Source organism: Pseudomonas sp. PDM04, assembly GCF_014851765.1.
Taxonomy (GTDB): domain Bacteria; phylum Pseudomonadota; class Gammaproteobacteria; order Pseudomonadales; family Pseudomonadaceae; genus Aquipseudomonas.
On the sequence record NZ_JACVAI010000002.1, the window covers coordinates 457,795 to 512,773 of the forward strand.

Here is a 54,979-nt window from a genome sequence, read left to right on the forward strand (position 1 = left end):
TTCTGGAGCACCGGCTATTCCGGCGCGTCCCTGGACAGCATCGCCACCGCAGCGGGCATGAACCGCCCGAGCCTGTACGCCGCGTTCGGCGACAAACACGCCCTCTACATCAAGGCACTGGAGCAATATTGGGAAACCGCCGCGGCGGCCATGCACGCCGCGTTGACGGACACCGGGCTGACGCTGCGCCAGGCGTTGACGCAGTTTTACGAGGGGCAACTGTCGATTTACTTTTCCGGGGAAGGCCAGCCCCGAGGCTGCTTTGCCATCGGTACGGCAACCACTGAAGCCGTGGAGGATGCGCAAATACGCGAGGTGCTGTCGGACCGCCTGAGTCGCCTCGATGCCGACCTGGAAAGCCGCCTGCGCACGGCCATCGAGCAGGGCGAGTTAGCCGCCGCGGTCGACCCGGCCGCCCTGGCCGTCCTGGCGTCGTCCTTGCTGCACAGCATTTCGATCCGCGCCCGGGCCGGCAAATCCCGGGCCGAATTGACCGAACTGGTGCGCAACGCGATCAACGTGATATGCGCGTGAAGGGGGCCTGCCGTGGCACTTGAAGACATCCTGGCGGAGCATCTGGCGGTGGTTTTTTGCGGAATCAACCCGGGCCTGCTGGCCGCCGCCCTGGGGCATCACTTCGCCGGCAGAAGCAATCGGTTCTGGCGCACCTTGCACCTAGCCGGGTTTACCCCCCACGAACTTCGGGCGCAGGATGACCGCACAATCGTGCAACACCAATGTGGCTTGACTGCCGTGGTGGAGAGACCCACGGCAAGGGCTGATCAGTTGTCGGTCGAGGAATTCCATACGGCCGCGGCGGACTTCGAGCGCAAGATCGCCCGACACGCGCCGCGCTTCGTCGCATTTCTCGGGAAGGCGGCGTATTGCGCATTGTCCGGGCAGCGAGACGTGGCGTGGGGGCGACAAACCCAACCTTTTGCCCAGTCTTCAGTGTGGGTGCTGCCCAACCCGAGCGGGCGCAATCGCGCGTTCAGCCAGGCGCAACTGGTGGATGCGTATCGCCAGCTCTATCTGGCGGCCATCGACCGCTTGAATACAGCGCCATAAGCAGGCGGTCAGCGCCGTTGCGCTACAGTCCCTGGCAACTGGCAGCACAACAAAAACAGGAGCTGAAGATGTCCGAGCTGAAACTGCACCCCAATGCCGCCGCGTCCCTGGACCACTGGCACGCCATGATCGGCCGGCGTGACCTGCAAGACCTGCCCACGCTGCTGGCCCCGGGGGTGGTGTTCCGCTCGCCGATGGCGCACACGCCCTACTCCGGCGCGCCGGTGGTGACGATGATCCTGAGCACGGTCTGCCAGGTCTTTGAAGACTTCACCTATCACCGTGAACTGGCGACGGCCGACGGCCTGAACGTCGTGCTGGAATTCAGTGCCAAGGTCGGCGGCAAAGAGCTCAAGGGCATCGACATGATTCGTTTCGACGAGCAGGGCAACATCACCGACTTCGAAGTCATGGTCCGGCCAATGAGCGGCCTGCAGGCCCTGGGTGAGGAAATGGGCCGGCGTCTGGGCGCCTACCTCGCCGCCGCCAAAGCCTGATCTGCAGCGGGTCACCGATCGGATTTGACCCCGGTGCCTTCCTTCGGCCGCTAATCTCAACGTGAGCGCTGCATAAATGCACATTTCGCTGCATTATCGCAGCGCTCTACAACCGGCATTGCTTCCCGGCCCCGTGTTCGCGGCGCAGGTCAGTTGGCATGCGATATGCCGCGCTTTGACTGCCTGAGTGCTTTGAGCCAGGCCCCCCTAGCCAAATCGAGCCGATCCACAATGGATACCCTGAATTTACTGGCCGCCAAAGCGCCACCGCTGTCGAGCACTCTCAGCGCCAACGGGCAACTGCTCAGCGTGTCGGCCAGCCTGAGCGATCAACTGGGCTATGCCCCCGAAGCGCTGCTGAACCAGCCGATCGAGCGCATCTTCAGCGTCGAAGCGCTGCGCGCCTTGCGCTCGCTGTTCGCCAATCCGCCTGCCGACGAGCAGATCAACAGTCTGGAACTGACCCTGATCCGCCACAACGGTGGCTTGCTGCACGTGGTCGCCAGCGGGCTGCTGGAGTGGCGTGCGGTGCAGCCGGCGCGCCTGCATTTGCTGAAAATCCCTCTCGGTGCGCTGGGCCATCGCCTGCGGGAACTGCACAACGCCAATGAAGTGATGAGCCAGATGCTGCAGAGCGCCAAGGTCGCGTACTGGTGCATCGAGTTTGCCGAGGCGGTAGACATCAACACCTCTGCGGACGAAATCGTGCGCCAGGTGTTCGAAAACGACTCGCACTGGCGCCTGTGCAACCGCGCCATGGCGGATGTGTATGAAATGCCCTCGGATGTCGATTTCGATCAGCAACCAGTGCGCCTGTACTGGCCGCGCAGCCCGGCGAACGAGGCGTTCGTGCGGCGCCTGATCGAAGCCGGGTTCAGCGTCGATTGCGCGCTGTCGGTGGATCGCCGCCACGACGGCTCGCCGGCCTACGTCGAGAATGATGTGCGCGCGACCATCGTCAACGGTCGCCTGTTGCGCATGTGGGGCAGCATTCGCGATGTCAGTCAGGAGTTGCGCATGCAGCACGACGCCGAGCAACGCATCGACGCCTTGCGCCGGGTGTTCGATGCGGTGCCCGACGCGGTACTGGTGATCGATGAACAGCTGCAACCGCAATGGCGCAACGTCGCCTTCGAAGAAACCTTCGGCATCACCCACGGTGCCGGCATCGCCCGACTGCTGCTGGACAACGCCCTGCCCGAGCGCACCTGGCACAGCCTGCCACTGCCCGACTTGAGCGGACGCCAGCTGAATTTCAACGTGCACTGCTCGCGGCTGCTGATTCGTGAGGGTGTGGCCTGGCGGGTCGCGGTGTTCCGTGAAAGCCAAGGTGTGCGCCGCGCCGAAGAGCTGCACCCATGAAAGACAGGAACCTGCCACCGACATTGCAGATGGGCATGCGCTCGTCGGTCAACGTCAGCAGCGAAGTGCTCGAGGCGTTGCTGGAAACACCCGCGCTGCATGCGCTGCTCGACAGCTTCAGCGATGCGTTGATCGTGACGGATGGCGAAGGCCGGGTGCGCTTTCTCAACCTCGCCGCCGAACGCATCAACCGGCTGTCCCGACAGCAAGCCATCGGACTTGCCGAGAGTGAATTCTTCCAGCGTTCGGCATTGAACTACGAAGACTTCCAGGCGGCGCTGAATCGCGGCGGCACCAGCGCACTGACCCGCTCCCGCGAAGGCCGGGTCCTGCTCAGCAGCACCCACGCCATTCCCACCGGTGCCTATGAAAAACCGTTCAGGATGCTGACCCAGAAAGACTTCGACGGCAGCCAGCCGCAGCGTCGAGCCGCGCTGGGTAATCGGCCGGTGGAACCTCAGGGTCTGCGTGACCCGCAAGACAACGCACTGCACCTGTCACCGCAGCTGTCGAGTATCGCCGACACCGGCGTACGCGCGTTCCGACGACGGGCGCGGTTGTTGTTGCTCGGTGAACCGGGCGTCGGCAAGACCGCTATCGCCCGGCATATCCACCGCGCTGCCGGCTGGGGCGACCGGCCGTTCATTCATGTCAACTGCGGGAGCATTCCGGAGAGCCTGTTCGAGTCGGAGATGTTCGGCTATGAGCGCGGCGCCTTCACCGGTGCTTTGCAGGGCGGCAAGCAGGGTTACATCGAGACGGCTTCGGGCGGCACGCTGTTCCTCGACGAGATCGGCGAAATCCCGTTGCATGTGCAAGCCAAGCTGTTGAAGTTCCTTGAAGACAGCACCATCCAGTCTGTCGGCTCACCGTTGAGCAAAACGGTGCAGGTGCAAGTGATTGCCGCCACCAACAAGGACTTGCGGCATCTGGTGAGCATCGGCGAGTTTCGCGCCGACCTCTACTATCGCCTGGCGGTGTTGCCGGTGGAGATTCCACCGTTGCGTCAGCATCGAGACGATTTGCCGTTCCTTATCGACATCCTGCTGAGTCGCATCAACGGCGATCGCGAGCCGTCGCTGAGCCTGTCCGCCGGGTGCCGCAAGCGGCTATTGGATTACGACTACCCGGGCAATGTCCGCGAATTGGTGAACATCTTCGAACGCCTGGCCGTGCTCGCCGACGATGAAGCGCAGGAACATCATCTGCCAGCCGAACTGCTGGAACCGACGCCGCGCCCGCAGGCATGGGCGAAATCGGCAGTGGCCGAGGAGCAAGACGATCCGGAGCAAAATCTCAAGCTGCAGGTACAACACTTCGAACGCCAGGTGATTCTCCGGGCCATGCACCTGTGCGGCAGCAAGCGTAAGGCCGCAGTGCACCTGGGGATCGACATCGGCACATTGATCCGCAAGCTTCAGCGCGACTGACTACCGGTTTTTCTGTAGGAGCGAGCTCGCTCGCGATGGAGGTCAACGTTAACGCGGGCTGCCTGCCTGGGCGCGGTTGTCCGAACGTTTTTCGCGAGCAAGCTCGCTCCTGCAAAAGCTTTCACCGCTGCGAAAATGCCTACATATCTAGTTACTTTTGCCTGTCTCTTCGTTCACGAAAACTAATAAATCATTTAATTTCAATGACTTAAGTATCTGGCACGACCTGTGCTCCTCCTCCCTGCAACCCACCGTCGTTGGGCTTTGCATCAGGGCCGGCTTTCATCCGCCGTGCCGCTAGCCAGGAGGAATAATAAAAATGTTGATCACCGGGATAAAAAGCCGACCGGTCTATGACCGGTTGCAACCGCTGCCGGGAGGTACTCGGCACATCATTGCCGGGCAAGGCAGCGGCGGTCGCGCCATGTTGCGCTTGCTGGAAGAGATGGCCGACCTGGATCGGCCGATCACCTTGCTGTACTCGCAAGAGTCGTTCTCCGGCCACGATTTCCTCACGCAGTTACAACAGCACCGCGCGCACCCGCTGCATGTGCACGCGACCAACCAGTCATTGATCGACGCGTTGAAAACCCTGCTCGGCGAAGCGCACATGGGCACCCGCCTGTACCTCGCCGGCTCGGAAAGCTTCCTCGGCAGCGCCATGCAAGTGGCCACGCATTTCGACTTGAACCGTGACGAAGTGCTGCGCGAGCACTCCGGTACATTGGTCCGCCGCGTCTGGTGCGTGCACTGCGACACCTTCACCGAAAACGTCACCCAACGGGTCTACGACTGCCCCGGCTGCGGCCTGACGCTGGTGGTACGCGATCACTATTCCCGGCGGTTGGCAGCCTTCCAGGCGGTCAAGGCCGATGCCGAAGTCCCGGGTGAATTGCCCGAAGCCGAGGAGCTCGACACATGAGCCAGAACCATGGGACGTTGAACCTGCGCGTGGCGCGGATCGAAGCGGTGACCCCGGAAATCAAGCGCTTCACCCTGGTGTCGCCAACCGGCGCGCACTTGCCGGCGTTCTCCGGTGGCAGCCACGTCGTGGTGCTGATCGCCAACCCGCAGAACACCTTGCGCAACCCCTATTCCCTGCTGAGTTCGCCCTACGACACCAGCAGTTATCAGATCGCCGTGCGCCGCGTGGACAGCGGTCGCGGCGGTTCGGTCTCGCTGCACGACAACGTCGCTGAAGGTGACCTGATCGAGGTCACGCCGCCGGTCAACCTGTTCCCGCTGATCAAGCAGGCGCGTCTGCACCTGTTCATCGCCGGTGGCGTCGGCATCACGCCGGTGATTTCCCAGCTCGAGGAACTGCGCTTGAGCAAGGTGCCCTTCGAGCTGCATTACGCGGTGCGTGGCGAAGCACATGCGCAACTGGGCAAGGAGTTGCAGGCCACCTACGGCGAGCAGGTTCACCTGTACCGCAAGGGCATTGAATCGCGCCTGCAGATTGGCCGGGTGCTCGCTGATCGCCCGCTGGGCAGCCACGTTTATGTGTGCGGGCCGGACAGCATGATCGACGCCACGCTGGCTTGCGCCCGCGACCTTGGCTGGACCGACAGCCACGTGCACTTCGAACGTTTCCTCGAACAGAGCAGCGGCGGCGAAGCGTTCAGTTTCACCCTCGGCCGCAGTGGCACGACCATCGAAGTCTCCCCCGACCAGACCATGCTCGAAGCGGTCGAGGCCGCGGGCTACAGCATGCCGTACCTGTGCCGCGGCGGCGCCTGTGGGCATTGCGAAACCGACGTGCTGGAGCTCGATGGCGAGCTGCTGCACAGCGATGACTGGTTGTCCGACGAGGACAAGAGCGGCCGCAAGAAAATCATGCCCTGCGTATCACGCGCCAGGTGCAATCGCCTGGTCATCGACCTCTGATCGACGGAGAACAAACATGAACATCCAATTCAATCCCGACGAAACCTATCGCGACGACTACACCTTCGCCAACAGTCCGCAGACCATCGCCCGCGCGCCCTTCCCGTTTCCCGATGACGACTACATGTATTCGATGAACCTCGAACCCCATGTGTCGGTGGGGGACGGTGCGTTCAGGGCCGCGTTCGATATCGACGAGCACTACATCAGCGAATGCCGGGACCGTGCGATCACTTTGGAGAAGGATCCGGGCATGCACTACGTCTCGGCGCCGCACATGATGGAGGCGCAGTGGGATTTGCTGGAGCTGATCATGGAGTCGTACGCCCGCGACTATCCGCAGTATTTCAGCCTGGCCCGTGAAGGTCGGCAGTGGCACTGGACCAACCGCCTGCTCGATATCGACGACCACTTCACCTTCGGCGACCCCGCCACCCTGCCCTATGAACCGATGGAGTATGTGACCCGTCAGGCCCAGGGTGACTGGGTGCTGCAGGAAGAACGCGACGGCACGTTGTACTGGGGTGCGGGGATCGCCACCCAACGCGCGGATTACTCGCTGCGTTTCAACCTCGGCATGAGCTGGGAGGAGTTCCACGGGCCGGTGCCGCTGGTAAAGGAAATCGGCATGCTCGACCGTGCATTGAAGTTTCTGCTGCGCCTGCGTACCGGGCATCCGGTGCGTCGCCTGAACTGGTCGCTGACCGTCAACCCGCGCCTTGAAGTCTCGGCTGAAAGCCTGCCGGAATGGGCACCTGACCGGACCATCGTGACCGCGCAGAACGCCGGCAAGCTGGTCTACCTGCGTATCGAATTGCAGCCGCTGCATCGGTTGCCACGCAGTAACGCCATCGTCTTTCCGATCCGCACTTACCTGCTCAGCCTCGAGGACATCGCCACCAACCCGGCGTGGGCCCGGCGCATGCATCGGGTGCTGCGCGACTTGAATCAGCAATTGGTCGACTACAAGGGCTTCAGTCGCTATCGCGATGCGGCGGTGCAGTGGCTGTCGCAGTACGACGAAGAAACCAGAGCCTGACGCAATTCGCTTGATAGGAGCGAGGCTGCCCGCAAAGGTTTTGGCGTTTTGAAGAACGCCTCCGCGGACGCACCTTGCTCCCGCAAGAGCATCGGCCGGGCAACCGGCCAACCCTGCAAACACCTGCCATTGATAATGAGGAAATAACATGAGTGGCTCATCCAACGCGCGTGCCAGCGTCAGCGCCGACCAGGATGCGGAACAGCTCCGCGCCCTCGGCTACAGTTCGGATTTCAATCGCAGCATGAGCCTGTGGGAGAACTTCTCCCTGGGTTTCACTTACCTGTCACCGGTGGTCGGCGTCTACACGCTGTTCGGTTTGTGCCTGGCCGCGGGTGGCCCGCCGATGTTCTGGTCCTACTTGCTGATCGGTGCAGGACAGATGCTGGTGTGCCTGATCTTCGGTGAAATCGTTTCGCAGTTTCCAATTTCCGGGGGCGTCTATCCGTGGGCCCGTCGGCTGGTGGGCAAACGCTGGGCGTGGATGGTCGGCTGGGTGTACGCGTGGGCGTTGTGCGCGACCATCGCTGGCGTCGCCGTGGGAGCCGGGCCGTACCTGGCAATCATGCTCGGCTTCGCTCCCGGTTCCGAGGCCAATATCTACATCGCCCTGAGCATCATCCTGCTCTCCACCGCCTTGAATCTGGTCGGCACCAAGCTGCTGGCGCGGGTGGCGATGTTCGGCTTTCTCTGTGAACTGGTCGGGGCAATTCTGGTTGGCGGATATTTGCTGATTTTCGAGCGTCACCAGCCGTTCAATGTGCTGTTCGACACGTTTAACCTGGAGGTCAATGGCTCGTACTTGCCGGCGTTCCTCGCCGCTTCGCTGGCGGGTCTGTTCCAGTATTACGGTTTCGAAGCCTGCGGCGATGTCGCCGAGGAAACACCCAACCCGGGCAAGCGCATTCCGAAAGCCATGCGCATGACCATTTACATCGGTGGTGCGGCGGCGATGTTCGCCTGCCTGGCGCTGATCCTTTCGGTGCCGGACATGGCCAGGGTCCTGGCCGGGGAAGACACCGATCCCGTGGCGACCATTCTCGCCAATGCCTTCGGTCCGGTGGGTTCGCGACTGGTGATGGCGGTGGTGATGGTGTCGTTCATCTCGTGCGTGCTGAGCCTGCAAGCGGCGGCCAGTCGCCTGCTGTTCGCTTATGCCCGTGACGAAATGATCATCGGCAGCTCTCTGCTCAAGCGCCTGTCCGGCAACCACGTGCCGTCGTTTGCGCTGCTGATCAGCGGCCTGGTGCCGGCGGGGATTGTCTGCCTCGGCATGTTCATGGCTGACGCCGTGGCGACCATCGTCGGTTTCGCGGCGATCGGGATCTACGTGGCGTTCCAGTTGATCGTCGTCGCTGCCCTGATCGCCCGCACCAAGGGCTGGCGCCCGAACGGGCAGTTCACGCTGGGGGCTTGGGGTCTGTGGGTGAACCTGGCTGCGCTGGTCTATGGCGTCTGCGCCATCGTCAACATGGTCTGGCCCCGCTCGCCCGACGCGCCGTGGTACATCAACTACTCGATGATTCTGACCACGCTGGTGGTGATGGGCGCCGGGCTGGTCTACATGCTGCTGGGCAAGCCGTACGACAAAGGCACGGCGCCGGCGGGAGATGCCTGGAAGTTCTCCAGACCTCTGCGAAAAAACACAGGGCTTTCCGGCGCATCGCTGCCGCAACCCTGACAACACCACGGTCCTTGCAGGAGCGAGGCTGGCCCGCGAAGACGTCGGCACATCCAGCATCAACGTCGCCTGGCTTTTCGCCTTCGCGGGCAAGCCCGCTCCCACAGGTCCGGTGTTTACAGCGTTCTTTGCCCGTTACCAATGTCCTTCGCCTGCTCAATCCCCCACTCCATCGCTGCTTCCATGTCGAGAAAATGCAGCGAGGGGTGGTCGTTTTCCTCGATCGCCCCGCCATCAGGTCGGTAGACGCCGATGAACATGCCCAAAGAGCCGTCGCGCAGGATCTCGGCCTTGACCTTGATGCTGCAGCCGTTCGACAGGGTTTCGGTGTGAAGCAAATGGCGTTCAGTCATCGTTGCGTTCCTCCGGCAGTGAATTCGGTCAGCTCGAACAACCCGCTGAAAAACCGCGATCGACGCCGCACAGGACAGCGGCGCAATGCCACCTATACTACAAGCCACCGCCCCCTCAGGGGTCTGCAAACCCGACAATAAAAAAGCAGAGGTGAGCATGGTCTGGCAGCAGATTTACGATCCGTTCGGCAACCCGGTCATTTCAACCCTCATGGCAGCCGTGCCCGTTGTGGTGATGCTGGCGGCCCTGGCGTTCTTTCACATCAAAGCACATCTGGCGGCATTGCTCGCCCTCGGCTCGGCGCTGATCATCGCGATCTTCGCCTTCGGCATGCCGGCCAACATGGCGGGCTCGGCGGCGCTATACGGGGCGGCCAACGGTTTGCTGCCGATTGGCTGGATCGTGCTCAACATCATTTTCCTGCACCGGCTGACCACCGAGAACGGCTCGTTCAAAGTGCTGCAGGATTCGCTGGCACGCATCACCGACGACAGGCGCCTGCAATTGCTGCTGATTGCCTTCTGTTTCGGCGCCTTTTTCGAAGGGGCGGCCGGTTTCGGCACGCCGGTGGCGGTGACCGGGGCGATTTTGATCGGGTTGGGTTTCTCGCCGCTGGCCGCCTCCGGCCTGGCGTTGATCGCCAACACCGCGCCCGTGGCCTTCGGCGCGCTGGGCACGCCGATCATTACCCTGGCCAAGGTCACGGGGCTGGATGAGATGGAGCTGTCGATGATGGTCGGCCGGCAGTTGCCGTTCTTTTCGGTACTGGTGCCGTTCTGGCTGATCTGGGCGTTCGCCGGTTGGCGCAAGATGCTGGAAATCTGGCCGGCGATCCTGGTCGCCGGGGTCAGCTTCGCCATCCCGCAGTTCGTCGTGTCCAACTATCACGGGCCGATGCTGGTGGACGTGATTGCCGCGCTGATTTCCATGGCCTGCCTGACCGGTTTCCTCAAGGTGTGGAAACCGGCCACCGTGCACACCTCGGCCGCCCTGTCCGGGCGCGTCGACAACTCGAAAATCGACGCCGAGCACGACGAGAAACCCACCGCCAACACGACCTTCTCCGGCGACGCCCGGCCGGCGGTCATGCGTGCGTGGATGCCCTGGATCATCCTCACGGTGTTCGTGTTTGCCTGGGGCACCCAGGGCTTCAAGAACATGTTCGACACCCGCCCGGCCATCGATCCGGTCACGAACTCCGCCAAGCTCGACCCACAAGGCAAACCCCTGCGTGAAGCCAATCCGGTCTTCGCTCCGGTCATCACCTTCGGCACGATCCACCAGCAAATCGAGAAAGTGCCGCCGGTGGTGCCTGCGCCAAAAACCGAGGAAGCCGTCTACAAATTCACCTGGCTCACCAGCACCGGCAGCGGCATCCTGCTGGCGGCCATCCTGGGTGGCCTGTTGATGGGTTATTCGATTCCGCAACTGATCAAGCACTATCTGAGAACCATCTGGGTGGTGCGCTACTCGCTGATCACCATCGTCGCGATGCTCGCCCTGGGCTTCCTCACGCGCTATTCGGGACTGGACGCCACCATGGGCCTGGCCTTTGCCGCGACGGGGATTTTCTACCCCATGTTCGGCACCTTGCTCGGCTGGCTCGGTGTCGCGCTGACCGGCTCGGACACGGCGTCCAACGTGCTGTTTGGCGGCCTGCAACGGGTCACCGCCGAACAACTGGGCCTGAGCCCGGTGTTGATGGCCGCCGCCAACAGTTCCGGCGGGGTCATGGGCAAGATGGTCGATGCCCAGTCAATCGTGGTGGCCTCCACCGCGACACGCTGGTACGGCCATGAAGGGGAAATCCTGCGCTATGTGTTCTTCCACTCCATCGTCCTGGCGATCCTGGTCGGCGGGCTGGTGACGCTGCAGGCGTATGTATCGCCATTCACGGCCATGGTGGTGGGCGGGCATTGAGCCCGCTACCCCAGCGCCCCCTGCAGGAGCGATCAAGCTCGCGCCTGCAGGGGGTTCATGAATGGAGTACTGTGGAACCACTATGAACATTCTCTACGATGAACGCATTGACGGCGCGCTGCCCGACGTCGACAAGGCCGCCCTGCTCCAAGCCCTGCAAAGCCGCTTGCCGAAACTGGAAGTGCTGCATCAGCAGGAAGAGCTCAAGCCGTATGAGTGCGACGGTCTCTCGGCCTACCGCACCACGCCGCTGCTGGTGGTCCTGCCGCGTCACCTGGACGAAGTGCAAGGGGTGCTCCGGCTGTGTCATGAGATGCGTGTCCCGGTGGTTGCCCGTGGGGCGGGCACCGGTCTGTCCGGCGGCGCCTTGCCCCTGGAAAAAGGCGTGCTGCTGGTGATGGCGCGCTTCAACCACATCCTGCACATCGACCCTGCCGCCCGCACCGCGCGGGTCCAGCCGGGTGTGCGCAACCTGGCGATTTCCCAGGCGGCGGCACCGTTCGGCCTGTACTACGCGCCGGACCCTTCCTCGCAAATCGCCTGTTCCATTGGTGGCAACGTCGCGGAAAATGCCGGTGGCGTGCATTGCCTGAAATACGGCCTGACCGTGCACAACCTGCTCAAGCTGGAGATCCTGACGGTTGAAGGCGAACACCTGACCCTCGGCTCCGACGCCCTCGATTCCTCTGGCTTCGACCTGCTGGCGCTGTTCACCGGGTCCGAGGGCATGCTCGGGGTCATCACCGAAGTCACGGTCAAACTGCTGCCCAAGCCGCAGACCGCCAAAGTGTTGCTGGCGGCGTTCGACTCCGTGGAAAAGGCCGGTCGCGCCGTCGCCGACATCATCGCTGCCGGCATCATTCCCGGCGGGCTGGAGATGATGGACAACCTGGCGATTCGCGCCGCCGAAGACTTTATCCACGCCGGTTACCCGGTCGACGCCGAAGCCATCCTGTTGTGTGAACTCGACGGCGTCGAGGCCGATGTCCATGACGATTGCGACCGCGTGCGCCAGGTGCTGGAACAGGCCGGCGCCACGCAATTGCGCCAGGCACAGGATGAAGCCGAACGCGTGCGATTCTGGGCCGGACGCAAGAATGCCTTCCCCGCCGTGGGCCGTCTCTCGCCGGATTACTACTGCATGGACGGCACCATCCCGCGTCGCGAATTGCCCGGGGTGCTGCAGGCGATCGCCGCGCTGTCCGCCGAGTATGACTTGCGCGTGGCCAACGTTTTCCACGCCGGTGACGGCAACATGCACCCGTTGATCCTGTTCGACGCCAACCAGCCGGGTGAACTCGAACGGGCGGAAACCCTGGGCGGCAGGATCCTCGAATTGTGCGTGAGCGTCGGCGGCAGCATTACCGGCGAACACGGGGTGGGCCGGGAGAAAATCAACCAGATGTGCGCGCAGTTCAACAGTGATGAGCTGACCCTGTTCCACGGGGTCAAGGCCGCGTTCGACCCGGGCGGTTTGCTCAACCCCGGCAAGAACATTCCGACCCTGCACCGCTGCGCCGAGTTTGGCGCCCTGCACGTGCACGCAGGGCAGTTGCCCTTCCCTGAGCTGGAGCGTTTCTGATGTACCGTGAACAGGCATTCGACGACAGCGCCACGCTGCTGGAACAGGTCAACCGGGCACTGGAAAACGCCACCCCGCTGCGCATTCAAGGCTCCAACAGCAAGGCCTTCCTGGGGCGCATCGTCGCCGGGGAAGTGCTCGACACCCGCAGCCATCGCGGAGTCGTGGCCTATGACCCGACCGAACTGGTGATCACCGCCCGCTGCGGCACGCCCCTGTCCGAGCTGACGTATATCCTCGACGGTTCGCAGCAGATGCTGCCTTGCGAACCGCCCGCCTTCGGCGACGACGCCACCGTCGGCGGGATGATTGCCAGCGGCCTGTCGGGGCCGCGGCGACCCTGGGCAGGCTCGGTGCGCGACTTCGTGCTCGGCACCCGGGTCATCACCGGGCACGGCAAGCACCTGCGGTTCGGTGGCGAGGTGATGAAGAACGTCGCCGGCTACGACCTGTCGCGCCTGATGGCCGGCAGCTTCGGCAGCCTGGGCGTGATCACCGAAGTCTCACTCAAAGTCCTGCCCAAACCCCGGCAAACCTTGAGCATCAGTCTGGACATGGACAGCGACCGCGCCCTGCTGCGCCTGGCGGAATGGGGCCAGCAACCGCTGCCGATCAGCGCGGCGTGCCACGACGGGCAGCAGTTGCACCTGCGCCTCGAGGGGGGCGAAGGCTCGGTGACGGCCGCCCATGAGCGATTGGGGGGCGAGCGGCTGAACCCGGCCTTCTGGGCCGATCTCAACGAACATCGACTGCGTTTCTTCGACGAAGATCAACCGCTGTGGCGCCTGTCGGTGCCGCACAACACCCCGCGACTGTCCTTGCCCGGCCGGCAATTGATCGATTGGGGCGGCGCCCAGCGCTGGCTCAAGTCGGACGCCGAGGCGGGGTTCATCCGCAAGGTCGTCGAGGAGGTCGGCGGTCACGTCACCTGCTACAGCCATGGCCTGATCGACAGCCCCTTCCAGCCCTTGCCGGCGGCACTGATGCGCTATCACCGCAGTCTGAAGCAACAACTCGATCCACGGGGCATCTTCAACCCCGCCCGCCTGTACGCGGAGCTCTGAACCATGCAGACCACCCTGAGCGACAACGCTCGCCGCCTGCCCCGCGCCGAAGAAGCCGAAAGCATCCTGCGCACCTGCGTGCACTGCGGCTTCTGCAACGCCACCTGCCCGACCTATCAACTGCTCGGCGATGAACTCGATGGTCCCCGGGGCCGCATCTACCTGATCAAGCAAGTGCTGGAAGGCCATGAGGTCACCCAGAAGACCCAGCAGCACCTGGACCGCTGCCTGTCGTGCCGCAACTGCGAAACCACCTGCCCTTCGGGGGTCGATTACCACAACCTGCTGGACATTGGCCGCGCGGTGGTCGATGCCGCCGTGCCGCGACCGCTCGGCCAACGCTTGCTGCGCGAAGGCTTGCGCAACCTCGTGCCCAATCCGGGCCTGTTCAAGCGCCTGGTCGGCAGCGGTCAAGTGTTCCGGGCCTGGTTGCCGGACACGCTGCAAGCGAAGTTGCCGCGCAGTACGCCGCAGGCCAAACCGGCGCCGCGCACGCACCATGCCCGCCAGGTATTGATGCTCGAAGGTTGCGTGCAACCGGGGTTGTCACCCAACACCAATGCGGCGGCGGCGCGGGTGCTCGACCGCTTGGGCATCAGCGTCGTTGCGGCCCGTGAAGCGGGCTGCTGCGGGGCCGTGGACTATCACCTCGACGCGCAGGCGACCGGACTGCAACGCGCCCGCCGCAACATCGACGCGTGGTGGCCACACCTCGAAAGCGGCGCCGAGGCCATCGTTCAGACCGCCAGCGGTTGCGGGGCCTTCGTCAAGGATTACGGCCATCTGCTGGAACGCGACCCGGCCTATGCCGACAAGGCGAAAAAGGTCAGCGCCCTGGCCCGCGACCTGGTTGAAGTGCTGCGCGAGGAACCGCTGGAAAACCTCGGTGTGCACAGCGACCAACGCCTGGCCTTCCATTGTCCCTGTACCTTGCAGCACGCGCAGAAACTCGGCGGTGCGGTGGAAGCGACCCTGATCCGGCTCGGCTTCAACCTGACCGCCGTACCCGACAGCCACCTGTGCTGCGGGTCGGCGGGCACTTATTCGATCACTCAGCCCGTGCTGTCCCGGCAGTTGCGCGACAACAAGCTCAATGCGCTGGAAAGTGGTCAGCCGGATGTTATCGTCACGGCCAACATCGGCTGCCAGTCACACCTCGACGGGGCGAACCGCACCCCGGTCCGTCACTGGATCGAACTGGTCGACGCCGCCCTGCCCCCACCCCCTACCGGAGCGTCTTCATGAAAAGCAAAGCCATCCTCGGCCAGGCCGAAGTCAGCCAGATCCTCGCCGCCGCCCGCACCGAAGCCCAGGCCAACCAATGGGCGGTGACCATCGCCGTGGTCGACGACGGTGGACACCCATTGGCCCTGGAACGCCTCGACGGCGCCACGCCGAGCAGCGCCTACATCGCCACCGAAAAGGCCCGCACCTCGGCCCTGGGCCGGCGTGAGTCCAAGGGGTTCGAGGACATGGTCAATGGCGGTCGCTTTGCCTTTCTGTCAGCCCCGCTGCTGACCTCCCTGGAAGGCGGTGTACCGGTCATCGTCGATGGCCAGGTGATCGGCGCGGTGGGCGTATCCGGGGTCAAGGCCGAACAGGATGCGCAGGTGGCCAGGGCCGGGGCCCACACAGTGGGCTGAAAGGCCGTAATGGCTCCTACTGTGCAGGATGATGGAAGGCGATGTAGAGCGGATCCAGCCCAGATTCGACGGGGAAAACCAGAATTTAATCGTCGTGCCGACCGTTTACCGGCTCTGCATCGACTTCGATGGTTGGCACTCTCGGTGACCGGACAAAGCCCACGGGCCGAGGTTCGACCTGTTCGGCACCCGCAGGCGACGCCCAGTGCACAGAGACTGCTGGAGAACGCTCGGAAGAAAAGCTGAACCCGGGCAAGTCGCGATTCTGATTCACCAAAGCTCCTTGCCAACGGGGTCAGCGGGCCGACCGAGGCTTTTACGACTGGAAGTCTTCGCCCTTGAAGGCTGCGGTTCCTTGTTGGTGATGCCATGTCCTGACGAGGTGCACAACGTTATCCGGGCTATTGGAATTCGCGAGGTCTGCCGGGTAGAACAACAGATCGGCGCCGGCGGGATGACCGACGATGCGGTCGAAATGATCGATCAGTTGGTCATGATCCTGCTTGGGCACATCCACTGCCCAAATTTTATTGACCAGCGCATGGAACTCCGACGCGGTGTGATCGTTAAGTTTGGTTTTAAGGTCCATCTCAAATTCATCCTTGTCCTGACAACGAATGAAGCTCGCCTGCTCGATTCATCCGAGCAGGCGGTAATTAATACTCTGTGACGGTCACTCCGGCTTGAAACCGGGTTTGTTGTTGGCGGACCGCCACGCTTTGACTTCCTTCAAAATGCCTTCTGGGCTGTCGTCCTGTCCTTCTTTCGGGTAAAAGAGGACGTCTGAACGGTCTGGATGCTCTGTAACAGCCACGAAATGACTCACTAGACTATCCAAGTACACCTCGAGATTGCGTCCTTGCAGCCCGCTCGTCTGATGGAAAAGCTCGCCCAAAAACATCAAAAACTCCGCTTCGGTATAGTCCTCAAGTTTTTCTTTAAAAATGCTCATTATTTCTCTCCTTATGTAGCTGAATGTGACGCTTCGGGGTCATCACGAATAAATTATCCAAGCCATAAACAGCGCCACTTTTTGCAACTTCCACATCATGATGCAGCTCAAATGCAAGACGTCCTCCGACGTGATCAATACCCCGTGAGTAAGGCGCGGATCCGTTTCGAATCCTATCCAGGTTGATCTCAGTGAACTGCACTTTCAACGCAGGATCTGTCGCCACCTCCGCCCAAAAAGCTCTCCTGAACTGATGGAAATTGGCAAACACCCTCCCTCTCAATTTATCTGCAATTTGCGAAGAAATCGGCGCACCATCTCTTCCTGCTGCCTTAGCCAACCATAATCCGGAAACTGGTTTTCCGAAGCCAAGGGCAGTGCCCGGATCATCACGACGATCACGAAACAACGCATCCGGCGATGGCAACTCCATGTCCGCAGGAAACCCGGGAATGTTCGCACCAACCTCTCCTTCGTCGACAGCAGGAAATGTCTCCTTCACTGGTAGGACCGGGATGGCAGCGCTACCGGGATAAACCAGAGGATCGTTGGAAGTGATCGGCGATGTCGTCGACCCCAGATGCTCGCTGCCCGGCGGGACTAATGGCTTCCAGCTGTTCGCCGGCAGCATTGGCCAGGGAACGACGGCGGGGACGATGCCAACCCATCCTTCGCTGCTGTTCGGTGTCTTGATGCTGATCAAGTCGAGGTTGAATGGATCTGACCAGAACTCGGTGCGCTCCTGATAGCGCAGTTCGAACTCACGGTGCTCACCAACCCAGGCGTTGCTGGAACAAAACGCCTCATGCGCTTAACTGTCAGGACCCGTACCGTCAAAGAGGGAAGCATCCATGACCCGCCTCACCGCCAAGGACTTTTCCCCGCAACTGCTCGAACTCTACGACTACTACGCCCACGGCAAGATCAACCGCCGGGAGTTTCTCGACCGGGCGGCGTTGTTCACCTTTGGCGGATTGACCGCCAGTGCCTTGCTCGCCTCGCTGAGCCCGAACTATGCCCTGGCCGAGCAGGTCGAGTTCACTGATCCGGATATCGTCGCCGAGTACATCACCTACCCCTCGCCCAGGGGCAACGGTTCGGTTCGCGGTTATCTGGTGCGCCCGGCCAAAACGACGGGCAAGGTGGCGGCCATCGTGGTCGTGCACGAGAACCGTGGGCTCAACCCGTACATCGAGGACGTGGCAAGGCGCGTGGCCAAGGCAGGGTTCATCGCCCTCGCCCCGGATGGGCTGACGTCGGTCGGCGGTTATCCGGGTAACGACGACAAGGGGCGCGAGTTGCAGGCGACCGTTGACCCGGAGAAGCTGATGAACGATTTCTTCGCCGCCATCGAGTGGCTGATGAAGCACGACGCAACCACGGGCAAAGTGGGGATTACCGGGTTCTGCTATGGCGGTGGCGTCACCAATGCCGCCGCCGTGGCGTATCCGGAGTTGGGCGCGGCGGTCGCGTTTTACGGGCGGCAGGCCGATGCCCGGGATGTCCCGAACATCAAGGCTCCGCTGATGTTGCATTACGGCGAACTGGACACGCGCATCAACGAAGGTTGGCCCGCCTATGAACAGGCGCTGAAGGCTGCGGGCACGACCTATGAAGCGTACATCTACCCCGGCGCCAACCACGGCTTCCACAACGATTCCACCCCGCGCTACGACGAAGCGGCGGCGAAACTCGCCTGGGACCGGACGCTGGGGTGGTTTCGCCGCTATCTGGTCTAGCTCACCACATCGATCAACTGCTCGCGCTGCGCACCGGTCAGCATCGGCCCGAACCCGGCACCGGCATTGTCCGCCATGTAGCGCGGGTTGCCGGTGCCGGGGATGACGCAGGTCACCGCCGAATGCGCCAGCAGGTACTTGAGCGCCAGTTGTGCCCAACTGGTGACGCCCACCTGGGAGGCCCAGCCCGGTAGCGGCTTGCCCTTGAGCCGGGCGAGCAGGTCGCCGCCGCCAAACGGCCGGTTGCAGATCACCGCCACGCCGCGCTCGCGACACAGCGGCAGGATGCGTTTTTCGACACCTCGGTCATCCAGCGCATAGTTGATCTGCAGGAAATCCAGCGGCTCGGCCTTGAGCACGGCCTCCACTTCGTCATAGGCCGACGCGGTGTAATGGGTGATGCCGATGTAGCGAATGCGCCCTTGTTCCTTCCATTGGCGCAGGGTCGGCAAGTGGGTTTTCCAGTCCAGCAGGTTGTGGATCTGCATCAGGTCGATGCGGTCGGTTTGCAGCCATTGGAAGGATTGCTCCATTTGCGCGATGCCTTCCTCGCGGCCCCGCGTCCACACCTTGGTGGCCAGGAACGCCGGCGAGCGTGGCTGGTGGATCGACAGCAGCTCGCCGGTGGTCTGTTCGGCGCGGCCGTACATGGGCGAGCTGTCGATCACCGTCCCGCCCTTTTCGAACAGCGCACTGAGCACGGCGGGCAGCTGCTTGTAGGCTGGGTCGGCCGGTGCGACATCAAAGCCGCGATACGTGCCCAGGCCGACCATCGGCAAGGGCTCGTTGCTGGAAGGAATGGCGCGGGTCAGCATGTTCTTGCCTCCTGTTTCCTTCGGCGGCGCACTGCCCGCGAAGGCCGGATCGAAAGTGAGCACCGCCGAAGCACCGGCAGCCAGCGTGAGTATTTGTCGACGCGTGTATCCATCAGTGTGGCTCATGGTGTTGCCCCTCCCCTGTCTTGCTCGCCTTTTGCGCCTGTTGCCCGGCCAGCCACGCGCATAACGCGCCCCACAGTGCGGCAAACGGCACGATCATCAGCGCCACCAGGCCAAATCCCGCGCCCAGCGCCGTCAGGCCGGCAGACAACCAGCCACTGGCGGCATCGCCACCGCGATACACCAGGGTCTCGATCACATTCTTGGCCTTGTACTTTTCCTCGCGGCTGACCACCGTCCACAACACCTCGCGCGCCGGCCGCACCAGGGCGAACTCCACGGCGCGGCGCACCCCCTGGGCCAGGGCAACCGTCGTCGGCAGCGGTGCCAGGGCCATGGCGGCGAAGGCCACGATCGTCGCCACCGGCAATGCCGCCAGCGCCCCGCCGATGCCGATCAGGCGGATCAAGGGCGCCGTCAGCAGCAACTGGAACGTCAGGGTCAGCGCCGAGACGATCAGATCGACCACCGCGAAAAATTGTGTGCGGCTGGCCACATCAGAATAGCTGCCGGCGACAATTCGTCCCTGTTCGAAATACAACAAGGTCGCGGCGCTGGTGTGCAGCAGCATGAACGCCACCAATCCCAACAAGTACCGCGAGCGCCAGATCAGCGTGATCCCGGCGAGCATGCTGCCGCCCAGACGTCGATCGTCCAGCCCGCGACGGGCGCCTTGTGACGTGGTGCGCCGCAACAATGCCCGATAGCAGCGCACCGCGACTTCCAGCAGCAACGCCGCCGAGAACGTCAGCGCGAGCGGGCCGAGACGGGTGGCCAGGGTGGCGGCGAGCAACGGCCCGATGAAGGTGCCAAGGGTGCCGCCCGCCGCGATGAAACCGAACAACCGTCGCCCCTGCTCACTGGAAAAGCGATCCACCAGCACACTCCAGAAGATCGAGACGATGAACAGGTTGTAAAGGCTGATCCAGACGAAGAACACCCGCCCGACATTCACCGGGGCGACACGGTGGGCGATCAGCACGCCGAACAGCAGCATCGACACGGCGATCAGACGGTAGATCAACGGCACAAAACGGGTCGCTGGCCAGCGCGACGCAAGGAAGCCGAACACCGGCACCATCAGCAGCATGACCAGGAAGGTCGCGGTGAACAGCCACTGCAACTGGCCGGCGCCGCCCTCCAGTCCCAGCGCATCGCGCAGGGGCCGCACCAGGTAATAGCTGGCGAGCACGCAGAAATGGAACGCGAACCCCAGCCCCAGCGCCGCCCTTTCACCAGGTAACACGTCGAGCCATTTACCCACGATGGGCATCGCTAACCCCCTCCCCGGCCCTTATCGGCGCGCCGCTGTCGTTCAACTACACTCTGACAGCGATCGCACCATCGCGGTGTTCAACCCCAGAGCAGTCAATGTCACGCCCTAACGTTAGCCGAATGTCACGTACCCTGATCTGTCTCGTCGTCATCCTGGCCGGTTCATACCTGGCCCTGTGCGCCGCATTGCTGGTGTTTCAGCGCGCGCTGATCTACTTCCCGCAGCCCGCCACGCTCGACACACCCAGGCTGACCCTGGACGTGGCCGACGCGCAGGTGCAGGTCAGCTTCCGGCCGCACGAAGGGCCCAAGGCATTGATTTATTTTGGCGGCAATGCCGAAGATGTGTCGCGCAACCTGCCTGAGTTTGCCGAAGCGTTCCCCGACCATGCGCTGTACTTGATGCATTACCGGGGTTTCGGCGGCAGCAGCGGCTCACCGTCGGAAGAGGCGATTGCCCGCGACGCCCTGACGTTGTTCGACAAGGTCTACGACAGCCATGGGGAAGTCGCGGTGATCGGCCGCAGCCTCGGTTCGGGGGTCGCGGTGCGCCTCGCCAGTCAGCGCCCCGCCACGCGACTGGTCCTGATCACGCCTTACGACAGCCTGGAACGACTCGCCGTGCGTCAATACCCGATCTTTCCGGTGAAGTGGTTGCTCAAGGACCGTTTCGACGCGTGGAAATACGCCGCGCATGTCTCGATCCCGACGCTGCTGCTGGCCGCCGAGCAGGACGACATCATCCCGCGTGCAAGCACCGACGCCCTCTACCGGCATTTCCCCAAGGGCGTGGCGGTGCTGAAGGAGATCGCGGGGGTCGGGCACAATTCGATCTCCGACAGCCCTGAATACCTGAAGCTGATCGCCGACGGGTTGTAGCTCATGCGATCATTTGCGTGCCAGCTTGTAGCGCAGGCAGTCCTCGTTGAAACTGCGGCGCAAGGCTTCGGGACTCATTCGTGTGGGGCTGTCGTAGGTCTGCTCGGTAATGCCCATGGCCATCATGCGCATCCACGGCTTGCTGAACTTGTAGGTCTGCAACTTCTTGCGGGCGGCATACAACGAAACCCCCGCCAGTTTCAGTTCCTGGGCTCGGGCTGCGGTGCCCGCGCCCCAACTGCACATGTAGCGGTCATTGGCTTGAAGCGCCCTGGCCTGCGCCTGCACGGCAAAACCTGCCAGGCCCAGGGATATCAGTGAAATCCATACATAACGCATTTAAAGCCAGCCCTAACCACCTGAAAGTAAAGTGATTCTGTCTGTAACTTTCGGGCTTCGGGGCCAGCAAAATGCCTTATCTGAAACATTTTCAGCTGGCCGTCACCAGCTTGAGTCCGATCACGCCGCCGAGGATGATGGCGATGCACAAGACCCGCAACAACGTGGTGGCGTCACCCAGCACAGCCATGCCGAGTATCGCGGTGCCCGCTGCACCGATGCCGGTCCACACCGCATAGGCGGTGCCCACGGGCAACGTGCGCAAGGACAGTGAGAGCAGGAAGACACTGGACAAACCGGTGGCGGCTGCCAGCAGTCCCGGGATCAATCGGGTAAATCCGTCAGAGCCTTTCATGAAGAACGCAAAGGCAATTTCAAGAAGGCCTGCAATACCGAGCAGTGACCATGCCATGGAAGTGACTCCCTCGGGTGATCCGCCGAGCCTGTGCGCCCGGCGAGTTTAGGTTGAAGCGCCGGCTCAGGCGTTGTTGGCCGCGGCGGGTTTGGCACGGAACGCCACGCCGAACCGGTTGAAGGCATTCATCAAGCCGATGGCGTAGGTGAGGTCCGCCAGTTCCTTATCGCCGAATTCGGCCGCCGCAGCGGCATAGTCCGTCTCGGGTACCCCGGTCTGCGCCACCTGGGTGACCGTTTCCGCCCAGCTCAGCGCGATGCGTTCGCGGCGACTGAACACGTCGCCGACATCACGCCAAACGGGCACCAGCACCAGTTTTTCAACGCTGACGCCGAGCTTGACCAAGTCCCGCGAGTGCATGTCGATGCAGAAGGCGCAGCCGTTGATCTGGGAGACACGCAAATAGACCAGATCGATCAATTCATGGGGCAGGCCGCTGTTTTGCAGGTACACGTAAACCCCGCCGAAAGCCTTGTAGCCCTCGGGTGAAGCCTTGGCGTAGTCAAGACGATTGTTCATGGTAAATCCCTTGTATTGGCTGATTGGAGGCCGCCATCGTGGGGGCCGCCGAGCCTGCCGTTAAGGTCCATGATCAGCCTTGAGGCATAGGCCATGACCCAGTGATCATGGCCCAGGCCGGAAGTCGATTCATGGCTCTTCGACCTGGGACATGGACTTCATAGAATCATTGCTCTGGCCCACAACGCTTCGGATAAATCATGAACATCCTCCACGTCACTTGCAGCCCTCGCGGCGAATCGTCCGAAAGCCATCGGCTGTCGAAAACCATCATCGGCTGTCTGCTCCAGGCCAACCCGGCCGCCACGGTCATCAACCGGGTGGTGGGCGCAACGGCGTTGACGCCCATCGATGAGCCATACGCCATGTCCCAACAGGCGCTCGCCGATGTCACTGAGGCCGGCTCGATTGCCCTGTCGAACGGGCTGATCGAGGAACTGCAACTGGCCGACGTGCTGGTGATCGCAACGCCGATGCACAACTTCGCCGTGCCAGCGGCGCTCAAGCTCTGGATCGACCATGTCGCCCGGGTCAGGCGCACGTTCAATGTCGGCGCACAAGGCAAGACCAGCCTGCTGCGCGACCGCCCGGTGTATGTGGCAGTGGCCTCGGGCGGCCGGTTTTCCGGGTTGACCGCGCGTCAACCGGACTTTCTGACGCCCTACCTGAAGGCTGTACTGGGTATGATCGGGCTGCATGACCTGCATTTCTTCAGCGTCGAAGGCACCGCCATGGGCCCCGATGCCTTGAACGCTGCTCGGGACCACACGCAGCAGGCAGTGCGGGACCATTTCTCTGCTAACCCATCGGTTGAGGCCAATGCCCCTTCACAGCCCACACTTTTCAGCGCTTGATCCGACCTCTGAGGACCCGATCTACCGGCAGATCTACTGGCGGTTCCGTGGTGCGATCAGCGACGGGCTGCTCGTGCCCGGTGACCGGGTGCCAGCGGCCAGGGCCCTGGCGAAAGAGCTTGGCCTGGCACGCGGCACCATCGACACCGCCTATTCACTGCTGACAGCCGAAGGGTATCTGCTCTCGCGGGGCCAGGCAGGCACCGTGGTGGCTCCCGGGATCAGTCTCGGAAAGCCTCGCGCACAGACAGAACGGTCCCTCGATCCGGCCACCGGCCCGTCGATCCGACAGAAGGCGCCAGTCCTGCCCTTTCAAATGGCGCTGCCGGCGCTGGACGCCTTTCCGCGCAAGATCTGGTCGCAGATCGGTGCACGCTGCGTGCGTGCCACACAAATCGCAGACATGGCCAATCCGTCGGTGCTCGGCCTGGAATCCTTGCGCAATGCCATTGCCACTTACCTGCAAGTGGCACGGGGAATCACCTGCTCGCCCGCGCAGGTGTTCATCACCTCGGGGTATCGCAACAGCCTGGCGTTGATTGCCCATGCCCTGCTCAAGGCTGGCGACCGTGTACTGGTCGAGGACCCCGGCTACCTGCCGACCCGCCAGTTGCTGGCGCACCTGCAGATCGAAGCGGTTGCGGTACCGGTCGATCAGGAGGGCATGCGCGTCGAGCACGGGCTGAGCAACACACCGCAAGCCAGGGCGGCGGTCGTCACCCCGGCCCATCAAAGCCCGCTGTGCGTGTCGCTGTCGCTGCCGCGCCGCCTGCAGTTGCTTGACTGGGCAACTCGCCAACAAACGTGGATCGTCGAGGATGATTACGACGGCGAGTATCGATACGTCAGCCGTCCGCTGCCGGCGCTGAAAAGCCTGGATCGCGATGGGCGAGTGCTCTACGCCGGCACCTTCAGCAAGGTGCTGTTTCCGGGCATCCGCCTTTCTTACCTGGTGGTGCCGCCAGCGCAGGTCGAACGCTTCGCCTGCATCAGCGAGACCTTCCTGGGCGGGTGCCCGGAGTTGACGCAAGCCATCGTCGCGACGTTCCTGACAGAAGGCCATTTCGCGCGCCATATCCAGCGCATGCGCAAACTCTACGGCGAACGCCGCGAGGCCACGGCCCGCGGGCTGAAGAACGTCCTGGGTGAACGCATCCACATCGACCCGCTGCCCGGCGGCATGCACCTGATCCTGCGCCTGAGGCCCCCGCAGTCTGATCGCGCACTGGTCGAGCGGCTGTTGGCAGCGGGAATCTATGCCGAAGCACTGAGCGACTGGCACACGCACGACCCCAGCGATTCTGCATTGCTGCTCGGGTTTGCCAATATCGACTCGCAGGCCACCGCTGAACAGTTGGGCCAGCGCATCCTGGCGTTGATGTAACGCGTGGGCCAACGGCATGGCCCAGGCAGACAGCCGGTTCTTGGCCCTGTATCGCCTGGGTGGAACATCGCATCATCGGGATTTGACCCACCCGGAAAAAACCGATGCCCAGTCCGTCCCCGCTTCGCAGCATTGCCGTGTTCTCAGGCTCCAACACCGGCTTCAACCCCGCCTACGTCGCAGGCGCCCAGGCCCTGGGCCGGGAAATCGCCAGGCGCGGCATTCGCCTGATCTACGGCGGCACCGACAAGGGCTTGATGGGCGTCATCGCCGACACCGTGATGACCGAGGGCGGTGAAGCGGTCGGCATCATCACCCGACTGCTGTTCGACCTTGGCCATCTTCACCCCCGCCTGACCCGCCACGAAGTGACCCCTGACATGCGCAGTCGCAAGACACGCATGGCGGAGTCGGCAGACGCGTTCATTGCCCTGCCCGGCGGACTGGGAACGTTCGAAGAATTGTTTGAAGCAGCGACCCTGACGCAACTCGGAGAACACCACAAAGGTGTCGCCTGCCTGAACATCGGTGATTTTTTCAAACCGGTACGCAGCCTGCTCGACCATGCGGTGCAAGAAGGCTTCATGAAAGCGGAGCACAGCCAGATGCTGGTTTTCGATACCGACCCGGCGGCGCTGATCGACGCGCTGGAACAGTGGCAGCCGCCCACCGCGACGAAGTGGATTGAATCGCCGCGGTCACGGGTTTAGTCGGACTGCCATCGGAGGGAGCCCGGCCAGGGCTCAGGTGCTCCGGCCGGGGTGATGCGAAGGGCCTCTTACGCCCATTCTTTACGCAGTTGGCGGGCCGCTGCGACCATGTGCACCAGAGCCGCTTCGGTCTCCGGCCAGCCGCGGGTTTTCAGGCCACAGTCCGGGTTGACCCACAAACGCTCGGCAGGAATGCGCTGGGCTGCCTTGCGCAACAGGTTGGCCATTTCCGGGGCATCCGGCACCCGCGGCGAGTGGATGTCATAGACGCCCGGACCGATGTCGTTCGGGTAATCGAAGGCTTCGAAGGCGTCGAGCAGTTCCATGTCCGAACGCGAGGTTTCGATGGTGATCACATCGGCGTCCATGGCCGCGATGGATTTGATCACGTCGTTGAACTCGCTGTAGCACATGTGGGTATGGATCTGTGTTTCGTCACGCACACCGCTGGCGGTCAGGCGGAAGGCTTCCACGGCCCAGTCCAGGTATTGCTGCCAGTCGGCCCGGCGCAGCGGCAGGCCTTCGCGGAACGCGGCTTCGTCGATCTGCACGACCTTGATCCCGGCCGCTTCCAGGTCCACCACCTCGTCACGCAAGGCCAGGGCCAGTTGTTGGGCCTGGACCTTGCGCGAGACGTCTTCACGAGGGAACGACCACATCAGCATGGTCACGGGACCGGTCAGCATGCCTTTCATGACCTTGTCGGTGAGGCCCTGGGCGTAGCGGATCCACTCGACGGTCATGGCGTGCGGACGGCTCAAGTCACCGAAGATCACCGCCGGCTTCACGCAACGCGAACCGTAGCTCTGCACCCAGCCGAAACGGGTGAACACGTAGCCGTCGATCTGCTCGGCGAAGTACTCGACCATGTCATTGCGCTCGGCTTCGCCGTGCACCAGCACATCCAGGCCCAGGCGCTCCTGCACCTGCACTGCATGGCGAATTTCGCTGTGCATGGCTTCGGTGTATTCGGCTTCGGTGAGTTTGCCCTGCTTGAACGACTGACGCGCCAGACGGATCGAGGCGGTTTGCGGGAACGAACCGATGGTGGTGGTCGGGAACAACGGCAGGTTCAGGCGCACGCGCTGTTTACCGATACGACCGTCAAACGTCGAATGACGCTGGCTGTCCCTGGCGGTGATGGCGGCGACCCGCGCCTGCACAGACGGTTTGTGAATCCGTGGCGACGCGGCCCGACTGGCCTGGACCGCACGGCTTCGCGTCAGCGCGTCGAGCACCTTCGGGGCCTCTGGCTCGTTGACGGCCTGGGCCAGGACAGCGACTTCTTCACACTTCTGCACGGCGAAGGCCAGCCAGCTTCTCAGTTCGGCATCGAGTTTGTCTTCACGTCCCAGGTCGACCGGGCTGTGCAGCAGCGAACAGGACGGCGCGACCCACAGGCGATCACCCAGGCGCTCGCTGGCGTGTTGCAGGGTGGCCAGGGCTTGTTCCAGGTCACAGCGCCAGACGTTACGGCCGTTGACCACGCCCAGCGACAGCACTTTGTAGGCCGGCAGGCGGTCGAGGATGGTGGGGTACTGCTCAGGGGCACGCACCAGGTCGATGTGCAAACCGTCCACGGGCAGGTTGGCCGCCAGGCCAAGGTTCTCTTCAAGACCGCCAAAATAGGTGGCTACCAGCTTTTTCAGCGGGTCGCGCTGAATCAGGTTGTAGGCGCGTTCAAAAGCGTTTTTCCAGTCCTGCGGCAGGTCGAGCACCAGGATCGGCTCGTCGATCTGCACCCACTCCACGCCTTGCGCGGCCAGGCGCTGGAAGATCTGGCCGTAAAGCGGCAACAGGCGATCCAGCAGATCGAGCTTGTCGAAATCGCCGCCCTTGGCCTTGCCCAGCCACAGATACGTCAGCGGCCCGATCACCACCGGCTTGACGTTGTGGCCCAGTGCTCGCGCTTCTTCGACCTCTTCGAACAACTGGTCCCAGCCCAGCTGAAAGGATTGATCAACGGTGAATTCCGGGACCAGGTAATGATAGTTGGTGTCGAACCACTTGGTCATTTCCTGGGCGTGTGCACCGCCACAGCAGCTGTCGCTGACGCCACGGGCCATGCCGAACAGGGTTTGCAGCGACGCCTGGCCGTCTGCCGGGCGGAAGCGCTCAGGGATCACGCCGAACATCAGGGAATGAGTCAGGACCTGGTCGTACCAGGCGAAATCGCCGACCGGCAGCAGCTCGATGCCGGCGTTTTTCTGCAAGTCCCAATGGGTCTTGCGCAGTTCACGGCCGACGGCGCGCAGACCGTCTTCGCTCAGTTCGCCCTTCCAGAACGCTTCCTGTGCTTTCTTCAATTCGCGGTCGCGGCCAATGCGCGGAAATCCAAGGGAATGGGCCAAAGCCATGACAAATAACTCCAATGTGTTGATGGGCGCTATTGTCGACAGTGGCCATGCAGTGAGACAAACTCATTTTAATCCAGATGATCACAAGTTTCTCTCATGATCATGCAATCAGCGCGTTAGTGATGCACCCGGTTACGGCCAGTGCGCTTGGCCTGGTACAGGGCGTCATCGGCGCGGGTCAGCAGGTTGTCCGGTTGCTCGCCCGGTTGCGCGAAGGCAACGCCAAAGGACGCCGTGATGGTGTCGAGCACCTTGCCATCGCCACGGGCCTTGATCCGCAACGACTGCACTTTCGTGCGCAGTTGCTCGGCGAACGCCGCCGCGGTGTCCAGGTCGGCGCACTGTTCCAGGATCACGCAGAATTCCTCGCCGCCGTAACGCGCTGCCGTGGCGTGGGCTGGCAGCGAACTGCGCAACACCTGCCCGACATGCTTGAGGACCCGGTCACCCAGCGGATGGCCGTACTGGTCGTTGAATTGCTTGAAGTGGTCGATGTCGAGCATGACCAGTGCCACGCCCTGGGCATCGTTGCTCAGTGCCTGTTCCAGCAGGCGGGTGAACGCCGAGCGATTGAGCAGTTCGGTCAGCCCATCGAGCGTGGCCGCCAGTTGCGCGCGCTCGAGTTTGCTGCGCAGGCTCCTGATTTCGTTCTGTGCTGAATTGAGCTGGGACAGGAAGCGCTCCTGCTGGCTTTGCATGCGCTGGGTGCTTTGCTGCAGCTCGCTGAGAATATCCGGCAGGCGCTCGTTGACCGGCGACTCCAGCATCTCGATGCAGCGCCCCAGGCTACTTTGAAAATCAAGGCTGCCCTCGACGCTGCGGGAAACGTCGCGGTGCATGTCGTCCACCAGGTCGATCGCCTGCTGCTGACCGGCGCGCGCCTCTTCCAGCTCGTCGCGAATGATGTAGTCGCGAAACAGCCGGGTGGCGGACTCCGGCGGAAAGCCGTCGAAGTCCCTGACCACCCGGTCCAGATGACGATTGAGTTCGCTGTCCAGGCCTTTGCTGTAGGTGTACCACAGCGCGTAATGCACCGGATTGGGCGGGATGTTGTGCCGCACCATCAACGGGACGGCTTGTTTGAGCAGCGCCGCGGCCTCGCGGGAATCTTCCGGGTACAGCGCCAGCGCAGTCGCACGCGTCTCTATTTGGCTCATGTCATCACTGTGGTTGTTAATGATAGGCAAATGCAAAACCCGCCGAGCATAACCAGACATGAGGCAAACAGCCATCCCTCTTCGGTGTTAGTCCTGCACGCTGGCGTATCAGCTGCCGGCATCACCGTGGGCTTCTTCGAAGAAGTAGTCCTTCCAGCTCTGCGCCTTGTTTTTCAGCACGCCCAGTTCCTGCAATTTCTCGGCGTAGACCGCCGTGCGCTGCGGCACCACCGTGAAGTTGATTTCCGGGTCGTTGACGATGCTTTCGACCAGTTCCAGCGGCAGTTTCGATTGCTCGACGCGGATGTAGGTCTTGGCGGCGGCGGACTTGTCGGCCTTGATGATCTTCTCCGCCTCGGCCAGTGCGTCGTAGAACGCCTTGTAGGTTTTCGGGTTTTCGTCGTGGAATTTTTCGGTGGTGTACAGCACGTTGAAGGTCGCCTGGCCGCCCAGCACGTCGTAGGAACTCAGCACCTTGTGCACGTTGGGGTTCTGCAATTCCTGGTATTGGAACGGCGGGCTGGAGAAGTGCGAGTTGATCTCCGAACCACCGGCAATCAATGCCGCCGTGGCGTCCGGATGGGCCAGGCTGATGGAAATGTCGTCGAATTTCTTGTACTGCTCGTTGCCGAACTGCCTGGCCGTTTCGATCTGCAAGGTGCGGGACTGGAACCCGACCCCGGCCGCCGGCACGGCGATGCGATCCTTGCTGGAGAAGTCCTTGAGCGTCTTCACGTTCGGGTTGTTGGTCAGCAGGTAGTTGGGCATCGAACCCAGCGAAGCGATGGCCTTGACGTTCTGCTTGCCCTTGGTGCGGTCCCAGATGGTCAACATCGGCGGCACACCCGCCGACACCACGTCCAGGGCGCCGGCCAGCAGTGCCTCGTTCATCGCCGTGGCGCCGGAAATGCTGTTCCAGTCGACCTTGATGTCCAGGCCCTGGGCCTTGCCGTGCTTCTCGATGAGTTGCTGGTCGCGCACCACATCCAGAATCAGGTAACCGATACCGAATTGCTGGGCAATGCTGATCTTGCCTTCAGCCTGCGCGCCGGGGCTGAGCAGTGCGCTCACGGCGGCCAGTGACGCCGCCAGAAGGGTCAATGCCGAACGCTTGTGGGGAGTTGCCATGAAATGCTCGCTATAAGTCAGGGGTGGACCAATGATGGCCGAATGATTTCGCGGCCTGCCGTGGAGAGTGATAGTGCATGAAAATACTTAGGCAAAATAATTCTTAATTATTATTTGTTTATTCCTTAATGAAATATAAAAGACACCATTCATTCCCCGGGACGCCGGGCAAGGATTGGCCCCCGGCGCCCGCCGATGCGGGGCCTATCAGGCCGGTGACCAGCGTCGATGCAGCCCACGCGCCAGGGCATCCAGGGCAAACCCGAGCACGCCAATCAACAGCACCATCGCCATCAGCTCGGAGTACGCCAGCCGGTCTCGGGTATCGAGGATGAAGTAGCCCAGGCCCGCACTGACTCCGAGCATTTCGCAGGGCACCAGCACGATCCACAGGATGCCGATGGACAGGCGCACTCCGGTCAACACATGGCCGAGCACGCCGGGCAGGATCACCTTGCGCAGGGTTTCCCAACGCGTCGCGCTGAGGCTGCGGCTCAGTTGCAGCCAGCGCGGGTCGAGCTGGCGCACCCCGGCGGCGGTGTTGAGCAGGATCGGCCAGATCGCGGCGAAGGTCAGCAGGAAGTAGATCGGCTGGTCGCCCACGCCCATCAACATCACCACCACCGGCATCCACGACAGCGGCGAGATCATTCGCAGGAACTGAAACGCCGGGGTGGTCGCCGCCTCCAAATGGCGATAGCTGCCCACCAGCAACCCCAGCGGCACGCCGATCAGCAGCGCCAGCAGCAGCCCCACCAGAATGCGCTGGAGGCTGACGAACACGTGCTCGTACAGCTCGCCTCGCCCCAGCAGTTCCATCAGGCTGGCCAGGGTCGCCTCGGGTGCGAAGCGCGCCGCCAACCCATCGGCGCTGCCGAACAGCCGCACGCCGAGCCACCACAAAAGCAGCAGGCACAGCAGCCCCGCCACACCCAACAGCCACGATGAGAGATGCTTGCCCATCAGGCGCCGAACTCTTCGCTGCGTTCGAAACTGTCCGGCAGGCCGAACGCCTTCAAGCCTCCGACGGCTGCAATGGCGTTGCGCACGAAACGGTCGTCCACCAGGTCACGGGCCGCGGCCTGCGGGTCAAGGCTGGCGAGGAAGCCCTTGTCGCCTTCGATCAGCGTGTCCTTGAGGCGCCTGACCAGCTCTTCGGTGTAGCTGGGGAACGGGTATGGCTGGAAGTCGATGCGCTGCTCATCCCAGTGGCTGTGCTGGATCGCGCCGCTGGCCAGGTATTGCTCGCGGTCGGATGCCGCCGGTGCCAGCACTCGATTCAACACCGGTTGAGCGTGCGGTGTGTAGCGGTTGGCGCCGTCCTTGGACAGCAGCCTGGCGGCTTCTTCGCGGTGGTCGCGGGTCCACAGTTGCGCCTTGACGATGGCGTTCACCACTTTCTGCGACCACTCGGGACGGTTGTTCAGGTCCTGCTCGTGCATGAACACCACGCAGCAGGCGTGATTGCGCCAGATGTCGCCGGTAAAGCGTTGCACCCGACCGACCTTGAGGTCTTCGGCCAGGGCGTTGAACGGCTCGGCGACGATGTAGCCGGCGATGCGTTTGCTGGCCAGGGCTGGCGGCATGTCCGAGGGCGCCAGCACCACCAGGTTGACTTCGTTCGGCGCCAGCACGGCGCTGGCCGATTTGCTCACCGGGACCAGCCCGTGATCGCGGAACAACTGTTGCACCACCACATTGTGAATCGAGTACCAGAACGGAATCGCCACCGATTGCCCGCCCAGCTGCCTGACCTCGGTAATGCCCGGCGCCACCGTCAGGCCCGAGCCGCCCACATGATTCCAGGCCACGACCTTGGCCGGCACCTTGCTGCCATAACGTGCCCACACGGTCATTGGCGACAACAGGTGAATCACGTTGACCTGACCGGAGATGAACGCCTCGATCACTTGCGCCCAACTGCGCAACAGCACCGGCCGCTCGGCCTGAATGCCCTCGGCTTCGAACAGGCCGTTGTTATGCGCCACCAGCAATGGCGTGGCGTCGGTGATCGGCAGGTAGCCGATGCGCACCGGCGCGTTGGGGTCCGAGGCGGCGCGGGCCTGCAGGCTGTTGAGCAGCGGCAGCGCGCCGCCGGCGGTCAGCAAGGCGCTGAGTTTGAGGAAGTCACGACGTGTGTGGGTGAAGTCGTCCAGGCACATGTTCAATCTCCGGTTCGGGCAAGGGTTGGGAATGTGGATTGCGGCTCGCCCGCCGAAGGGTTTTGAGAATCTCGATACGCAGTGCGCCCAGTTCCTCGACCAGCTCGGCACGCGGCTGTGGCAGGTCGATGCGCCATTCGCCAAGGGTCCGCGCCGGGCTGTTACCCAGTAGCAGAATCCGCTCGGAGAGCAGCAGGGCTTCGTCAATGTCGTGGGTGATCAACACCGCGGCAGTGTTGTGCTCGGCAATGACGTCAAGCAGCAGTTGTTGCATGTCGGCGCGGGTCACTTCATCCAGGGCACCGAAGGGCTCGTCCAGCAGCAACACCTGTGGCTGACGCGCCAGGCAGCGGGCGATTGCCGTGCGCTGGGCCATGCCGCCGGACAGTTGCGCCGGGTGCTGATGCCGGGCGTGCTGCAGGCCGACGGCGGCAATCGCGTGATCGATCCGCGCCTTGCGCTCCTCCGGGCTCAGGTGGGGTTGCCGGGCAAAATCGAGGCCGAACGCGACATTCTTTTCCAGGTTCAGCCACGGCAACAGGCTCGGGTCCTGGAACGCCACCGCCACCCGTGGATGAGGGCCGTTCAACACCTCGCCATGCAGGCTGACGCGACCGCCATGGGCCGTTTGCAGACCGGCCAGCACCCGCAGCAGGCTGGATTTGCCGACGCCGCTGGGGCCGAGGATCGACACCACCTCCCCCGCTTGCAGCTGCAGGTCGAAATCCTCCAGTACCGTCTGCCAGCCTTGCGCCCGGGCATAACCGAGGCTGATGCCTTCGGCCTGCAGCAACGGGGCGCTCATGCTGCCGCGTCCCCGGCCTGACGTTGCAGCTCGGCATGCAGTTGCACCAGGCTCGGGGTGACGATCGGCACGAACGCCGACTCGCGCCAGCGACGGGCGAATCCACCGCCGTATTCGCTGAGGTAGGCTTTACCGCCACTGGCCTGCAACTCGAGTTGCACCGCCTGCGCCGCCGAGTCGGCCAGGGCAATGCGCAGGCGGAACAAGGCGGCGGGCTGGGCGAGAAAACGGCCGTCGAGCAGGCCTTTCTTCAGCTCGCTGACCGTCTGTTCCAGCTGCCCGCGTTGTTGTCGCAACGGCTCCAGCAGAATCGAGCGAGCGCCTTGCAGATGCGCCTCGACTTCGTGCAGCGAACGTCGCGCCAGACCTATCGCCATCGCGCATTGCAACCCGAGAAATGCCGGGCGCACGGCCGGCAGGAACACCCGGGCGTCTTCATGCAGCAGCCAGTTGCGATCGATCTCCACCCGCTGAAAGTCCAGCGCCGCGGTATTGCTCGACTGCAGCCCCATCAGTTGCAGATCGTCCGAACGTTGCACCCCGGCCAATGCATCCGGGATCGCCAGGATAAAGGGCGCACCATCGGCCTCATCGTCGATGGCCGCCGCCACCACGAAACCGCTCTTGCGCAGGTTCGTCACCCAGTGCAGGCGACCGTTGAGCGTCCAGCCCTGGTCCTGCGCCGTGGCGCGCACTTGCAGCGTCTCGATGCCCGAGAGGAATTTCATGGCATTGGACAGGCCGGTGGCGCCGGCCAGTTCGCCCGCCAGCAACGACGGCAACAAGCCTTCACGCAGCACCGTGTTGGGACTTTGCAGCAGGTACTCGATAAAAGCCCGTTGCCCCCAGAACACGAACGCCGCCGCCAGGGAATGGCCGGCGACAGCCGCCACCCCCTCCACGGCGTCGGCGATGTCGCCACCGCTGCCACCCAGCGCCGGGTCGATGCCGATCCGCAGGACCTCGGCACTGGCCAGTTGCGCCAACACCTGCTGCGCGTCGCCCTCGCCCTGGTCCAGCGCCTGGGCGTGGGTGTCCAGCCATTGACTCAATGCCGGCTTGAGCATGTCGTTTTCTCCTGTTGAATCATTGACCCGACGGCCAGCGATACCGGGCCAGCTCAGGGTTGAGCGGCGTGCCGGCAAAGACGTTGGCGAAGTTGCACAAGGTCGCCAGGCTCACGCCGAGAATCACCTCCAGCGCATTGCCTTCGCTGTAGCCGGCCGCCTGGAAAGCCGCGTAAGTCGCTGCACTGACGTTACCGCGGGTGGCGATGACCTCACGGGCGAAGGCCGCCAGCGCTTCGAGTTTTTCCTCGGGCACGGTGGCTTGCTCGCGCAGGGCGCTGACCACGTCGTCCGGCAGTTTCGCCTTGTTCACCGCGACGGCGGTGTGCCCGGCCACGCAAAAATCACAGCCATGGGTGGTGGCCGCAATCAGTTGCACCACCTCGCGCTCGGCCAGGCTCAGTTCGGCTTTGCCATTGAGCGCCGATACCGTAACGTAGGTTTCCAGCGCCGCTGGCGCGTTGGCCAGCACGGCCAACAGGTTGGGGATAAACCCGGAGGCTTTCTGGGCGTTTTCCAGGAACGGCCGGGCCGCTTCGGGAGCGCTTTGCAAGGTATGTAGCGTGACGCGCGACATGGAGTGGACTCCTGCTGTGGATGTCCTGCAAGTCTGTTGGTTATAAAAATTCCGATCCATATTCTAAAGTAGCGATTACTTGCTCCTGAGTGTTTCCATTAGATGATTTCGTCGAGCCCACTGGTTGATTGGTTATTAGAAAGCCTGGAACTCCAGGCCAGCCTGTTCCATGTCGGCCGCTATTGCGGCGGCTGGCATGCGAGCACCCACGGCATGGCGCGGGCCAGTTTTCACCTGATCGTCCAGGGGCATTGCTGGCTGCACATCGACGGCGAGGATCAGGCCCAACGCCTGGACGCCGGGGATGCGGTGTTTCTGCTGCGTGACCTGAACTACCGCCTGGCCAGCACCGAGGACAACGCCACCGCGCAACGCCTGCCGAAGCTGGCCATGACGCCCCTGGACAGCCAGGCCCAGGACGGCGTCGGCCTGGTCTGCGGTTTCTTCCATTTCAAATCCGGGTTGTCGTCACTGATCATCGAGGGCTTGCCGGACTGGATCATCTTGCGTGCGGGCGACCCGTCTTCGAATGCCGCTCGTGCCCTGTTCGAACTGATCCTCGAAGAATGCCAACGCCTGCCCGCGCCCTCTTCCGCCCTGCTGGAACGCCTGAGCCATCTGCTGTTTCTCTACGTGTTGCGTCAGCAGGTCGCCGACAACCCGGACCTGGGCGGCCTGGTCGCCCTGGCTCGACACCCGCAGTTCGCACCGCTGCTGGATCAACTGATCGAACAGCCGCAACAACCCTGGCCACTGGAAAGCATGGCGGCCTGCACCGGCCTGTCGCGCTCGGCGTTTTTCAAGCGTTTCACTGAACTGGCCGGCCAGTCGCCGGGCCAGGTGCTGCTGGCCTTGCGCATTCGCCACGCCTGCCAGTTGCTGAAGAACAACCACACGGTGGAGCAAGCCTGCGGTGCCGTGGGCTATCAATCGATCGCCGCATTTACCCGAGCCTTCGCCAAGGCCGTGGGCGTGCAGCCGGGGGCCTATCGCAAGCAGCATGAAGGACGCTGAACAAAGAACCAAAAAGAATTAATAAATACAAAATCAGTATTTATCGTTATAAAAATATCCGCGTACTCTCAGGCCATTCCGTCATTCATCACGACAGTGAAGTGCCTTATGAACCCGACTGCCAACCTCATCGATTTCGTCGCCTACCGCAAACGCAAACAGGCTCAGCAACGGGCACGGGTCATGTGGGAAATGTATGCGCGCAACGCCGGACTCCAGGCCTGGCAATGGGTACAGGCCGCACAGTCGACCGAGACCCGTCACGCGTGAACGCCAAGCAACCCTCGGGTTTTCTGGCGAGCGCCGATGAGCCCGGGCTGGACCTGAATCATCTGGAATCAGCGGAAGAGGACCCGATCGGCGAACGGGTGTCACAGAACCTGCAGCGCTTGCGCGCCAAGCGACACCTGTCGCTCGATGCCCTGGCGCGGCAGTGCGGTGTGAGCCGGGCGATGCTGGCGCAGATCGAATCCGGGCGCAGCGTGCCGTCGATCAAGGTGCTGTGCAAGATCGCCAAAGGCCTGAAGGTATCGGTGGCGGCGTTTCTCGAACACCGCGCCTTCGAAGGGGTCGCCGTACTGTCGGCCAGCCAGAGCAAACGGCTGGTCAGCGGCAACGGCGCCTTTGTCAGTCGCGCGCTGTTTCCCTTCGACGTGGCGCGCCAATCGGAATTTTACGAATTGCGTCTGAGCCCATTGGGCGAGGACGTCTCCGAGGGGCATGGCCCCGGTGTCCAAGAGAATCTGGTGGTGTCACAGGGCGTGCTGGAAATCAGCGTCAACGACGGGCGCTACCTGCTGTCCACCGGCGACTCGATCCTGTTCTACGCCGACCAGCCCCACCGCTACCGCAACCCGGCGGACAGCGAGGCGGTGGCGTATCTGGTGGTGACGTACCCCGAGCGGCTGGACTGACACACATCGAAAGAAAACACTGTGGCAGCAGCCCGATTGACGCCCTTCATCGCCATCGCAAAGTGGGCAACAAAAAGCCCGGCCAATCTGCATTGGCCGGGCTTTTTCACATCGCGATATCAGCAGGTGCAGCACATCATCGGCATACCGTTGCAGCTCATCATCATGGGCATGCTGCAATCGTTCATCATCTTCATCATCAGGTTGCAGCAGTTCTTCATCATGTCCATGTTCATGCCGGCCATCGGCATGATTTTGCACATCATGCCGTCGGCCATCAGGGTGCATTCCATCACGCACTTCATCGATGGCATCGGCATGCCCATCATCGGCATTGGCATCATCATGTTCATCATCGGCATGGCCATGGCCGACTGGGACATGCACATCATGCTCAGGTTGCCGCAATGCATCATCATCGGCATGCCGCAGTTCATCATCATCTGCATCATTTCAGCGCTGTTCTTGAACATCGCCATGTCCATGCCGGCGGCCGGCATCATTTTGCACATCATGCCGTCGTCCATCATTTCGCAGGTCATGGTTGCCATCATCATCGGCATGCCCGTCATCGGCATCATTGGCATGTTGGCGTTCATCGGCATTTGCATCTGCATGGCGTTCATCATGGCGTCGTTCCCTGAATCGAGAGTTGGATAAAGTTGATGGAGGGAATTCTAAGGATTGACGAAGCGCCGACAAGACGCCGATCAAACAGCAAAAGCGGATGCTGGAACCTGCGTAGCGAGGCGTTCGGGCGAATGCTCGATGCTGTAGCGCTCGAACATCCGCTGGCACACACAACCTGAATGCGATCAGAGGGATTCATCCGCTTTGGATATGCGATGTACGTCTATGCAAATAACTCAGAGAAATAATCGTTCTAACCGGCACAATAAAGATGTGTGCGCATCTACCCCGTTCACCACAACCCGTGCCATTCAACCGCGTCGGAGCCTCGTGTGCCGCCACTGACCACCCGTGAGATCTATCAATTGCTGCGCGATGCCGCCCTCGAGGTGCGCCCGTTGCGGCGCCTTGTCGAAAGCTGCGGATCCGACCTGGTGCACGTCGACATCGAGGGTTGGCGGCTGACCCTCGAGGTCGACGGCAATCATCTGCGCCACTGCCGGTATTGCCAGAGCCCGGACGGTCGTGAAGTCGGGTTTGACAGCTGGCAGCGTTACGGCACCGATCCGGTGAGTCTGCTCAGCACCTGGGAACTGGCCCAGATCGAGCGCTTGCTGGCCGTCAGAAACGCGGTTTGACCGCCTTCCATTCCGGTTTGTAGCGCTGCATCTGTTTCACGTCGTCGCGCTGGCGAATGCCGCAGGTCAGGTACTGATCGTGCAGCTTGCCCAGTTGATCGTGATCCAGCTCCAGGCCCAGCCCCGGTGCGCGGGTGATTTTCACGCAGCCATCGACGATCGGCAGCTTGCCGCCCTTGATCACCTCCTCGTCCGGTTCCTGCCACGGGTAATGCGTGTCGCAGGCGTAATCGAGGTTCGGCACGGCAGCCGCCACGTGCGCCATGGCCATCAGGCTGATGCCCAGGTGCGAGTTGGAATGCATCGACACGCCAAGGCCAAAGGTTTCGCACATTTTCGCCAGCGCCTGGGTATCCCGCAGGCCGCCCCAGTAATGGTGGTCGGCGAGGACGATCTGCACGCTGTTCAAGGCCACGCTGCGGCGGAATTCGTCGAAATCGGTGACCACCATGTTGGTCGCCAGCGGCAGCCCGGTGCGCTTGTGCAGCTCGGCCATGCCGTCGAGGCCGGGGGTCGGGTCTTCGTAATACTGCAGGTCGTCACCGAGCAGTTCGGCCATGCGGATCGAGGTTTCCAGCGACCAATTGCCATTGGGGTCGATGCGCAGCGGATAACCGGGAAAGGCCTTTTTCAGCGCCTTGATGCATGACACTTCATGCTCGGGCGGCAGCGTGCCGGCCTTGAGCTTGATGCTCTTGAAACCGTAGGCCTCGATCATCCGCCGGGCCTGGGCGACGATCTGCGCTTCGCTCAGCGCCTCCCCCCAGTTGTCCGGTTTGTAGGGGGAATCCACATGCTCGGCGTACTTGAAAAACAGGTAGGCGCTGAACGGGATCTCGTCGCGAATCGCCCCGCCCAGCAGGTCCACCAGAGGCACATTCAACGAATGCGCCTGCAAATCCAGGAACGCCACTTCGAACGCCGAATAGGCGTTGCTCACTGCCTTGCTGGCGTGGGAACCCGGCGCCAGTTCCGCGCCGGCCAGGCTTGCGGGTTTGTTCGCCGCCACGGTGGCCTGGACGATGCGCCGCAGTTGATTGAGGTCGAACGGGTCGAGGCCGATCAGTTGCGACTGCAATTGTTGCTGGATCGCCAGCGCCGGAGCGTCGCCGTAGCTTTCCCCCAGACCGATGTAGCCGGTGTCGCTCTCGATTTCGATGATTGAGCGCAGTGCAAAGGGTTCGTGAATCCCGCTGGCATTGAGCAGCGGCGGATCGCGGAAGGCGATGGGGGTTACGGTGACTCGGGTGATTTTCAAGAGGCGGCTCCCTTTGGATCAGGTTTCAGTGCAGGGTGATTCAAGGCGGTGTGTGGCGCGGCGGTCGGTTGACCGTGGGCAGGGCCACGGGGCGCCGTGCGGGCGAAGAAGATCACCACGGCCGCGACCAGCGACGTCGCCGCCAGGCCGTAAAGGCCCCCTTCGATGGAGCCGGTTTTCTGCTCCAGGAAACCGAAGGTCGCGGGCGCGACAAAGCCGCCGAGGTTGCCGATGGAGTTGATCAGGGCGATCACCGCCGCCGCGATGCGCGCGTCGAGGTAGCCTTGGGGAATCGGCCAGAACAAGGCCGAGGCGGCCTTGAACCCGATCGCGGCAAAACAGATGGCAACGAAGGCGAATACCGGCCCGCCGGTGGTGGACATGAACATGCCGAATGCTGCGATTACCAGGGTCAGGGCGACCCAGGCCTGCTGGTGTTTCCACCGGGCAGCCATGGCCGCGAAGCCATACATCGCGACGATGGAAATGATCCACGGAATCGAGTTGAACAGGCCGACCTGGAAGTCGCCGAGATTGCCCATTTTCTTGATCATGCTCGGCAGCCAGAATGTCGCGCCATAGATGGTCAGGGCGATGGAAAAGTAGATGAAGCAGAACAGCGCGATCTGTTTGTCCGCCAGCAACCTGAACATCGACGGCTTGACCGTCTGCGTGGCTTCACGAGCCTTCTGCTCCGAGGCGATGGCGTCGATCAGGGCGTCTTTCTCTTCGGCGCTCAACCAGTTCGCCTGACGCGGATGGGACTGCAGCCAGAACCAGACGAACCCGCAGAGCACGATCGAGGCAAAACCTTCGATCAGGAACATCCATTGCCAGCCGTGCAGGCTCAAACCGCTGACGTGCAACAGGGCACCGGACACCGGTCCGGAGATCACCGAGGCGATGGCCGAGCCGCTGAGGAAAATTGCCATGGCCTTGCCACGTTCGGTCGACGGCAGCCATTGGGTGAAGTAGTAAATGATGCCGGGAAAGAACCCCGCCTCGGCCGCACCGAGAATGAAGCGCAACACATAGAAGCTGGTCTCGCCACGCACGAACGCCATGGCCATGGCCGCCGCGCCCCAGGTGAACATGATGCGCGTCAGCCAGGCCCGGGCGCCGTAGCGTTGCAGCAGCATGTTGGAAGGCACTTCGAAGATGGCGTAACCGATGAAGAACAAGCCGGCACCCAGGCCATAGGCCGCAGCGCCGATGCCCAGGTCGGTTTCCAGGTGACTGCGGACGAAACCGATGTTGACCCGGTCGATGTAGTTGACGATGAACATCACCACGAACAGTGGCAGCACATGGCGTTTCACCTTGGCCGCCGCGCGGGCCAGCGCCGACGGGTCCGGGGAACTCTGGAGGGTTTTCAAGGGGCGACTCCCGTTCATTGTTTTTTTAGGGACGGGTCGATCATGGACGCCGGGATTGATCCCGTCTAATCTAACTTGGCACTTGATTGATACCTGGATTAGATCAATGTTCGAACTGACGCAACTGCGCTGCTTCACCACGGTGGCCACTGAACTCAACTTCCGGCGCGCCGCCGAACGGTTGAACATGACCCAACCGCCGCTCAGCCGGCAGATCCAGTTGCTGGAGCATCACCTGGGCGTCGAGCTGTTCACGCGCAGCACCCGCAGTGTGGCGCTGACCGCCGCCGGCCGGGCGTTTTTCGTCGAAGCGCAGAACCTGCTGGAACGTGCGCAACAGGCCGCCGTCACCGCCCGGCGTTTCGCCGAGGGCGACATCGGCTCGGTGAACATCAGTTTTGTCGGCAGCGCGGTGTACGAATTCCTGCCCAAGGTGATCGCCGAAGCACGCCTCAAGCAGCCCCAGGTCAAAATCGACCTGGCGGAAATGAACACTTACCAGCAGCACGAAGCATTGCGCGCACGTCGCATCGACCTGGGCATCGTGCGTGCGCCCCTGCTCGAACCCGGTTACGCCACCGAATGCCTGGTGCGCGAACCCTTCGTGCTGGCGGTGCCCAGCCGTCACCGGTTGGCCAGCGCCGACACGGTCTCGGTCAGCGACCTCGATGGGCAACCCTTCCTGATGTACTCCCACGCCGCCTACCCGCCGTTCAACGAACTGCTGACCGGCATGCTGCGCTCGGCCCGCGTGGCCCCGGAGTACGTGCAATGGCTCGGTTCGTCGCTGACCATCCTGGCACTGGTCAACGCCGGCATGGGCCTGGCCCTGGTGCCGCGCTGCGCCAGCAGTGTGGTGTTCAAGAACGTGGTGTTTCGCGACATCGACCTGGGCGAAGGCGTGCAGAGCGAGCTGCACCTGATCTGGCGGGAAAACAACGACAACCCGGCGTTCGCGATGTTGCTGGAAGCGATTCGCACGGCGGTGCGAGAGGGTTGGGGGGCTTAGCGATTCAGATACAGGGCCACTGTGGGAGCGGGTTTGCCCGCTCCTGCAGGGCCGAGTCAGGCCAATGAAACCGCAGACTTGCTTTACAGATACTCGACATTCCCGTCGACACTGATGGCCTGGCCGGTGATGTTCACCGCTGCCCGCGAGGACAGGAACAGCGCCATCGCGGCGACGTCCTCCATGGTGACCATCCGGCGCAACGAGATTTTCTCCAGGTACTGCTCGCGCATGCTGTCAAAATCGATGCCCAGCGCCTGGGCCCTGGCGTCGATGACCCGATCCATGCGCTCGCCTTCCACCACCCCCGGCAAGATGGCGTTGACCCGGATGTTGTCAGGCCCCAATTCACCCGCCAGGGATTTCATCAACCCGACTATCGCCCATTTGGTGGACGCGTACGGTGTCCTGAACGGATACCCGAGCCGGCCCGCCACGGATGACATGGCAATGATGTGGGGGTTCTGCCTGGACTTCTTCAGCCAAGGCACCGCTTTGCTCAGGAAGAAATACTGGCTGTTCAGGTTGGTCGACACCGTCTGCTCCCATGCATCGCTGTCCAGCGCTTCGATGCTCCCTGTCGGACCTGCGATGCCGGCGTTGTTGACCAGCACATCAAGCCCGCCCAACAGGGAAATCGCTTCATCCATGACCCGATCGACCTGTTGTTTGATCCCGACATCCACCACGCCACCGTGCAGGCCGGGAAATTCAAGCTTCATCCGCTCAACCGCGCTGGCGTTGATGTCGCAGACGTAGACCTGTGCACCGACCTCATGAAACGCGCGGGCGATCACGGCACCAATGCCTGCGGCCCCACCGGTGATGACCACTTTCAGGTTTGCCGGCGGCGCCAGCAGATCGACAATCTTCATGCCCTTCTCCTCTTATTGCGTGACCCGCTCGGCCGCCGGACTGACTTCATGACGGATCGCCGAGGCCAGCAGCGGCACCAGCAGCAACCCCAGTATCGCGGCACCGACAATCACGTAGAAACCCGATGAGCTCAGCCCCGAGGCTTTCTCTGCAAGCCCGAACAGGTAAGGCCCGGCAAATCCACCGAGCAAGCCGATGGTGTTGATGAACGCCAACCCGGCCGCAGCCTGAATCCCCTGGAGCCGTTTCATGGCGATAGCCCAGTAGATCGGCAGCACGCCTCCGGCGAAAAACGCGGTGGCGGTAAACAGTACGATCCGCAACCACGCCTCATCAATCAAGGTAAACGCCACCGAGCTGGCGATCAGGCAGGCAGTGAACACTCCCAGGCAGTAGCAGTCCCTGGCAACCTTTCGGTGGATTCGGGGAAGCACCAGGACCCCGGCCAGAAAGCCGATGCCAACGCTGCTCGACAGCAGGCCAACAGTCAGTGGCGAGGTGATGTGCATCTGCTGGATGATCGACGGCGTGAAGAACACCAGCCCGACGAACGCCACCTGGTTCAAGAAGTAGATCAGGCCGATCAGCACCGTTGTCGGGCGCTTCAACGCCTTGACCCAATGCCCGGAGTACTCGTGCGAGTCCGCATGACCGGGGAGCAAGGCATGTGCCTCCAGGCTCTGCGCTTGTGCCGCGCTCAACCAACGTGCGTCACGTGGCCGTTCCGGCAACTTAAACCACAGGATCACCCCGACAATGATGCTGGGCAGGCCTTCGAGCAGGAACATCCATTGCCAGCCATGCAGCCCGCCGATACCGTCCATTTTCATCAGCGCGCCGCCAATCGGATTGCCGATCACCAGGGCCAGCGCCGGCGCCAGGTAAATCCAGCCAATGGCAATCGCACGATCCTTGGGCGCGAACCACAGCGTCACCATGTACATGAGCGCAGGAAACAGGCCGGCCTCGGCAATGCCCAGCAAGACCCGAAGCAGATAGAACGACCATTCGCCCTGGACGAACATCATGGCCGAGGACAACGCGCCCCAGGTGACCGCGATCCGCGCGATCCAGCGACGCGGCCCGATGCGGTGGGCCAACAGGTTGCTGGGCACTTCCAGCAGTGCATAACCGAGGAAGAAAATGCCTGCGCCCAGACCATAGGCCGCGGCACTGATGCCCAGGTCGGCGTTGAGGGCAGCCTTGGCCAAGGCGACGTTGGTTCGGTCCAGATAGGACATGAAGTAAATGGCGCACATCAACGGAATGAGCCGTGTCATCGCCCGGCGGGTGGCCAGCCAGTGCAGCTCCTCGGTGTTTTGCATGATCGTCATGGTGAAGCCTCTTGTTTTTATTTTTCTGGAAGTTCAAGCAGCGGGTCTACAGGTGGACATTGTCTCTGCCTTTGAGGCCGAGCATTTGTCGGGCCTCTTGCGGCGTGGCAATCTCGTACGACAACTCTTCAAGGATGTGGCGCACTTTGCGCACTTGCTCGGCGTTGGTCTTGGCTTTCACACCTTTGGCCAGGTAGATGCTGTCCTCCAGGCCTACGCGCACATTGCCGCCCATGATCGCGCCCATGGTCACGAACGGCAGTTGATGCCGCCCTGCCCCGAGAATGGAGAACTGATAGTTTTCTCGGCCAAACAGACGGTCGGCCGTCGCACGCATGATGCTCAGGTTCTCCGGGTCGGCGCCCAGGCCACCCAGAATGCCAAAGCACGACTGGATGAAAAATGGGGGTTTGACCAGCCCCTGTTCGACGAAATACGCCAGGTTGTAGAGGTGGCCCACGTCGTAGCATTCAAACTCGAAGCGGGTACCGTACTCACCGAGTTCCAGCATGATGTCGCGGATGTCCTTGAACGTGTTCTTGAACACCACGTCTTCCATCCCTTCGATGTGTTCCTTTTCCCAGTCATGGCGCCAGGTCGAGATCTTGCGGGCAATCGGGTGGATCGAAAAATTCATCGATCCCATGTTCAGCGAGCACAGCTCCGGCTTGGCCATCAGCGGGTAGGCAAGCCTCTGCGCCAGCGTCATCCGTGTACTGCCGCCGGTGGTGATGTTGATGATCGCGTCCGTGGCCTCGGCAATGGCCGGGACGAACTGGCTGAACACGGTCGGGTCCGGCGTCGGCCGTCCATCCAGAGGATCACGCGCATGCAGGTGCAGCACCGCCGCACCCGCCTCAGCCGCCTCGATTGACTGTTGCTGGATCTGGGCCGGCGTCAGCGGCAAGTATTCGGACATCGAGGGGGTGTGCGTGGCGCCGGTGATTGCGCACGAAATGATGACTTTGCGGTTGACTGAACTCATGGGGTAATCCGAATTGTTATGGTTATCGACGGGTGTTCGCAGCCGCCTTTCGTGAGACGAGCTTATTGAATTTACCGGGCGATAGTAAGATCCTTAACGGACACCAATGAATCCCTAAGGGACACCTTCAGGAGTTAACCCATGGCGCTGAAAATGCCCCTGTTCAATGAGCGTATCTACGCGCCCTACAAGATCGCGGCGCTGGTGGAGGTGTTAAGCGAACAAGGCATCGCCCCGGCGGACAGCCTCAAAGGCAGCGGCGTCGCCGAGGAAGCAATCTATGACGCGACCGCACTGACTTCGGTGCGGCAATACGCGGCGGTCTGCAGTAACGCGGTGTCGCTGTCCACAGACCCCGCCACCCCCTTCAAGACCGGCTCGCGCCTCCATCTGTCGGCCTATGGCATGTATGGCTATGCGCTGATGTCCTGTCTGTCATTGCGCGACTATTTCCGGCTCGGGGTGAAATACCACTCCCTCGCCACGCCGACCTTGACGATCGAATGGCACGAGTATGAGAACGAGGCCGTATGGACCTTTCCCGATGCGTCCAACCCGGTGCCATCGATGGAAATCAAACGGTTTCTGATCGAACAGCAATTCACCCAACACGTCACCCACCTGCAGGACGTGTTCGGCAGAAGCTGTCCGCCGACCAAAGCCTGTTTTTCCTATGCCGCGCCGGCGCACGCCAGCCTTTACGAACAATACCTGGGCTGCCCGTGTGTCTTCGACCACGATCAATGCGAGCTGCACTACGACAGTTCGATTCTCGAGCAAAAGCCCCATCTGGCCCATCGGCTGACAGCGACGGTGCTGCAGGAAACCTGTGATCGCCTGATCGGCCAGGCGAAAGTGTCGTCGGGCATCTCCGGCGAGGTGTATCAGATGATGATGCAAACACCGGGCGCGTTTCCGGACATGGAAACCGTGGCGGAAAAACTGCACATGACCACCCGCAACCTGCGCCGCAAATTGCAGGACGAGGGCACCTCGTTCGTGGCCATTACCGATGACGTCAGGTGTTCGCTGGCCATCGAATACCTCAAGACCACAATCATGAGCACGGACGATATTGCGCTTCTGCTGGGGTTCTCGGAGCCGACCAACTTTCGTCGCGCCTTCAAGCGCTGGACCGGCAAAACCACCAGGGACTACCGCCAGGGATGAGGGTGATGGTCGCGCGGTCGATCCATCACCCTTGGCGCCTTAGAGAATGGACAGCGGGTAACTGACGATCAACCGGTTTTCGTTGAAGTCCGCCAGACTGAAATCGCGTTTGATCACCGAGTTGCGCCAGCGGATGGACAGGTTTTTCAGGGTGCCGCCTTGTACGACATACGTCAATTCGGATTCCCGCCCCCACTCCCTGCCGTCGGTGACACCACCGCTGTGGACATCGGAGCCGTTAATGTAACGGTTCATCAGGGTCAGCCCCGGCATGCCCAATCCGGCGAAATCGAAGTCATGGCGAATTTGCCAGGAGCGCTCATTGGCGAAGTCATAACTGTTACTGAAACTATCGTTCGCCAGTGTTGCACCGCTGGTGCCGTTGAGGCGCATCCAGTTATCGCCTTGCACTTTTTGCAGGCCCAGATAAAACGTACTGGCCTGAAAACGTGCGGACAACAAGGCGGACCAGGTTTTGTTATCGAGTGCACCTGCCAGTTTCTTGCCGTCGTCCTCGCCGCTGAAATAACCGAGGTTCGCACCTAACACCCATTGCCCCACGGGTTGTGTGTGGGTCAGATTGAAATAGCGCTGATGATAGATATCCTCCAACTGTGCGTACCACGCGCCAACCTGAGTCCGTTTGTCATTGAACGCATATTCCACACCGGCAAAGTTGAAGCGATCGGACGTTGCGTCCGGCCGATTGAACATCGACATCCGCTCCATACTCGCGTCATTGCGTGGACTGTTTCCACGAAACTGCCCGCCGTTGAACGTGAAGTTGTCCAGGTCTTTCGAAGTGATTTGTGCACCGCGAAATGTTTGCGGGAGTGATCGGCCGTCATCCGAGCGAATCACCGGCAGCGCGACGGCCCATTCACCAATGCGCGCCTGGGTCCTGGCGAAGCGCACTTTCGCGGCGACCGCCAGGCGTCCGAAGTCATCCGCCGGTCGCCCATCGGCATGCACTGGCAAGAGCTGCGTGTTGGTGGTGCCCCTGCCGCCATCGAGCTTTTGCGAATAAAGACCCAGGGCGTCGACGCCGAACCCGACTGCTCCCGAGGTAAACCCGGATCGCGCATCGATGATCACACTCTGCGTCCATTCCTCGGCCTTCGCTTGCGGGTAGTTGCGTTCGGTGAAGTTGCGGTTGATGTAGTAGTTTCTGAAGTTGGCGCTGACCTGCGCATCATCGACGAAGCCCTCGGCCATCGAGGCAAGCGGCATCAGCGCACCGCCCAACAATAGACATTTGAATGAGCTCGAAACAGCGTGTTGAGTGACCCGGGCGTAATATCGCATATGAACTCTCTTTTATTTTTATTAAGAGCGAGACGGTTTATGCAAAACCCGGCGGCCTTTTCCAAGGCGCACTTTAACGTTCGGCAAACGACGTTCAAAGACGCTGCCAAATACTTCGCCGAGTGTTTTGCACGAGGCGATACTAGCGGTGTTGAGTTGCAATCATAAGATCCATAGCAGACACGATGAGATCTTAATAGGACAATTTCAGCGTTTCAGAGGGATCACGCGTCAGAGGTCTCGGGCACGACGTGCTCGCGACAGATCAACCCGGTTTCCAGTGACTCCAGCGGTTCCTGGGTCAGGCCGCAGAAGGCTCCACCTTCCCTTTGCTGATGAAAGCGGCAGCTGCGGCACAGGCCGAAGCTCGGGACGTTTTCCCCTCGCTGGATGTTTCTCAGCAATTCCAGCAGCAGCCCTTCCAGATCCTCCGAGCGTGTTCCCATGCGTTGGGCGGCCGCGACCAGGAAGTCTGGCGGCATCACCGCGTCGAGGAGCGCCCGGGCGGGCGCCGTCAGCTGCAGGTGCACGCTGCGCTTGTCTTTCGTGTCCTGGGTCTTGACCAGCAGGCCTTTGCTTTCCAGGGCCTTGAGCGATTGCGAGACCGTGCCCTTGGTCAGCCCCAGGTATTCGGTGACCGCCAAGGGTGTGTTGGAGTAACGGTTGCAGCGCCCCAGGTACAACAGCGCACTCAACTGAATCGGCTGCAAATCCGTCAGCTTCGGGTGTTCGCGGAACCAGACGCGGGTCAGGCTCGACAGCCTTTCCAACAGATCGAATAGCACGGGCAGTTCCTGATCAATGAGCTCGATAAATAGTATCGGATAAAAACCATATTGACAAAGCCCGGCTTTGCAGTAGGCTTTTACGTGTCGATTCGAAACTACTTTTTCACCCATTCAACCGGAGGCTTCATGAAAACCGTACTGGCACTGACCCTCGGCACCCTGCTCGCTTCACAGGCATGGGCACACGGCCCGGAGGGCATTCACAGCGACAAGAGCAAGACCGACGCAGCGTTCGACCTGGTGCACACACGCGTCTTCAAGCAAGGCAACGACCTGGTGTTCGAGCAACTGGTCGACGGCAAGGCCGGTAGCCGAGTGCCATCCGCCCAAGGCTCTTTCGCCGGTGCCGAGGTTTACAGTTACGTCTGGCCGACCAGCCTGGACAGTTCGGTGGTCGGCTTCGAGGCCAAGTCGGGCATCCTGGCGCTGGCGCTGACCTCGCACCCGGATTTCGATGACACCCCGCAACTGGACGAAAACAACGACGGCAAAAAAGACAACGACGGCGGCCTCTGGCATTCCCACTGGGTGGTCCTGACCAAGGACGAAAGCTGCGGGCCTGGCGGCCTGAAAGTGCGCGACATTCCCAAGGACGCCAAGCCGAAACTGCCAGCCACCTGGCCCGGTGCGCCGATTTACATCGACTCCCCCGGCTACCGCCTGAGCGTCGCCGACAACGCCGCGCAGATTCGCGTGCCACTGGCAGCGGTGGGCTTTCCTGAAAGCTTCAACTACGACGGCGTCACCGCTGCGCTGAAGGTCAACGCCGACCTGCACGACCCGCTGCTGTGCGTCAGCAGCGTCTACGACATTGCCTCGGGCGACCTTTCCCTGCCCGGCACCTGGAAACTGAAGGAGAGCCAATGATGAACGTCAAAGTATTCGACACCCACGTGCGCACCAAAGACGGTCGTTATATACACTTCGATGTCCTGATCGACAGCAACGACAGCGAACTGGCCAAAACCTACGCACGCCGGTTCCTGGAGGAGCAAGGCGTTCAGGACGAGGATATCGCCCTGAACGAATGCCGGTTCTGTCACGTTGAACCGACCAACCCCGTGGTGTCCGAGGCGATCAGCCGCCAGGGGCACTTCATCATCAAACTGCAAGGTTGCCAGGAGTAACGAAATGAACGCGTATCAGCCCTTGGATTGTGATCTGCACGACTACCTGGAAATCGCCTGTCTGCGCGGTTATCGCCTGCAGGTGGAGTTGATCGATGGCGCAAGCCTGACGGCCAAGGCGCTGACCACGCGCACCTCCAGCGACAAGGAAGAGTTTCTCTGCGTTGAAAGCGCTGACGGCCCACAGGAAATCCGCCTGGATCAATTGCTGGCCGTGACGCCACTGGACGACAACGCGCAGTTCGGTCGCGTGGTGTTCCAGGGCGCAGTCTGCTCGTTCTAGCACCCGGCGTGCTCGACCCTCAGTTGGGGTCGAGCAATCCCCCGCTCCAGTTGCGCGACATCCGGTTGCCGGTGAATTTCGCCACCACCATGCCCTGGGCCACCAGGCGATCCCGGTAGCGTGTGACCATTCTGCCGGCCTGCTCCGCGTACAGCACCACCTCGGAAGACGGGTCGCCCGGTCGTCCGAGAATGCGCGCAAAGCGCTGCCCTTCTTCGACAAAATCACCCAGTTCCCTCTCAAAGATCAGCACGCCCGGCTGCGGCGCGAGCAGGGTTTCCATCTGCCCCATTTCCCTGACTTCGACGGGCCAGTCGGCCACCGTTGATGGTGCATCGATCACCCCGCAATGGCACAGCCAGGCGTACAGGCCTTCGGCGTCCTGCTCGGCAAAGCGGTCGTTGACGTCGCCCTGCCCGCGCAGCTCCAGGGTCGCGGCCATGTGCCGTTCGCTGACGCCGTCCCGCAGCCAGGGGGCGATGAGGGTTTCCTCGAAGGAGCCATCGCCGCCCTCATCCCAGAGGATCGCCAGGTCCATCTTCATTGCCGCCGCCAGCGTCCGCCCCTGCGTGCCGAAGCGCCGATGCACGTAGAGGTAAGGCAATGCTTCGTCATCGGTGTGCAGGTCCAGCACCACCTCGGCATCGGCAGCCAGTTGCACGAGGCTTTTCTGCCAGGCCTGGACATTGGTCGAAGGCCGGGCCATGGCGGCCGACTGATCGAAGCCGCGATTGAAGTTGTGCCCGGTGGCGTCATGGAAACGCCCCAGAATCCGTCCCTGGCGAAACTGGCCGATGCCCAATGGATTGGCCTGTGGCACGACCGTCACCCGACCGCGAAGACGGCCATCGGCCTCGGCGACGGCAAGCCGCTGCATCAACCGGTGCAACACCAGCATCCCGGCAATCTCATCGGCATGTACCCCGGCCTGCAAATGCACCGCCGGTCCGCTGCCATTACCGCTGAATCGCCAGGCCCCGACCCGCACCGGATCGCCATTATTGTTGTGAACCTCGAACGAAATATCCTGCGCCATCTGCCCGCTCCCGATCATTGAAAACCACTGCTGCCAACGCTGGCTATTGAACGAGCGCTCAACTAAGCTCGGCAACATCGCACCCAAGGAATTCGATGTGACTACTGACGCCCCCAAATACCGTCGCGTTGAACCCGACGAGCGCCGTGAACTGCTGGTGGCCGCGACCCTGCGCTGCCTGGCCCGCGACGGCCACGCCGGGATTTCCGTGCGGCGCATCGCCACCGAAGCCGGCGTGTCTGTCGGCCTGCTCAATCATCATTTCGGCAGCATCGACGCCTTGATCGCCGACACCTACCACAAGCTCGCCAGTGAACTGACCAGCGCCCTGCGCCAGGAAATCCAGCAGGCCGGCACGCCGGCGGAAAAAATGGACACCTTCCTCGTCGGCTCCTTTTCCCCCAGGGTCATGGACCCGAAACTGCTCGGCGTCTGGGTCGTGTTCTGGAGCCTGATCCGTCACTCGGACGACGTCAGCCAGTCCCACGAAAAAAGCTACCGCGCCTACCTCGATCTGCTGCGCAGCCTGCTCGACGACCTGGCCGCCAGCGAAGGCTTCGTGATCCACGACACACGCCTGGCCGCCATCGGCCTATCGGCGATGCTCGACGGACTCTGGCTCGAGTGGTGCCTCAACCCCGACACCTTCAGCCCCGCCAACGGCCTGCACATCAGCCGTTGCTGGGTAAAGGGGCTGCGTCACGGAGCATTCGGCACCGACGACGTCCTGTGACGGGTGCCGCCCGAAGATCATCGCCAGGGTGCCACTGACCGCGATCAGCGCGGCACCGATGATCAGCGACCCATCCATCAGGGTGCCCCAGATCAGGCTCGACAGCAGAAACGCCCAGATCAGCCCGGTGTACTCGAACGGCGCCAGCACGGTCGCCGTCGCCCGCTGGAAACTGGCGAACACCAGGAACTGGCCGATGCCCCCCACCAGCCCGGCGCCGAGCATGCCCAGCCACGCCGGGGTCGGCACCGGCGTGTGGGTCCAGGGCAAGGCGATCGTCATGCACAGGACGAACACCACGTTGGTGATCAGCAATTGCTCCAGCACCGAGGTCTGTTCATCCACCTGTCGCAACTGGATGTAGGTGAACGCCCAGCACAGCGCCGCCAGCAGCGTCAGCACGATGGGCAGCGGGTCGGTCATGTGGCTTGGGCGGCACGCGATGATCACCCCGACGAAGCCGATCACCAGGCTCAACCACTGCCAGGCGCTGGCCCGCTCCTTGAGGATCACCGTTGCCAGCACCGTGACGATGATCGGCGCGGAAAAATACAGCGTGGTCATTTCGGCCAAGGTCAGGTCACGGGCGGCCGTGTAGTACAGCACCCAAGCCACCAGCGACAACAACCCCCGGACCACCAGCAACCGCCGGCTCGGCGAACGCCAGGCGCGTCGTACCAGTTGCAGACGGCCGACCAGCAGGCAGACAGTGACCACCACCAGACTGCGCCAGAACAATATGCTGACCACCGAATAGTCGGCCACCAGCCACTTGATGGCGGCATCCTGCAATGCCAGAAACGCGTAGCCCAGGGTGCACAGGCCGATGCCCTGCAACGAGCGGTCGACACGGCCTGGCGCGGACATCAGGCGGACCTGCGCACGGGGGTGCCGCGTCGCTCGACGAAGGCGAACAATGCCTCGATCAGGAAGGTCAGGCACACATACACGCCGGCCACCAGCAGCAACGGTTCGTACACTTGCAGGGTTTGCGCACGGACCACGTTGGCGGCGCCCAGCAGATCGATCACCGCGATGGTCGAGGCCAGTGCCGTGGACTTGAGCAGCATCACCGTTTCACCGGCCAGCGTTGGCAACAGCAGGCGCATGGCACGCGGCAGGCGCACGCGCAACAGCGACTGGCGCGACGTCATGCCAAAGGCCGAGGCCGCTTCCATTTCACCCTTGGGCACCGCCAGCAGGCCGCCGCGAATCACCTCGCCGACGTAGGCGCCCATCGACAGCACCAGGGCAAACACGATGTACCAGTAACCGTCACGCAGGTAGGGCCACAGAAAGCTGCCGCGAATCAACGGGAACTGCGCGAACAGGCTGCCGAGCCCGTAGTAGAAGATGTAGATCTGGATCAGCAATGGCGTGCCACGGAACACGCTGGTGTAGAACAGGCTGGTCCGGGCGATCACTTTGTATTTCGAGATCCGCGCCAGTGCAACCAGGATGGCCAGCAGGAAGCCGAACACGCTGGATAGCAGCAACAGGGTCACGGTGGTTTGCAGGCCACGGCTCAACAGCTCCGCGTATTCGACTATCCACGCTGGAATCATTTCAATCACTCGACCAAGGGCATCCAGCGACGAATGCGTCGCTCAAGCCGTCCCGACAGGTAGTTGGACACCAGCGTCACCGCGTAGTACATCGCCGCAGCCGTGAGGTAGAACAACAGGTAATGACGCGTCGAACCCGCGCCCTGCTTGGCGGTGTACAACAGTTCGTTGGTGCCGACCACGCTGATCAGCGCGCTGTCCTTGATCAGGTTGATCCACAGGTTGGCCATGCCCGCCATGGCGTAGGGCGCCATGATCGGCAGCGTGACCCGGCGGAACAGAGCGAAACCATGCAGCCCGAAAGCTTTCGCCGCCTCGATCTGGCCATAGGGAATCGCCTGGATCGCCGCGCGGAAAATCTCCGAGGCATAGGCGCCCTGCACCAGGCCCAGCACGACGATGGCCGCCAGCGGGCCGCTGACGTTGACCGCGCCGTAACCCAATTTGGCCATCAACGAGTTGATCAGCATCGAGCCGACGTAATACAGCAACAGAATCAGCAGCAACTCCGGAACCGCACGAAACAGCGTGGTGTAGCCGCGAAACAGTGCAGCGACGGGCCGTGGGCCGTGCAACTTCAGGCAGGCCACGACCAGGCCGATCAGCAGCCCGAGCACAAAGGCACCGGCGGAGATCTGCAGGGTCATCCACAACCCCCGCAACAGCGCCCCGCCCCACCCTGTTTCAGTGAAATTGATCAACTCGAACATGGCTGGCATTTCAGTCTCCGTTGATGAATCGGATGTCTGCCGCTATTTCCATGGGTAAAGGCCCCACCTGTGGGCGCGAGTCTGCTCGCGATGGCGCTCGGTCATGGACACCGCGCATCGCGAGCAGGCTCGTACCCACAGGGGAACACCCTCAGAATGCCGGCTTCACACTGGTACCGAAGTAGTGCTCGGAGAGGTCGTCGTAGTCCTTGCTGGCCAGCAGGGTAGTGATCGCCTTGTCGAGCCGCGCCTTGAGCTCGGCGTCATCCTTGCGCAGGCCGGCACCCACGCCCTTGCCGAAGATCGGGTCGTAGGGCACGGCGCCGAGGTAGGCCAGGTCCTTGGCATCCGGCGTCTTGACGAAAGCCGCCATCGCCGTACCGTCCGCCATCATCAGGTCGATGCGCCCGGCGATCAGGTCGGCGTTGGCCGAATCCTGAGTGTCGTAGTACTTAACGTCGGCGATTTTCTCGTAGTACGTCTTCAGGTAACTGGCGCTGACCGTCGAGTTCTGCACCCCGATGGTCTTGCCCTTGAGGTCATCCGGATACTTTTTCACCGACGCCTCTTTCGGCCCGACAATCGCGATCACCGAGTCGTAGTACGCCTTGCTGAAGGCGATCTGCTTCTCACGTTCCTCGGTCACCGACATCGAAGAGAAAATCACGTCGATCTTCTTTGCCAGCAACGACGGGATGATCCCGTCCCACGCCACTTCCTTGATCTCGCACTCGGCTTTCATTTCGCTGCACAACTTGTGGATCAGGTCCACTTCGAAACCTTTCCACTCACCGTTGGCCTGTTTCTCGGTGTACGGCGGATAAGGTTCGGCGGCGACCGCGAACCTGATCGGCTGGGCCTGCGCCGCACTCATGCCGGCCAGCATTACGCAGGCCACGCCGGTCAACCAGTTTGCCAAACGTCGATTTCCCATGATGTTTCCCCGTCTTTTCATGATGCGTTAGCGAGTTTGATGAGCGTTGACGAACTGTCGGCAACGTTCACTGCGTGGGTGTACGAACACTTCATCCGGCGAACCGGTTTCCTCGATCAATCCCTGGTGCAGGTAGGCGATCTTGCTCGACACGTCGCGGGCGAACGCCATCTCGTGCGTGACCAGGATCATGGTCCGGCCCTCTTCCGCGAGGGAGCGAATGACCCGCAGCACTTCACCGACCAGTTCCGGGTCGAGCGCCGAGGTGGGCTCATCGAACAGCATGACTTTGGGGCGCATGGCCAGGGCGCGGGCGATGGCCACGCGCTGCTGCTGTCCGCCGGAGAGAAACGCCGGATACTCGTTGCGTTTGGCCGAAAGACCGACGCGTTCCAGCAAGGCTTCGGCCCGCTCAGTGGCTTCGGCACGGCTTTCGCGCAGGACCTGGGTCGGTGCTTCGATGAGGTTTTCCAGCACGGTGCGATGGGGCCAGAGGTTGAAGTTCTGGAA

The 54,979-nt window shown here is 62.2% G+C and carries 59 protein-coding genes and 1 pseudogene (2 of these 60 running past the window's edge); 29 read left to right on the forward strand and 31 right to left on the reverse strand.

Annotated features, from left to right (window positions below):
• The 9 genes from IB249_RS08915 to IB249_RS08955 form a co-directional block, all read left to right on the forward strand.
• Window positions 1-534 carry the 3' portion of a TetR/AcrR family transcriptional regulator gene (locus tag IB249_RS08915; RefSeq protein ID WP_192303685.1) on the forward strand. It extends 90 nt beyond the left edge of the window, so the window shows 534 of its 624 coding nt (coding positions 91-624); its start codon lies off the left edge, out of view; its stop codon occupies window positions 532-534.
• A gap of 12 nt (window positions 535-546) precedes the next feature.
• Complete coding sequence (gene mug / locus IB249_RS08920; RefSeq protein ID WP_192303686.1) at window positions 547-1,068, forward strand: G/U mismatch-specific DNA glycosylase; 522 nt, start codon at window positions 547-549, stop codon at window positions 1,066-1,068.
• A 68-nt stretch (window positions 1,069-1,136) separates the two neighbouring features.
• Window positions 1,137-1,565, forward strand: coding sequence for a nuclear transport factor 2 family protein (locus tag IB249_RS08925; RefSeq protein ID WP_192303687.1), 429 nt, complete (start codon window positions 1,137-1,139; stop codon window positions 1,563-1,565).
• A 231-nt stretch (window positions 1,566-1,796) separates the two neighbouring features.
• Complete coding sequence (locus IB249_RS08930) at window positions 1,797-2,927, forward strand: PAS domain-containing protein (protein ID WP_192303688.1); 1,131 nt, start codon at window positions 1,797-1,799, stop codon at window positions 2,925-2,927.
• Entirely contained in the window at window positions 2,924-4,357 is a 1,434-nt protein-coding gene (locus tag IB249_RS08935; RefSeq protein WP_192303689.1) for a sigma-54 interaction domain-containing protein, read from the forward strand. The genes IB249_RS08930 and IB249_RS08935 overlap by 4 nt, the downstream gene beginning before the upstream one ends.
• Before the next feature lie 319 nt (window positions 4,358-4,676).
• A complete protein-coding gene (locus IB249_RS08940; protein WP_192303691.1) occupies window positions 4,677-5,279 on the forward strand; it encodes a dimethylamine monooxygenase subunit DmmA family protein in 603 nt (200 codons plus the stop codon).
• Window positions 5,276-6,244, forward strand: a complete 969-nt coding sequence (locus IB249_RS08945) for a PDR/VanB family oxidoreductase (RefSeq protein WP_192303692.1) — start codon at window positions 5,276-5,278, stop codon at window positions 6,242-6,244. The genes IB249_RS08940 and IB249_RS08945 overlap by 4 nt, the downstream gene beginning before the upstream one ends.
• Window positions 6,245-6,260: 16 nt before the next feature.
• Window positions 6,261-7,283, forward strand: a complete 1,023-nt coding sequence (locus IB249_RS08950) for a heme-dependent oxidative N-demethylase family protein (protein WP_192303694.1) — start codon at window positions 6,261-6,263, stop codon at window positions 7,281-7,283.
• 148 nt (window positions 7,284-7,431) lie between these two features.
• Window positions 7,432-8,964, forward strand: coding sequence for an APC family permease (locus IB249_RS08955; RefSeq protein ID WP_192303696.1), 1,533 nt, complete (start codon window positions 7,432-7,434; stop codon window positions 8,962-8,964).
• 116 nt (window positions 8,965-9,080) lie between these two features.
• On the opposite strand, the gene IB249_RS08960 is transcribed toward IB249_RS08955, so the two are convergent.
• Window positions 9,081-9,317 (reverse strand): hypothetical protein, encoded by a 237-nt coding sequence (locus IB249_RS08960; protein ID WP_192303698.1) that lies wholly within the window; start codon window positions 9,315-9,317, stop codon window positions 9,081-9,083.
• Between the two features lie 157 nt (window positions 9,318-9,474).
• Here IB249_RS08960 and IB249_RS08965 point away from each other — a divergent pair, with 157 nt between their 5' ends.
• From IB249_RS08965 to IB249_RS08985, 5 genes are all read left to right on the forward strand, one after another.
• Window positions 9,475-11,238, forward strand: coding sequence for an L-lactate permease (locus IB249_RS08965; protein WP_192303700.1), 1,764 nt, complete (start codon window positions 9,475-9,477; stop codon window positions 11,236-11,238).
• A gap of 82 nt (window positions 11,239-11,320) precedes the next feature.
• Window positions 11,321-12,820: a glycolate oxidase subunit GlcD gene (gene glcD / locus IB249_RS08970; RefSeq protein ID WP_192303702.1), complete on the forward strand. Its 1,500-nt coding sequence runs from the start codon at window positions 11,321-11,323 to the stop codon at window positions 12,818-12,820.
• Window positions 12,820-13,884 (forward strand): glycolate oxidase subunit GlcE, encoded by a 1,065-nt coding sequence (gene glcE / locus IB249_RS08975; protein WP_192303704.1) that lies wholly within the window; start codon window positions 12,820-12,822, stop codon window positions 13,882-13,884. Before glcD ends, glcE begins: the two co-directional genes overlap by 1 nt.
• Before the next feature lie 3 nt (window positions 13,885-13,887).
• Window positions 13,888-15,129, forward strand: a complete 1,242-nt coding sequence (glcF, locus tag IB249_RS08980; protein WP_192303706.1) for a glycolate oxidase subunit GlcF — start codon at window positions 13,888-13,890, stop codon at window positions 15,127-15,129.
• Entirely contained in the window at window positions 15,126-15,527 is a 402-nt protein-coding gene (locus IB249_RS08985) for a heme-binding protein (protein ID WP_192303708.1), read from the forward strand. The genes glcF and IB249_RS08985 overlap by 4 nt, the downstream gene beginning before the upstream one ends.
• Before the next feature lie 316 nt (window positions 15,528-15,843).
• Here the strand turns inward: IB249_RS08985 and IB249_RS08990 are convergent, their stop codons facing one another.
• The 3 genes from IB249_RS08990 to IB249_RS09000 form a co-directional block, all read right to left on the reverse strand.
• A complete protein-coding gene (locus IB249_RS08990) occupies window positions 15,844-16,116 on the reverse strand; it encodes a bacteriocin immunity protein (protein ID WP_192303710.1) in 273 nt (90 codons plus the stop codon).
• Window positions 16,117-16,200: 84 nt separating this feature from the next.
• Window positions 16,201-16,479 (reverse strand): bacteriocin immunity protein, encoded by a 279-nt coding sequence (locus tag IB249_RS08995; protein WP_192303711.1) that lies wholly within the window; start codon window positions 16,477-16,479, stop codon window positions 16,201-16,203.
• The gene (locus tag IB249_RS09000; RefSeq protein ID WP_318653497.1) at window positions 16,466-17,182 is read right to left on the reverse strand and encodes a hypothetical protein; all 717 of its coding nucleotides are present in this window, start codon (window positions 17,180-17,182) and stop codon (window positions 16,466-16,468) included. The genes IB249_RS08995 and IB249_RS09000 overlap by 14 nt, the downstream gene beginning before the upstream one ends.
• A gap of 148 nt (window positions 17,183-17,330) precedes the next feature.
• Between IB249_RS09000 and yghX the strand changes: the two genes are divergently transcribed.
• The gene (gene yghX, locus IB249_RS09005) at window positions 17,331-18,218 is read left to right on the forward strand and encodes a YghX family hydrolase (protein ID WP_192303712.1); all 888 of its coding nucleotides are present in this window, start codon (window positions 17,331-17,333) and stop codon (window positions 18,216-18,218) included.
• Here yghX and IB249_RS09010 read toward each other — a convergent pair.
• Window positions 18,215-19,159 carry an aldo/keto reductase gene (locus IB249_RS09010; protein ID WP_192303714.1) on the reverse strand — a complete coding sequence of 315 codons (945 nt, stop codon included), beginning with the start codon at window positions 19,157-19,159 and terminating at the stop codon, window positions 18,215-18,217. The genes yghX and IB249_RS09010 overlap by 4 nt on opposite strands.
• Entirely contained in the window at window positions 19,146-20,429 is a 1,284-nt protein-coding gene (locus tag IB249_RS09015; RefSeq protein WP_192303715.1) for an NTP/NDP exchange transporter, read from the reverse strand. The genes IB249_RS09010 and IB249_RS09015 overlap by 14 nt, the downstream gene beginning before the upstream one ends.
• 98 nt (window positions 20,430-20,527) lie before the next feature.
• Here IB249_RS09015 and IB249_RS09020 point away from each other — a divergent pair, with 98 nt between their 5' ends.
• On the forward strand, window positions 20,528-21,310 hold the full coding sequence (locus tag IB249_RS09020; RefSeq protein ID WP_192303716.1) for an alpha/beta hydrolase: 783 nt from the start codon (window positions 20,528-20,530) through the stop codon (window positions 21,308-21,310).
• Window positions 21,311-21,319: 9 nt separating this feature from the next.
• Here the strand turns inward: IB249_RS09020 and IB249_RS09025 are convergent, their stop codons facing one another.
• The 3 genes from IB249_RS09025 to IB249_RS09035 all read right to left on the reverse strand — a co-directional run bounded on the left by IB249_RS09025 (window position 21,320) and on the right by IB249_RS09035 (window position 22,583).
• Window positions 21,320-21,649, reverse strand: coding sequence for a hypothetical protein (locus IB249_RS09025; protein WP_192303717.1), 330 nt, complete (start codon window positions 21,647-21,649; stop codon window positions 21,320-21,322).
• A 91-nt stretch (window positions 21,650-21,740) separates the two neighbouring features.
• Window positions 21,741-22,061: a DMT family transporter gene (locus IB249_RS09030; protein ID WP_192303718.1), complete on the reverse strand. Its 321-nt coding sequence runs from the start codon at window positions 22,059-22,061 to the stop codon at window positions 21,741-21,743.
• Window positions 22,062-22,127: 66 nt separating this feature from the next.
• On the reverse strand, window positions 22,128-22,583 hold the full coding sequence (locus IB249_RS09035; RefSeq protein WP_192303719.1) for a carboxymuconolactone decarboxylase family protein: 456 nt from the start codon (window positions 22,581-22,583) through the stop codon (window positions 22,128-22,130).
• A 200-nt stretch (window positions 22,584-22,783) separates the two neighbouring features.
• Here IB249_RS09035 and IB249_RS09040 point away from each other — a divergent pair, with 200 nt between their 5' ends.
• The 3 genes from IB249_RS09040 (at window position 22,784) to IB249_RS09050 (ending at window position 25,531) form a co-directional block, all read left to right on the forward strand.
• Complete coding sequence (locus tag IB249_RS09040; protein ID WP_192303720.1) at window positions 22,784-23,437, forward strand: FMN-dependent NADH-azoreductase; 654 nt, start codon at window positions 22,784-22,786, stop codon at window positions 23,435-23,437.
• A complete protein-coding gene (locus IB249_RS09045) occupies window positions 23,403-24,821 on the forward strand; it encodes a PLP-dependent aminotransferase family protein (RefSeq protein WP_192303721.1) in 1,419 nt (472 codons plus the stop codon). Before IB249_RS09040 ends, IB249_RS09045 begins: the two co-directional genes overlap by 35 nt.
• 104 nt (window positions 24,822-24,925) lie before the next feature.
• Entirely contained in the window at window positions 24,926-25,531 is a 606-nt protein-coding gene (locus tag IB249_RS09050; RefSeq protein WP_192303722.1) for a TIGR00730 family Rossman fold protein, read from the forward strand.
• Window positions 25,532-25,599: 68 nt separating this feature from the next.
• Here IB249_RS09050 and metE read toward each other — a convergent pair whose 3' ends face one another.
• From metE to IB249_RS09090, 8 genes are all read right to left on the reverse strand, one after another.
• Window positions 25,600-27,888, reverse strand: a complete 2,289-nt coding sequence (metE, locus tag IB249_RS09055) for a 5-methyltetrahydropteroyltriglutamate--homocysteine S-methyltransferase (protein ID WP_192303723.1) — start codon at window positions 27,886-27,888, stop codon at window positions 25,600-25,602.
• Window positions 27,889-28,004: 116 nt separating this feature from the next.
• Window positions 28,005-29,045: a GGDEF domain-containing protein gene (locus tag IB249_RS09060; RefSeq protein WP_225606889.1), complete on the reverse strand. Its 1,041-nt coding sequence runs from the start codon at window positions 29,043-29,045 to the stop codon at window positions 28,005-28,007.
• Between the two features lie 108 nt (window positions 29,046-29,153).
• On the reverse strand, window positions 29,154-30,173 hold the full coding sequence (locus tag IB249_RS09065; RefSeq protein ID WP_192303726.1) for an ABC transporter substrate-binding protein: 1,020 nt from the start codon (window positions 30,171-30,173) through the stop codon (window positions 29,154-29,156).
• Between the two features lie 207 nt (window positions 30,174-30,380).
• On the reverse strand, window positions 30,381-31,136 hold the full coding sequence (locus tag IB249_RS09070; protein WP_192303727.1) for an ABC transporter permease: 756 nt from the start codon (window positions 31,134-31,136) through the stop codon (window positions 30,381-30,383).
• On the reverse strand, window positions 31,136-32,335 hold the full coding sequence (locus IB249_RS09075; RefSeq protein ID WP_192303728.1) for an ABC transporter substrate-binding protein: 1,200 nt from the start codon (window positions 32,333-32,335) through the stop codon (window positions 31,136-31,138). The genes IB249_RS09070 and IB249_RS09075 overlap by 1 nt, the downstream gene beginning before the upstream one ends.
• Window positions 32,301-33,140, reverse strand: coding sequence for an ABC transporter ATP-binding protein (locus tag IB249_RS09080; RefSeq protein WP_192303729.1), 840 nt, complete (start codon window positions 33,138-33,140; stop codon window positions 32,301-32,303). The genes IB249_RS09075 and IB249_RS09080 overlap by 35 nt, the downstream gene beginning before the upstream one ends.
• A complete protein-coding gene (locus tag IB249_RS09085) occupies window positions 33,137-34,207 on the reverse strand; it encodes an acyl-CoA dehydrogenase family protein (RefSeq protein ID WP_192303731.1) in 1,071 nt (356 codons plus the stop codon). Before IB249_RS09085 ends, IB249_RS09080 begins: the two co-directional genes overlap by 4 nt.
• A gap of 19 nt (window positions 34,208-34,226) precedes the next feature.
• Entirely contained in the window at window positions 34,227-34,784 is a 558-nt protein-coding gene (locus tag IB249_RS09090) for a carboxymuconolactone decarboxylase family protein (protein ID WP_192303733.1), read from the reverse strand.
• Window positions 34,785-34,886: 102 nt separating this feature from the next.
• Between IB249_RS09090 and IB249_RS09095 the strand changes: the two genes are divergently transcribed.
• The 3 genes from IB249_RS09095 to IB249_RS09105 all read left to right on the forward strand — a co-directional run bounded on the left by IB249_RS09095 (window position 34,887) and on the right by IB249_RS09105 (window position 36,712).
• A complete protein-coding gene (locus tag IB249_RS09095) occupies window positions 34,887-35,798 on the forward strand; it encodes an AraC family transcriptional regulator (protein ID WP_192303735.1) in 912 nt (303 codons plus the stop codon).
• A gap of 108 nt (window positions 35,799-35,906) precedes the next feature.
• Window positions 35,907-36,068, forward strand: coding sequence for a hypothetical protein (locus IB249_RS09100; RefSeq protein WP_192303737.1), 162 nt, complete (start codon window positions 35,907-35,909; stop codon window positions 36,066-36,068).
• On the forward strand, window positions 36,065-36,712 hold the full coding sequence (locus IB249_RS09105; protein WP_412547991.1) for a helix-turn-helix domain-containing protein: 648 nt from the start codon (window positions 36,065-36,067) through the stop codon (window positions 36,710-36,712). The genes IB249_RS09100 and IB249_RS09105 overlap by 4 nt, the downstream gene beginning before the upstream one ends.
• 119 nt (window positions 36,713-36,831) lie before the next feature.
• On the opposite strand, the gene IB249_RS09110 is transcribed toward IB249_RS09105, so the two are convergent.
• Window positions 36,832-37,341: a hypothetical protein gene (locus IB249_RS09110; RefSeq protein ID WP_192303739.1), complete on the reverse strand. Its 510-nt coding sequence runs from the start codon at window positions 37,339-37,341 to the stop codon at window positions 36,832-36,834.
• 333 nt (window positions 37,342-37,674) lie between these two features.
• Here IB249_RS09110 and IB249_RS09115 point away from each other — a divergent pair, with 333 nt between their 5' ends.
• Entirely contained in the window at window positions 37,675-37,980 is a 306-nt protein-coding gene (locus IB249_RS09115) for a hypothetical protein (RefSeq protein WP_192303741.1), read from the forward strand.
• Here IB249_RS09115 and IB249_RS09120 read toward each other — a convergent pair.
• Entirely contained in the window at window positions 37,964-39,238 is a 1,275-nt protein-coding gene (locus IB249_RS09120) for a glucarate dehydratase family protein (RefSeq protein ID WP_192303743.1), read from the reverse strand. The genes IB249_RS09115 and IB249_RS09120 overlap by 17 nt on opposite strands.
• Window positions 39,235-40,614 carry an MFS transporter gene (locus IB249_RS09125; RefSeq protein ID WP_192303745.1) on the reverse strand — a complete coding sequence of 460 codons (1,380 nt, stop codon included), beginning with the start codon at window positions 40,612-40,614 and terminating at the stop codon, window positions 39,235-39,237. The genes IB249_RS09120 and IB249_RS09125 overlap by 4 nt, the downstream gene beginning before the upstream one ends.
• A gap of 106 nt (window positions 40,615-40,720) precedes the next feature.
• Here IB249_RS09125 and IB249_RS09130 point away from each other — a divergent pair, with 106 nt between their 5' ends.
• Entirely contained in the window at window positions 40,721-41,623 is a 903-nt protein-coding gene (locus tag IB249_RS09130) for a LysR substrate-binding domain-containing protein (protein WP_192303746.1), read from the forward strand.
• An 83-nt stretch (window positions 41,624-41,706) separates the two neighbouring features.
• On the opposite strand, the gene IB249_RS09135 is transcribed toward IB249_RS09130, so the two are convergent.
• Genes IB249_RS09135 through IB249_RS09145 form a run of 3 tightly spaced genes read right to left on the reverse strand, consistent with a single transcriptional unit; the run spans window position 41,707 to window position 44,818 of the window.
• Entirely contained in the window at window positions 41,707-42,498 is a 792-nt protein-coding gene (locus tag IB249_RS09135; RefSeq protein ID WP_192303748.1) for an SDR family oxidoreductase, read from the reverse strand.
• Between the two features lie 12 nt (window positions 42,499-42,510).
• Window positions 42,511-43,833, reverse strand: coding sequence for an MFS transporter (locus IB249_RS09140; RefSeq protein WP_192303750.1), 1,323 nt, complete (start codon window positions 43,831-43,833; stop codon window positions 42,511-42,513).
• A gap of 46 nt (window positions 43,834-43,879) precedes the next feature.
• Complete coding sequence (locus IB249_RS09145; protein ID WP_192303752.1) at window positions 43,880-44,818, reverse strand: 3-keto-5-aminohexanoate cleavage protein; 939 nt, start codon at window positions 44,816-44,818, stop codon at window positions 43,880-43,882.
• 141 nt (window positions 44,819-44,959) lie between these two features.
• On the opposite strand from IB249_RS09145, the gene IB249_RS09150 reads away from it, so the two are divergent.
• Window positions 44,960-45,988 (forward strand): AraC family transcriptional regulator, encoded by a 1,029-nt coding sequence (locus IB249_RS09150; protein WP_192303754.1) that lies wholly within the window; start codon window positions 44,960-44,962, stop codon window positions 45,986-45,988.
• A 39-nt stretch (window positions 45,989-46,027) separates the two neighbouring features.
• Here the strand turns inward: IB249_RS09150 and IB249_RS09155 are convergent, their stop codons facing one another.
• Both IB249_RS09155 and IB249_RS09160 read right to left on the reverse strand, forming a co-directional pair.
• Complete coding sequence (locus IB249_RS09155; RefSeq protein WP_225606890.1) at window positions 46,028-47,218, reverse strand: OprD family porin; 1,191 nt, start codon at window positions 47,216-47,218, stop codon at window positions 46,028-46,030.
• Window positions 47,219-47,517: 299 nt separating this feature from the next.
• The gene (locus IB249_RS09160) at window positions 47,518-48,078 is read right to left on the reverse strand and encodes a MarR family winged helix-turn-helix transcriptional regulator (protein ID WP_318653498.1); all 561 of its coding nucleotides are present in this window, start codon (window positions 48,076-48,078) and stop codon (window positions 47,518-47,520) included.
• Between the two features lie 129 nt (window positions 48,079-48,207).
• Here IB249_RS09160 and IB249_RS09165 point away from each other — a divergent pair, with 129 nt between their 5' ends.
• The 3 genes from IB249_RS09165 to IB249_RS09175 are packed head-to-tail and all read left to right on the forward strand — an operon-like array spanning window position 48,208 to window position 49,491.
• Window positions 48,208-48,948: a hypothetical protein gene (locus tag IB249_RS09165; RefSeq protein WP_192303760.1), complete on the forward strand. Its 741-nt coding sequence runs from the start codon at window positions 48,208-48,210 to the stop codon at window positions 48,946-48,948.
• Entirely contained in the window at window positions 48,948-49,208 is a 261-nt protein-coding gene (locus IB249_RS09170; protein WP_192303762.1) for a DUF2024 family protein, read from the forward strand. Before IB249_RS09165 ends, IB249_RS09170 begins: the two co-directional genes overlap by 1 nt.
• A 4-nt stretch (window positions 49,209-49,212) precedes the next feature.
• Window positions 49,213-49,491 carry a Rho-binding antiterminator gene (locus IB249_RS09175; RefSeq protein ID WP_192303764.1) on the forward strand — a complete coding sequence of 93 codons (279 nt, stop codon included), beginning with the start codon at window positions 49,213-49,215 and terminating at the stop codon, window positions 49,489-49,491.
• 19 nt (window positions 49,492-49,510) lie between these two features.
• On the opposite strand, the gene IB249_RS09180 is transcribed toward IB249_RS09175, so the two are convergent.
• Complete coding sequence (locus IB249_RS09180) at window positions 49,511-50,527, reverse strand: succinylglutamate desuccinylase/aspartoacylase family protein (protein ID WP_192303766.1); 1,017 nt, start codon at window positions 50,525-50,527, stop codon at window positions 49,511-49,513.
• A gap of 208 nt (window positions 50,528-50,735) precedes the next feature.
• Here IB249_RS09180 and IB249_RS09185 point away from each other — a divergent pair.
• A pseudogene (locus IB249_RS09185) lies at window positions 50,736-51,164 on the forward strand (TetR family transcriptional regulator C-terminal domain-containing protein); the annotation flags it as partial.
• Here the strand turns inward: IB249_RS09185 and IB249_RS29725 are convergent.
• The 5 genes from IB249_RS29725 to IB249_RS30000 all read right to left on the reverse strand — a co-directional run.
• Window positions 51,120-52,127: a DMT family transporter gene (locus IB249_RS29725; protein WP_225606891.1), complete on the reverse strand. Its 1,008-nt coding sequence runs from the start codon at window positions 52,125-52,127 to the stop codon at window positions 51,120-51,122. The pseudogene IB249_RS09185 and the gene IB249_RS29725 overlap by 45 nt on opposite strands.
• Window positions 52,127-52,825, reverse strand: coding sequence for an ABC transporter permease (locus IB249_RS09190; RefSeq protein ID WP_192303770.1), 699 nt, complete (start codon window positions 52,823-52,825; stop codon window positions 52,127-52,129). The genes IB249_RS29725 and IB249_RS09190 overlap by 1 nt, the downstream gene beginning before the upstream one ends.
• A 5-nt stretch (window positions 52,826-52,830) precedes the next feature.
• The gene (locus tag IB249_RS09195; RefSeq protein WP_192303772.1) at window positions 52,831-53,544 is read right to left on the reverse strand and encodes an ABC transporter permease; all 714 of its coding nucleotides are present in this window, start codon (window positions 53,542-53,544) and stop codon (window positions 52,831-52,833) included.
• Window positions 53,545-53,686: 142 nt separating this feature from the next.
• Window positions 53,687-54,469 carry a transporter substrate-binding domain-containing protein gene (locus IB249_RS09200; RefSeq protein WP_192303774.1) on the reverse strand — a complete coding sequence of 261 codons (783 nt, stop codon included), beginning with the start codon at window positions 54,467-54,469 and terminating at the stop codon, window positions 53,687-53,689.
• Between the two features lie 27 nt (window positions 54,470-54,496).
• On the reverse strand, window positions 54,497-54,979 hold the end of the coding sequence (locus tag IB249_RS30000) for an aminotransferase class I/II-fold pyridoxal phosphate-dependent enzyme (RefSeq protein WP_192303776.1). Its footprint extends 1,524 nt past the window's final position; the window shows 483 of its 2,007 coding nt (coding positions 1,525-2,007); the start codon falls outside the window, past its right edge; it ends in the stop codon at window positions 54,497-54,499.

What these genes read in the sequence shown, in the direction of transcription:
- IB249_RS08925 (WP_192303687.1), top strand. Translation starts at nt 1,137, where the DNA reads ATGTCCGAGCTGAAACTGCACCCCAATGCCGCCGCGTCCCTGGACCAC.
- IB249_RS08930 (WP_192303688.1), top strand. Translation starts at nt 1,797, where the DNA reads ATGGATACCCTGAATTTACTGGCCGCCAAAGCGCCACCGCTGTCGAGC.
- IB249_RS08935 (WP_192303689.1), top strand. Translation starts at nt 2,924, where the DNA reads ATGAAAGACAGGAACCTGCCACCGACATTGCAGATGGGCATGCGCTCG.
- IB249_RS08940 (WP_192303691.1), top strand. Translation starts at nt 4,677, where the DNA reads ATGTTGATCACCGGGATAAAAAGCCGACCGGTCTATGACCGGTTGCAA.
- IB249_RS08945 (WP_192303692.1), top strand. Translation starts at nt 5,276, where the DNA reads ATGAGCCAGAACCATGGGACGTTGAACCTGCGCGTGGCGCGGATCGAA.
- IB249_RS08950 (WP_192303694.1), top strand. Translation starts at nt 6,261, where the DNA reads ATGAACATCCAATTCAATCCCGACGAAACCTATCGCGACGACTACACC.
- IB249_RS08955 (WP_192303696.1), top strand. Translation starts at nt 7,432, where the DNA reads ATGAGTGGCTCATCCAACGCGCGTGCCAGCGTCAGCGCCGACCAGGAT.
- IB249_RS08960 (WP_192303698.1), bottom strand. Translation starts at nt 9,317, where the DNA reads ATGACTGAACGCCATTTGCTTCACACCGAAACCCTGTCGAACGGCTGC.
- IB249_RS08965 (WP_192303700.1), top strand. Translation starts at nt 9,475, where the DNA reads ATGGTCTGGCAGCAGATTTACGATCCGTTCGGCAACCCGGTCATTTCA.
- glcD (WP_192303702.1), top strand. Translation starts at nt 11,321, where the DNA reads ATGAACATTCTCTACGATGAACGCATTGACGGCGCGCTGCCCGACGTC.
- glcE (WP_192303704.1), top strand. Translation starts at nt 12,820, where the DNA reads ATGTACCGTGAACAGGCATTCGACGACAGCGCCACGCTGCTGGAACAG.
- glcF (WP_192303706.1), top strand. Translation starts at nt 13,888, where the DNA reads ATGCAGACCACCCTGAGCGACAACGCTCGCCGCCTGCCCCGCGCCGAA.
- IB249_RS08985 (WP_192303708.1), top strand. Translation starts at nt 15,126, where the DNA reads ATGAAAAGCAAAGCCATCCTCGGCCAGGCCGAAGTCAGCCAGATCCTC.
- IB249_RS08990 (WP_192303710.1), bottom strand. Translation starts at nt 16,116, where the DNA reads ATGGACCTTAAAACCAAACTTAACGATCACACCGCGTCGGAGTTCCAT.
- IB249_RS08995 (WP_192303711.1), bottom strand. Translation starts at nt 16,479, where the DNA reads ATGAGCATTTTTAAAGAAAAACTTGAGGACTATACCGAAGCGGAGTTT.
- yghX (WP_192303712.1), top strand. Translation starts at nt 17,331, where the DNA reads ATGACCCGCCTCACCGCCAAGGACTTTTCCCCGCAACTGCTCGAACTC.
- IB249_RS09010 (WP_192303714.1), bottom strand. Translation starts at nt 19,159, where the DNA reads ATGAGCCACACTGATGGATACACGCGTCGACAAATACTCACGCTGGCT.
- IB249_RS09015 (WP_192303715.1), bottom strand. Translation starts at nt 20,429, where the DNA reads ATGCCCATCGTGGGTAAATGGCTCGACGTGTTACCTGGTGAAAGGGCG.
- IB249_RS09020 (WP_192303716.1), top strand. Translation starts at nt 20,528, where the DNA reads ATGTCACGCCCTAACGTTAGCCGAATGTCACGTACCCTGATCTGTCTC.
- IB249_RS09025 (WP_192303717.1), bottom strand. Translation starts at nt 21,649, where the DNA reads ATGCGTTATGTATGGATTTCACTGATATCCCTGGGCCTGGCAGGTTTT.
- IB249_RS09030 (WP_192303718.1), bottom strand. Translation starts at nt 22,061, where the DNA reads ATGGCATGGTCACTGCTCGGTATTGCAGGCCTTCTTGAAATTGCCTTT.
- IB249_RS09035 (WP_192303719.1), bottom strand. Translation starts at nt 22,583, where the DNA reads ATGAACAATCGTCTTGACTACGCCAAGGCTTCACCCGAGGGCTACAAG.
- IB249_RS09040 (WP_192303720.1), top strand. Translation starts at nt 22,784, where the DNA reads ATGAACATCCTCCACGTCACTTGCAGCCCTCGCGGCGAATCGTCCGAA.
- IB249_RS09045 (WP_192303721.1), top strand. Translation starts at nt 23,403, where the DNA reads ATGCCCCTTCACAGCCCACACTTTTCAGCGCTTGATCCGACCTCTGAG.
- IB249_RS09050 (WP_192303722.1), top strand. Translation starts at nt 24,926, where the DNA reads ATGCCCAGTCCGTCCCCGCTTCGCAGCATTGCCGTGTTCTCAGGCTCC.
- metE (WP_192303723.1), bottom strand. Translation starts at nt 27,888, where the DNA reads ATGGCTTTGGCCCATTCCCTTGGATTTCCGCGCATTGGCCGCGACCGC.
- IB249_RS09060 (WP_225606889.1), bottom strand. Translation starts at nt 29,045, where the DNA reads ATGAGCCAAATAGAGACGCGTGCGACTGCGCTGGCGCTGTACCCGGAA.
- IB249_RS09065 (WP_192303726.1), bottom strand. Translation starts at nt 30,173, where the DNA reads ATGGCAACTCCCCACAAGCGTTCGGCATTGACCCTTCTGGCGGCGTCA.
- IB249_RS09070 (WP_192303727.1), bottom strand. Translation starts at nt 31,136, where the DNA reads ATGGGCAAGCATCTCTCATCGTGGCTGTTGGGTGTGGCGGGGCTGCTG.
- IB249_RS09075 (WP_192303728.1), bottom strand. Translation starts at nt 32,335, where the DNA reads ATGTGCCTGGACGACTTCACCCACACACGTCGTGACTTCCTCAAACTC.
- IB249_RS09080 (WP_192303729.1), bottom strand. Translation starts at nt 33,140, where the DNA reads ATGAGCGCCCCGTTGCTGCAGGCCGAAGGCATCAGCCTCGGTTATGCC.
- IB249_RS09085 (WP_192303731.1), bottom strand. Translation starts at nt 34,207, where the DNA reads ATGCTCAAGCCGGCATTGAGTCAATGGCTGGACACCCACGCCCAGGCG.
- IB249_RS09090 (WP_192303733.1), bottom strand. Translation starts at nt 34,784, where the DNA reads ATGTCGCGCGTCACGCTACATACCTTGCAAAGCGCTCCCGAAGCGGCC.
- IB249_RS09095 (WP_192303735.1), top strand. Translation starts at nt 34,887, where the DNA reads ATGATTTCGTCGAGCCCACTGGTTGATTGGTTATTAGAAAGCCTGGAA.
- IB249_RS09100 (WP_192303737.1), top strand. Translation starts at nt 35,907, where the DNA reads ATGAACCCGACTGCCAACCTCATCGATTTCGTCGCCTACCGCAAACGC.
- IB249_RS09110 (WP_192303739.1), bottom strand. Translation starts at nt 37,341, where the DNA reads ATGATGAACGCCATGCAGATGCAAATGCCGATGAACGCCAACATGCCA.
- IB249_RS09130 (WP_192303746.1), top strand. Translation starts at nt 40,721, where the DNA reads ATGTTCGAACTGACGCAACTGCGCTGCTTCACCACGGTGGCCACTGAA.
- IB249_RS09135 (WP_192303748.1), bottom strand. Translation starts at nt 42,498, where the DNA reads ATGAAGATTGTCGATCTGCTGGCGCCGCCGGCAAACCTGAAAGTGGTC.
- IB249_RS09140 (WP_192303750.1), bottom strand. Translation starts at nt 43,833, where the DNA reads ATGACGATCATGCAAAACACCGAGGAGCTGCACTGGCTGGCCACCCGC.
- IB249_RS09145 (WP_192303752.1), bottom strand. Translation starts at nt 44,818, where the DNA reads ATGAGTTCAGTCAACCGCAAAGTCATCATTTCGTGCGCAATCACCGGC.
- IB249_RS09150 (WP_192303754.1), top strand. Translation starts at nt 44,960, where the DNA reads ATGGCGCTGAAAATGCCCCTGTTCAATGAGCGTATCTACGCGCCCTAC.
- IB249_RS09155 (WP_225606890.1), bottom strand. Translation starts at nt 47,218, where the DNA reads ATGCCGCTTGCCTCGATGGCCGAGGGCTTCGTCGATGATGCGCAGGTC.
- IB249_RS09165 (WP_192303760.1), top strand. Translation starts at nt 48,208, where the DNA reads ATGAAAACCGTACTGGCACTGACCCTCGGCACCCTGCTCGCTTCACAG.
- IB249_RS09170 (WP_192303762.1), top strand. Translation starts at nt 48,948, where the DNA reads ATGAACGTCAAAGTATTCGACACCCACGTGCGCACCAAAGACGGTCGT.
- IB249_RS09175 (WP_192303764.1), top strand. Translation starts at nt 49,213, where the DNA reads ATGAACGCGTATCAGCCCTTGGATTGTGATCTGCACGACTACCTGGAA.
- IB249_RS09180 (WP_192303766.1), bottom strand. Translation starts at nt 50,527, where the DNA reads ATGGCGCAGGATATTTCGTTCGAGGTTCACAACAATAATGGCGATCCG.
- IB249_RS29725 (WP_225606891.1), bottom strand. Translation starts at nt 52,127, where the DNA reads ATGTCCGCGCCAGGCCGTGTCGACCGCTCGTTGCAGGGCATCGGCCTG.
- IB249_RS09190 (WP_192303770.1), bottom strand. Translation starts at nt 52,825, where the DNA reads ATGATTCCAGCGTGGATAGTCGAATACGCGGAGCTGTTGAGCCGTGGC.
- IB249_RS09195 (WP_192303772.1), bottom strand. Translation starts at nt 53,544, where the DNA reads ATGCCAGCCATGTTCGAGTTGATCAATTTCACTGAAACAGGGTGGGGC.
- IB249_RS09200 (WP_192303774.1), bottom strand. Translation starts at nt 54,469, where the DNA reads ATGGGAAATCGACGTTTGGCAAACTGGTTGACCGGCGTGGCCTGCGTA.